The sequence below is a fragment of the Telluria sp. AZSoR62 genome (assembly GCF_058111565.1).
On sequence record NZ_JBYTST010000010.1, the window covers coordinates 1 to 56,909 of the forward strand.

Here is a 56,909-nt window from a genome sequence, read left to right on the forward strand (position 1 = left end):
ATGTTCTTGATGTAGTCGGCGTGGCCTGGGCAGTCGACGTGCGCGTAGTGACGGTTCGCGGTTTCGTACTCGACGTGCGCGGTGTTGATGGTGATGCCGCGTGCTTTTTCTTCTGGCGCTGCATCGATCTGGTCGTATGCTTTTGCTTCGCCGCCGAATTTCTTCGACAGGACGGTTGCGATTGCTGCCGTCAGGGTGGTTTTGCCGTGATCAACGTGACCGATGGTGCCGACGTTGACGTGCGGCTTGGTCCGTTCGAATTTACCTTTTGCCATTTGAGACTCCTAACGATATTTTGAGAATTACCAGGCACACCTGACGGGCAGTACGACGCACTGCCGTTTTTTGAATTCTGGTGCCCTTGACGTGGATTGAACACGTGGCCTCTCCCTTACCAAGGGAGTGCTCTACCACTGAGCTACAAGGGCTTGTTTTTGCGGTGGATACCTACACCGCGAACACTGGAGCGGGTGAAGGGAATCGAACCCTCGTCGTAAGCTTGGAAGGCTTCTGCTCTACCATTGAGCTACACCCGCGAGGTACAACTTTCAATTCGACTTCACGACTCTTCTTTTTGGTGGTGGGGGCTGGATTCGAACCAGCGTACTCAGAGAGGGCAGATTTACAGTCTGCTGCCTTTAACCACTCGGCCACCCCACCGCGAAGAACCGCAGAGTATGAAGCAAGCTCCACGTAGTGTCAACTATGATTCCTCAGACTTTGTCTTCGGTCGCATAGCAGCGTTGCTTCGGGGCGTGATTGTAACGGGCAGGATGCAAAACTACAAGGGTGATTTGGTGGGAATTGCAGGGTAGATTAAAAATTATCGTTTACCTGCATGGAGGGACTACGATTGCGACGGCGCAAGGGCTGCCAGCACCTGCCCCTTGAGCGCCTTGATCAGGGCCGTTTCGTCCGGCGGCACGCCTTCCGGCGCCTCCATCGTGCGGTCCGCATAGAACATGCCGAGCTGGGCCTTGCCCACCACCAGCGGCAGCACGATGAAGCTTTTTGCGTCCGGCAGCAGCTTGCGGTGCCACTCGGGCAGCAGGTCGCGGATCTTGGGGCTGGCCGCGTCCGAGATCATCAGGTCGGCGTCGTTGTCCATGGCCAGGTGGAACAGGTCGCGGCTGGACGCGGCGGGGAAGGTGAACCCGGCCTGCAGGCGGGCGCTCTCCTCGCCCAGCGCCACCCGGGCGCGGAACTGCCCGCTGCGTGCATCCTTCAGGCAGACGGTAGCGAAACGAAAGCCCAGCGCGCTGAACAAGGTCTCGAGCACGGCCAGCACCACGTCGTTGACCTTGCCCTGGCCGGAAGCGCGCAAGTGGGTGACATCCTGCACGCCCGCCAGCAGCAGGTCGCGCGCATTCTTCGGCTTGCCGCTCGGGTGGAAGCCGCCCTGCTCTTCCTCGCCCGCATCTAACGTGGCCAGCAGCAGTACGTTGGGCAGGCCGCCCTTTTCCGCCTGCTCGGCCTTGGGCGCCGGCTGCATGTTCATGCTCTCCATCAGGCCGCGCATGCCTTCCTGCACCGAAGCCAGCAGCGCTTCCATGCGCGCGCTGTCCAGGTCGAGCGCGGCGCCATAACGGGCCAGCAGCGCCACGGCGTCGGGCGAGCCGGCCGGCTCGTGGGTCTTGGCCAGCAGGCGCGCCACGTCCAGGCCGAAGGAAGCGACCTGGCGCATCCATTCGCCGCGGTTGCCTGCGACCCGCACCGGCGCGGACGGCAGGGCCGCCTGGGCGCGCACGATGACGTCCGGGATCTTCCATTCGGCCAGCACGGCCTGCGACAGCATGTCGTAGCTGGCGCCCAGGATCATCTGCGAGGCCTGGCCGACCGTGTGCTTGCCGCCCAGGACCAGGGCGCCGATCTCGCGGTAGCGGTCGTGCTCGTGGCTGGCCACCAGCAGCGGGCCAATGTTCTTGAACAGCGCACAGATCGCCGCTTCCTCGGCGCCCTGGTAGAAGCTGTGGCGCGCCATCTCGCGGCCCACCAGGCTGGCGCACAGCGCGGCCTCGAGCTCGACGCGCACGCTGCCGGCGTGCTCGGAACTGTCGAGGGCGTCGACCAGCAGCATCGCCAGCGCGGTGGTCTTGACGTTGTCAAAACCCAGCAGGGAGATGGCGCGCGAGATCGTCGTGACCGCGGTGCCGGAAATCGTGCGGTACTGGATGGTATTGGACAGGCGCAGGATGCGCTGGGTCAGCGCCGGGTCGGACACCACGTAATAGGCCAGGTCGTGGGTGCCCTGGTCGTCGCTCGATGCCATTTCGACCACGCGCGCGATCGAGGCGCCGAGCGCGAACATTTCTTCGTCGCCGCAGACCTTGTGCATCAGGGCCGCGCGCACGCGGCGGGTCGCGCCTTCCGGCGGCAGAGCTGGGTCGTGCATTGGTCAGCCCGCTGCCTTTGCCGGTGCGGCCTTGACCACCCGGCCCTGCGCATTGCGCTCGTATTTCTTCAGCAGCTGGTGATGCAGCGCCACCAGCGCGCCCAGCTTCGGGTTGCCCGGGTCGAGCTTGCGCACGTTGCCGATCAGGCCGCTCACTTGCTGGCCGAGCTTGTCGTCCCAGCCGTCGTGCTCGATGCAGCGCAGGGCCGCCAGCGCGGCGTTGAAGGCCACCGAGGGATTGTTCGGCAGCTTGCCGGTCGCTTCCAGCATCAGGGTCACGGCGCCGCGGAAGTCGCCGCTGCGGGCGCGCGCGGCGCCGTCGGCCACCAGGTCGACCACGTGCTGGCGGCTTTCCTGCGCCAGCGTGCGCGCCAGGTCTGGGAAGCCGGCTTTTTCCAGCACGCCCATGGCCTGCGCCATGCCGGCATCGCTGGCGGCGTTGCGCATGACTTCGCGCACCAGCTCGGCGCCGCCCTCTTCCATGTTGTTTTCCAGGCAGGTGCGCGCCAGTTCCAGCTTCAGGTCGGACGACAGCGCCGGCGCGTCCTTGCAGGCGCCCAGGGCGGTGGTCAAGGCTTCGTTCAGGCGCGCTTCGTTGCCGGTGTACTCGTGCAGCATTGCCGACGAGATCGCACTGCACAGGGTGGTATTGGCGCGCCCGCCCATCGAGCGGTCGAGGTCGCGGACCATGGCGGCGGCGGCCACCGGGTCGCCCTTTTTCACCAGGGTGCGCACCAGCCGCACGTGGTCTTCCGGATCGCGGAATTCCGAATACTTGGCCTTGTTCACGACCTGCTTGAGCGCCTTTTCGGCGGCCTCGGTGTCGCCCGCCTCGAAGGCGGTCTCGCCCAGGGTGCGCAGGCGCCGCACGGCATGCGGCGACACCGCCACCGCGTCGGTCAGCACCGCCTGCGACTTGGCCAGGTCGCCGACGGCCGAATGGGTGCGCGCCAGCCAGTCGTAGGCGTCGACAAAATTCTTGTTGGTATCGACCAGCTCTTCGAGCAGGCCCTTGGCCTCGTCGAACTGCTTGCGCAGGAACAGGGTCTTGGCCAGGCCCAGGCGCGCCCAGGCGATCGCCTTGACGTCGATGAGCTGGCGGTAGATCGGCTCGGCCTGCTCCGGCTCGCCCAGGAACATGTGCAGCTCGGCGCGCAGGCGCAGGAAGTCGACTGCATAACGCGGGTGCAGGGCCTCGCCCTCGATGCAGGCGTCGATCGCGTCGCGCTGGTCGCCCGACTCCATCAGGGTGTAGACCGGCATGAAGGCGGCGCGCTTGTCGAGGGCGCGCGCGATGCGTTCGAGCAGGCGGTCGGCGGTGAAGGGTTTCAGCACGTAGTCGGTTGGCGCCAGCTCGGCGGCGCTGACCACCTTGCTGTGGTTGCCCTCGGCCGTGACCATGAAGAACATGGTCGCCAGGGGCATCAGCTTGTGGTGGCGCATGTCTTCCAGCAGCTGCTGGCCGTCCTGGCCGCCTTCGAGGTCGTATTCGCACAGGATCAGGTCGAAGCTGCGCAGGGTCAGGTGCTTGACCGCCTGGTTCGACGAGCTGGCATGCTCGATTTTCGTCAGGCCGCACATGTTGAGCATGCTGTGCACGTTGGCACGCATGCCCGAGTGGGGCTCGATGATCAGGGCCGTGAGGCCTTCCAGTTCGTTCATTCCAGGTTTTCCGTTGGCCTGCGTTGGGCGTGGGGCAGCCGCTGCATGGGCTGGCTGCATCGGCCCAGTATATTACGGCTGGGGAACAAAATAGTTAAATTGGGTAGCGATACCGGTCAAACCGGCAGTCGATGCGGGAGAAAAGAGACAGCCAGGGCGTTCTTACCCGCCCGGGGCGAAGGCGGCGGCCTGGCGCAGCGGCGCGCGGCGGCCATTCAGGCATTCCGACTTGGCCGCGCCGATGATGATGTTCTGGTAACGGACTTCGTATTTCCCGGCCGCCAGCTTGTCGATCAGGAAGGTCGCGCGTGGCTGCACATAGGCGTGGCGCACGTTCGAGCGGCGGTCGAGGTCGTAGAGCTTGACAAAGATCGGCGAGGCATTGGCGCTGTTGTCGACCAGCACCTGCATCTCGCTGCCGCCATTGCCGTAGGGGTAGCCCGGCAGGTAGCCGGACTCGGCCGGCCAGGGGTCGCCGCTGGGGGCGCTCAGGGTCTGCAGATCGGTGCCGCAATCGGGCGCATGGGCCGGCACCACCAGCTGGGTCACGGCCAGCGCCTTGATCTCCGGAGGTGGCTCTTTGCCTTCTCCGCCGAAGCGGCGCGCCCAGCCTTCTGTGCTGGCGTCGGTGCCGAGTTCGTCGGGACGGTCGGTGCGCTCGGCGCGCTCGCCCCGGTCCGCGCGCTCGGGACGCTCGACTGCGATGGGGTCCGGCTTGCCGGCCCAGGCCAGCGCTGCCGGCAACTTGGCGCGCGACGGCTCCACCAGGAACACGGCCGCGGCGGCCCCGGCCACGAAACAGCCAGTCAGGCCCAGCCACCAGCGCGGATCGCGCATCAGGCGCGCACGCGGACGCGCTTCCGGCGCATGCGGTTCCCAGTTATCGGGACGGGTGCGGGGGGCGCCTTCTTCGGCCCCGCTGCTTTCCAGCCACTCGACTTCCCATTCCTCGGAGGCGATCCACTCGTCGTGCTCCTTGCGGCGCACCGGATCGGACAGGGTGTTGTAGGCGGTGTTGACGATCGCCATGATGCGGGCGGCCTTTTCGTCGCCCGGATTCTTGTCGGGATGGTATTTCTGGCTCAGGGCCTTGTACGCCGCACGCACGACTTCCCCCGGCGCGCCGCGCGCGACCTTCAGGTTGTCATAGTGGGTGTGGATCTTGGCCATGGTGTCTCGTGTGCCTGCTGTTCTCGCCGTCGATTCTACAGCCGATCCCTGCCGGCTCCGCAGCAGGGTGGTACAGCTTAGCCGGATTTGTATCCAGAGCGCAAGATGTCAAAAATTCTACAGCCGATGGGTGCGGTCGGCCTGCACGATTGCATCCGGCAAATCGACGCCCTGCCCGACCACCAGCACCTTGAACAGCTCGCCCATTTCGGCCGGCGACACCAGCTTCTGCATCGCCCGCGCCTGCGGCAAATAGCGCAGCGCATCCTGCGGATCGGTCTCGAGCAACAGGTCGCCGATGCCGCAGGCCAGCAGGAAGGAAGCCTGGTTCATGTAGGCCAGCACCGGCAGGCCGGCATCCTGGGACGCCAGCGCCATGGCCGTGAAGTCGACGTGGGCCGTGATGTCCTGCAGGCCCGGCAGGTAGAAAGGATCCGGGTGGGCATGGTGGCGGTAATGGCACATCAAGGTGCCCCCAAGGCGCTGGTCGACATAGAACTCGCGCGCCGGAAAGCCGTAGTCGAGCAGGATGGCGGCGCCGCGCCCATCCTTCATCATGCCGGCCAGCGAGGCCATGAAGCCCTCTGCCACGGGGTGGATTTCGGTGACATAGCCGTCCGCCAGGTGGTCGGCGCCGGGGATCTGGCGCAGGACCTGCAAGGCCAGCTGCTCGGGTAGCGGGTGCTGGATAAATGCGAACTCGCCCGCTTGCACCGTCACCATCTGGCGGGCCCAGGCGCCGTCCTTGCGGATGACCAGCTCGACCGGCATGGCGTCGAGCACCTCGTTGGCCAGCACCACGCCGCTGAAGCTGTCGGGGAAACCGTCGCGCCAAACGACTTGCGGCAAATCTTTCAGCGCTTCCTGCTGGCGCGCCCGCAATTCGCCCGACAATTCGATGATGGTGTACGAGTTGACCGCCACGCCCATGCGCGCGAGCGCGGCGAGCACGTCGCGCGCCAGCTTGCCGGTGCCGGCGCCGAATTCGATGATGTCGGGCGCGCTTTGCGCGATAATAGCGGCTGCCGCGCGCGCCAAAGCGGCCCCGAACAGGGGCGAGATCTCGGGCGCCGTCGTGAAATCGCCGCTGGCGCCGAGCTTGGCCGCGCCGCCGCTGTAATACCCGAGCCTGGGCGCATACAGCGCCAGTTCCATGAACCGCGAAAACGCCATCGCCCCGCCGAGCTGTTCGATCTCGTCGGCGATCAGTTGTTGCAGGGAGTGGGACGCGGCGAGCGCGTCGGGAGCGGGTGCGGGCATGGACATGCCGGCATTGTAGCGAAATCAGCCCCTACCAACCATTTACGCCCTGTACAGGTTCGACGATGACGCAGTCCGTTCACACTCCCCCGCCGAAGGTCGCGCTCGTGACCGGGGCCGGCCGCCGCCTGGGCCGCGCGATCGCGCTCGGCCTGGCCGCCGGCGGCTGGGACGTGGCCGTGCATTACCGCCATTCGGAAGCGGAAGCGCGCGAGACGATGGAAGCGATCCGCGCCCTCGGCCGGCGCGCCGCCTTGTTCGGCTGCGACCTGCTCGACGAAGCGGCGGTGCGCGCCCTGCCCGGCCGCGTCGCGACGGAACTGGGCCTGGTGACTTGTGTTGTGAACAACGCATCGTTGTTTGAATACGACAGTGCCACCACGTTTTCACCAAGCCTGCTGGCCACCCACATGGGGGCGAATGTCGCAGCGCCCCTGCTGCTGGCGCAGGCCCTGCACGCCGCGACGCCCGCGGGCAGCCAGGCGGTGGTGATCAACCTGCTGGACCAGAAACTGTACAATCTCAACCCGGATTTTCTGTCGTACACATTGTCGAAAGCGGCGCTGCATGCGGCCACCACGATGCTGGCCCAGGCCCTGGCGCCTTTGGTGCGCGTGGTGGGCGTGGCGCCCGGCATCACGATGGTGTCGGGCGAGCAGACCGAGGAAGGTTTCCTGCAGGCGCATCGGCAGACGCCTCTGGGCCGCTCCTCAACCCCGCAGGACATCGCCGACGCCGTCGTGTATGCGGCCGGCGCACGCGCCCTGACCGGCACGACCCTGCTGGTCGACGGCGGCCAGCACCTGGTGCCGTCACACCGCGATGTGATGTTCCTGACCGAACCAAACAGTAACCATTCATAAAGAAGGCTTCACTATGCTGTCCGCCCTGACCCACCCGAGCTTGCGCGATTGCCGCCGGCTATTCCTGCGCAATTACGAAGTGATGATCAATATCGGCGTGCATGACTTCGAAAAGAAGGCGGAACAGCGCGTCCTGATCAACGTCGACCTGTTCATCCCGCTCGAGCAGTCGACCCCGAAGGCCGACCAGCTGTCGGAAGTGGTCGACTACGATTTCATGCGCGACACAATCGCCAAGCGCGTCTCCAAGGGCCACATCCACCTGCAGGAAACCCTGTGCGACGACGTGGTGAAGGCCATGTTGACCCACCCGCGGGTGCGCGCCGCGCGCGTCTCGACCATGAAGCCCGACGTTTATCCGGACTGCGAAGGCGTGGGATGCGAAGTATTCCAGGTGAAGGAAGAAGCATGAGCGAAGCAGACCTCGACCAGATGGGCGTCTCGGCCAAGACGATGGAAAAGATCGCGCACGAGAACAACAAGCTGCACAAGCGCCTGTGCCGCCTGGTCGGCCAGGCCATCGGCGACTTCAACATGATCGAAGACGGCGACAAGGTGATGGTCTGCCTGTCGGGCGGCAAGGACAGCTACGCGCTGCTGGACATCCTGATGACGCTGCGCGAGCGCGCGCCGATTCACTTCGACATCGTCGCGGTGAACCTGGACCAGAAGCAGCCGAACTTCCCGGCCGACATCCTGCCCGCTTACCTGGACAAGCTCGGGGTGGACTACCACATCGAAAACCAGGACACCTACAGCATCGTCAAGCGCCTGATCCCGGAAGGAAAGACCACCTGCTCGCTGTGCTCGCGCCTGCGGCGCGGCATCCTGTACCGTGTGGCGGACGAGCTGGGCTGCAACAAGATCGCCCTCGGCCACCACCGCGACGACATCCTGGAAACCTTCTTCCTGAATATGTTCTTTGGCGGGAAGCTGAAGGGCATGCCGGCCAAGCTGGTGTCGGACGACGGCAAGCACATGGTGATCCGCCCGCTGGCCTACGTAAAGGAAGCCGATACCGAGCGCTATGCGGCAGTCAAAGGTTTCCCGATCATCCCGTGCGATTTGTGCGGCTCGCAGGAAAACCTGCAGCGCAAGCAAATCAAGGCGATGCTGCGCGGCTGGGAAAAGACCAATCCGGGGCGCGTGGACAACATCTTCTCGTCGCTCTCCACCGTGGTGCCCTCGCACCTGCAGGACCGCAACCTGTTCGGGTTCATGGACCTGAAGACCGATGGGGTGCCCAATCCGCTGGGCGATATCGCATTCGATGAAGAGCCTTGCTCGACGCCGGCGAGCAATACGATCGTATTGCAGCCCTTGGCGTAAAGCGTTTCATGGTGCCAGGCCGCGCGTCCTGGCACCGTCGTTTTGATCCCTCTTCTAGTCGAGATTCGTACAACACGGATCTTGAGCACCCATCCCCTTAGTTCATGGCGCCACAAGGGCGTTAGCCCCTGTATCAGATGCCCCACCTGTGTATTCCCTAATACGACGTCGGTATGGAGCATGCCGTTTGCATGGTCTTGCTTAAGAGATAGCAGAAAACAATGCCAAAAGATTAAAGTTTCTTAAAATCCATAATATACTTTCGTACGTACAACCTACGATAACAGCCTCTCTGACGGAGAAAATTATGCGTGTGCTTTTCGTACCGGTAGTGTTCCTCCTCGCCTCGTGTACCACCACCATCCACTCTGCCAAGGTCGAAAAGACCGCTCCCGATCTCGCAGGCGGCATCCTTTATTCGCTGCCGGCTACCGCCATCGAAGCATCCCTTTCCTTTGTTCCAACGTCATGCAGGCTGGTTAACAAGCGGATTGTCTTCTCGTACGACATTGCTGACGCCACGGTAAAGCACAAGTTCGTACCGGACCCGGAACAACAACATGCTTTCGATTACACCAAGCTGAATTCGAAGATGAAGATTACCTCGGCAAATGTCGAGATGTACTCTTCCGGCATGTTCAAGTCGATCAACACCGATGTCGATGACCGCAGTGCAGAGGTCATGGGAGCTGTGGGCGGTATCGCATTAAATCTGGTCAAGGCGTCCCTGGGCGTACCGGGGATAGGGGTGACAGATAAAAATAAAGATGAAGAGTGCCCGGTTGTCATCAAGCGAACGTTCGACAACCTGGCGAAATTCCGCGCCGCGCTGCCTGCGGCAAAACGGGCCGATAAAGATGTGCAGAAGATCTTCGACGACCTTGACAAGGCAAAAGCAGCGCATGAAAGCGCGAAAGCCAAGCTTGCCGCTGCGCCGACCGATGCAAAACTCAAGACCGAAGTGGAGGAAAAGGCAGCAGCACTGGCAGTACAAGAAAAAGCTGCAAAAGGAAAAGAACTCATAACGCCGGGGGTGCAGGAGAACATCGCCAAGACGCTGAAAGTCCTGACCGCCCGCACCCAGGTGAACTTCGTTCCAAGCCTTGAAAAGACCTGTGCTAGTCCAACCCTGAGCTATGCCAGCTACTTCAACCAGTACGCGGCAAGTATCGAAGATCCCAAAGAGCGCGCAGAACTGCTCGACCTGCAAAATGCAATGGGCATCGTCGACCAGCCCTTTACCGCTGCGGTGTGTGTCAAGACGGCCACCGGAAGCACGCGCGGTACGGTACAAACCACGCCTTCGGCTACTGGCGGGATCCTCTATCGGCTGCCTGTGCTGGCCCAGGTCAGCATTGCGCAAAGCGAAGGTATTCCCAGCGAATTTACCGGGGAGCGCTGGATTTCGGTACCGCAGTTTGGCACCATCGCCTACCTGGCCTTGACCAACGGCCCATTCGACAAGAACAGTCTCAAGCTTACCTTTGCTGAAGACGGCGCCCTGAGCACGCTCAATTTCGCGGCACAGGCTGCAGCCGAGCGCGGTGCCGTGGCCGCGCAGAGTCTGTCGAAAACCTACCTCGATATCGTCGGGCTGCGGGAGAAGGCAAAGCAGGACAAAGCCAAGGCGTCCGACGAGGCGATCAAGAAGGAACGCGCCGATGAAATCGCCATGTACGATGCCCAGATCGCGGTGCTGGACAAAAAGCGGGCACTCGACCTGGCGCAAGCCGGCGGCAAGGACCCCATCCAGCAACAAATCGATACCGCTGAACTTGAAACGAATTTGATCAAGAAACAAATCGAATTGGAGAAGCAGCGCCGCGAACTTGACAAGCTCCGGGCAGAAGCGCCATGAGGACCCCTGCCGCTATCGTAGCGTGCGCGCTTGCAGGCAGCACCTTCGCGCAAGATGCCAAATTGGATGCAATGCCTCCGGATGCGAAACTGGCGCTCCAGAAAAGGCTTTCCGAGAGGCTGGGCACGCGACTCATGTCCATCGGTGTCCCTCCCCAACTTACCGGCGTCGTCAAGGAAGTTAAAGACAAGCCTTTGCTGGACAAGATCGAACTCGACGTAGACAAGCTTGTCCGTGACCACCAACGACCTGCGGGCGCAACGCTTCCTGACACGGTCATCTCGCCGTTTCAGCAAAATCTCAGTGCACGCCTCGAACTGTATTTCATTGCCAAAAGCAGCATTCCGGATCAGGCTCTCGTCGATATTGCTGGTCTCGACAAGAATCAGATACTGTCGAGAGTCAACAGCGACCAGATGAAACCTGCAGATCTGAAAAAACTTCTGGAAGCACTGCGCGTCGGCAATATTCAAAGAAATAAAAACTATCAAATACTGAACCCGAAAACCTCCAACGACGATCCACCTCCTGACATCCGTATCCCCACTATAGGAAGAGGAGGATTCAATCTGGAGACCGCTCGTAGCAACGACGTCGTTTACCGCCAGGCTTTCGCCGACGTAGGCAGCCTGGCCGATATTTCGGTCAAACCCTACCGCATGGTCTGCTCGGGGACCCTGATCGACAATAACTGGTTCCTGACTGCGACCCATTGTTTTCGTGACAGGATTACGGGGGCATTCATACCGCTGAAGAACCTGGGTGTCTTTCTCCCCTTTCGAAAAGGCAAAGATACCTTGGTCAGGCTGGACGGCAAGGAAAGCAAGAATATGTTGCACCGTCGCGTCGCAACGACCTTTGAATGGATTGGAAAAACCCAGGACCTACCCTTTCCTGCGTCGGAGGCCGCAATGAACCACCAGATCGGTATGGGAAATGACCTTGCCCTTCTAGAACTGGCCCCGTCCACCACCCATCCACCGATGCACACTACCTTGACCATTCCGAAGAAAGGGACAATTGCACCGCCGCTGACATTGGCGGGATACGGGCAGTCCAATGCCAAGGACGTTATCGGCGATTTATTGCTGGAAATTGGTGTTCGACACGATACGGTGCACACGGATAGTGCCGGTGTCATGCTGACGGGTAGTGCCGATGCGGCTGTCAAAAACGAAGGACGCATTTGCCCAGGTGACTCAGGTGGTCCAGTTTTCAGGGGCAATATCGATGGAACAGGAAAACCCACGTTAGAGCTGCTCGCAATCGCCAGTGCCATCATTCAGCGTACAGGAGGGTCAAGCAATGCCTGTACGGATGGCGTTCAAAACTTCACGCGCCTGGACCGCGATGCCGTCAGGGCGTGGCTATGCGCGAAGTCCAAGGTAGCGTGCTCCTAGTCGTCCGAATGAGCTCAGTATGGCGGCAAGGCAGGGGCATGGTACCCTGCCTTTTTTTCGTCCACCAGATCAGAGGATGCCCATGAAATTGCCTGCCCGCCTGCTGCGCCACCTGTCCCTGGGCCTCGCCCTGCTCGCCCCGGTCGCGGCGATTGCCGAGCCCAGCGCCATCTACCTGGTGCGCCACGGTGAAAAGATGAGCGAGAACGGCGATCCGGAACTGACGTCGAAAGGTCGGGCGCGGGCCGAGCACGTGGGCATCCTGCTGCACCGCGCCGGCATCACCAGCATTTTCCATACGCCGACCAATCGCACGCGCCAGACCGCCGAGCCGCTGGCGCAGAAGACCGGCTTGACCGTGCAGGTCTACGATCCGCGCGCACCAAAGGCGCTGGTGGAGAAGGTGAAGGGCTTGAGCGGGGCGGTGCTGGTGGTGGGGCATTCGAATACCCTGCCCGAGCTGGTGCGGCTGTTCGGCGGGGCGCCGGGGGCGGATATCGGGGATAACGAGTATGACCGGCTGTACCAGCTGACGCCGGGCGCCGGCGGCGCCGTGAACACGGTGCTGTTCACGACGCCGTAAGCGCGTCGCTTATGGGGCGACGTCCGTGCGCAGCACCGGATACAGGTTGTAGCGCTCATCCCACGACTCGTGGCGCTTGGCGAAGAACTCCAGGCGCGCCTGCGGGTTCTTGGCAAACGCCGGATCGGTCTCGATGCGGCGCTTGAACTCCGCCGCCACGCTCGGATCGGCCGCCATCTGCGCGCGCGCCACGTCCTCGGCCACGTACTCCTCCATGTATTCCTTGCGCTCGTAGGCGTTGTTGAAGAAGCCCCAGGCCAGCAGCGAATCCGGCGCCTGCGGTTCCAGCATCGCCACCACCAGGCGCGCCTTCGGCTGCGCCACCGGCACGAACAGCGAACCGGCCAGGACGGCGCGCGGTTCGGCTTTCCAGGCGCCCTCGACCGTCAGGCGCTGGTGCGATTCGAACGAGGTGGCGGCAAACACCGCCTTGTCGGCGCGGAAGGTCTGGACCGGCGCCTGCGGCAGCGCCTTGTCCAGCTTGCGGAAGGCGATGCCGTGCAGCGCCAGCTTGGCCGCGACGATGTCGGCGTAGGCTGCCGGCACGATGTAGCCGGCGCGCGGCGCATTCACCTCGCGGTCGGCCACGACCTCGTCGCGCAGCGGCACGCGCCAGACCTGGGGCTTGGTTTCGTCGTAGCGGGTCATCAGGATGCCCGATACGTCCGATGGCGTGCGGGTGTACTCGTAGCCCTGGAAGTCGACCATGGTGGTCTTGTCGGTGGTGCGGTAGCTCAGCGCCACCGGGGCGCCGGCCAGTTTCGCCGCGCGGGCGTCGGCCGCCGCTGCGGCCTGCTGCCAGGCCTTGCCGTTCTTCGCCACCTGTTCCAGCACCGAGATCACGCTGTTGTGGGTGATGCGCACGCGGGTCGGGTAATCCTTCCACGAGTGGGTCTCGACCAGCACCGCCATGCGGTTACGCAGCGGGAAGTAGCCGGTCGAGAAGCGCGGATCCGAGGCGGCGTCGATGAAGCCCGACTGCGGGTCGTCGGTCTTGGCAAACGACATGTAGTAGGACTGCGGCGTGGAGCCCAGCTTGGCGATGTCGGCGATGATGTTGGTGCGCAGGGCCAGGCCGGCCTGGCGGAAGACCGGGTCGCCCGAATACACCGGTTCGACCTGGATCGAGATGTCGTGCTGGAACTTGGCGCCGTCGGTCACGTGCAGGTCGACATAGGTCAGCGGGTCCCAGGCGTTCACGAGGGCCAGCATCGCCTGCATTTCCGGCGCGTCGGCCTTCACGTAGTCGCGATTGAGGTTGTAGTTCTGCGCCGTCGCGCGCCAGCCCATTTCGACCGGGCCGCGCTGGTTCGGGCGGTTCCACTTGCCGAAGCGCTCGTGGCCGTCCACGTTGAACACCGGGACGAAGAGCAGCACCTGCTTGTCCAGTGCACCTTTGGCGAGCTTGCCGTCGAGGGTTTCGCGCAGCGCGAGGAAGCCAGCGTCCTTGCCGTCGATCTCGCCGGCGTGGATGCCGCCCTGGATCAGCGTCACCGGCAAGCCCTGCTTTTTCGCCGCCTGGGCGGTGAAGGCGCCGGTGTTCGAGGCGACCAGCGCCATCATCGGACGGCCTTCCGGGCTGCGGCCGAAGGTGATGCACTTCACCTGCTTCGGATAGGCCTTCTGGAAGTCGGCGCACAGCTGGATGACTTCATCGTAGCGGCCGGTGGCCTGGAAGCTCGAGCGTTCCGAGACGGTCGTGAGCTTGGGGGCGGCATGGGACAGTGGGACGGCAGCCAGCAGGGCCAGCAGTAAGGCGGGACGGATCATCGAGGAAAGCTCCGGCAATTGTTCAGGTGACAAAGCCGACGATTATAGACCCGTTTCAACAATGAAAACGGCCCGGCAGCTTGCGCTGGCCGGGCCGGATTGGGCTATGCCGGATTTACTGGCGCGGCCTGGTATAGATCGAGATCTCCTTCACCTGCGGACGCACGATGTCCATCGGGACGATGCGGGCGCGGCTGCTCGTGGCCGGGCAGGTGCCGGTCTGGCGGTAGGCCAGTGCAGCGGCCAGCATGCCTTCGGCAGGATCGCCCACCGGACGCGACAGGTCGTCGGCCACTTGGCAGGTCGGGGCCAGGCCGTCGGCATAGTCGCCGAAGCCCTTGTTGTTCACGCCCTTGAACTCGATCGAGAAATAGGTCGTGCCGCAGTTCGGCACCGGCGTGAAGCCATACGGCTTGCCGCAGGTCTGGCCGCCGATCAGATTCACTTCGATGTCGGCGCCGCGCAGGCCGTTGATCACCGATTCGCTGGCCGAGCAGCTGCCCGACGTGGTCAGGATGGTGACGCGCTTCAGGCCCAGGGTCGGCAGCGCCGTGCCGGCACGCACCGGGTTGGGCGAGCTGAAGCCGTAGGCGGTCGTCAGGAAGGGAATCGGCTCCTGCGGCGCGGTCCGGTCGTTGAACTGCTGGCGCTCGAAGACCTTGCCGCGAGTGGCGTCCGGCCCGGCGATCATGTACGACAGTTCGCTTGCGACGTAGAGCAGGCCGCCGCCGTTGTAGCGCAGGTCGAGCACCAGGTCGGTCACGGCCGAGGCCTTGAGCGTGGTGAAGGCATCGACCAGCTGGCGCTCGGACACCGCGTTGAAGGTTTCAAAACTGAGGTAGCCGACCTTGCCGGTCGGGGTGTCGAGCACCTTCACGTTTTTCACCGGTTGCACGCTCACCTCGGTCGCCGTCATGGTTACGTCGAAAGTGATGCCGCCGCGCTGGAAGCTGAAGTTGTGCGGCGTGCCGGCCGCGCTCGGGAACAGGCCTTCGTTGATGCGGCGCACCTGCTCGGCGTCGCCCGTGTTGACGAAGTCGATCCCATCCACCCTGGTCAGCATGTCGCCGCGCTGCAGGCCGGCCGCAGCACCCGGCGAGCCCGGCTCGACCAGCGTGACCAGCCAGGTGCGCGGGATGTTGGCGCCGGTGTTGCGCTTGAAGGTGATGCCATAGCCCAGGTCCAGGCCGGCGTTGGTCATCTTCTCCCACTCTTCGGTAGCGTAGGTGAAGTGATAGCGGTCCTTGGCCGCGCCCGATTCGGTCAGGGCCGGGGTCTTGAGCACGTTGAAATAATCGATGGCGCTGGTGAAGTCAGCCATCTTGTAGGTGTTCGGGACTTCGTTGTACCAGAGGTAGTAACGATGGGTCCAGGCGCGCAGGAACTTCAGCTCGTCGAGCAGGGTGCCCTGCTTGTCCGGGAAAGGCCGGCCCTGGAAATCCAGGCCGGTACGCGGCGCGGCGCACTTGTTCATGTACTGGAAGGCGTCGCCCAGGGTGCTGGCGTCGATGTCGGCCGCGGTCTGCCCCACGGTGCCGGTGGCCGGAGGCGGCGTGACCGGGGTCGTGGTCGGAGGCGGTTGCTGCGCGATCGGCTCGGGACGGGCGCCGACACCGGGCGAGCCACCGCCACCGCCGCAACCGGCGAGGACAACGCTTGCAGCGAGCAGGGAAGCAATCAGGCGGGGGGCGGTCGTCGCGCGACCTGGGGCGGATGGCGATGTCATGCGCCGATTATAGACGCGCCCGCCCGGGCGGAGTGCAACCAACTGTAACAGCCGGGGCTGGGGAACAACAAGAAATGCTAGGAGGAATGTCAGCTTGATACGGCCAGGCGGGCCGGCCGTATCAAGCTGTCATCAAAGCGGCATCAAGCGGCGCGCGGGGTGGCCCCAGCCGGCGCGTGGAAGGCGGCCAGCAGCGCCGCTTCCTTCTGCTTGGCTGCTACCAGGTGGCGCTCCTTCACGTGGCCATAGCCGCGGATGTCTTCCGGGATGCTGGCGATCGCTACCGCCTGCGCCAGGTTGTCGGCGGTGAGCTTGGGCAGCAGCGCTTCGACAGTCGTGCGGTACTCCCCGATCAGCGCACGCTCGGCGCGGCGCTCGGCGGTGTAGCCGAAGATGTCGAACGGGGTGCCGCGCAGGCCTTTCAGCTTGGCCAGCACGCCAAAGGCGCCCATCATCCACGAACCGAATTCCTGCTTGACCGCGCGGCCCTGCTTGTCATGCTTGGCCAGCAGCGGCGGCGCCAGGTGGTACTTGATGGTGATGTCGCCTTCGAACATGTTGGCGATCTTCGCCTTGAAGGCGGGATCGGTATGCAGGCGGGCGACTTCGTACTCGTCCTTGTAGGCCATCAGCTTGTAGAAGTAGCGCGCCACGGCTTCAGCCAGGCGGGTGCCCTTGCCCAGCTTCGCTTCTTCGGCGCGCACCTGGTCGACGAACGCCTTGTACTGCGCGGCGTAGGCGGCGTTCTGGTAGGCGGTGAGCAGCTCCACGCGGCGGGCAATCACGTCGTCCAGGCTCTGGGTGCGCTTGAACTCGATCACCTGGGCCGGGGTGGTCAGCTTCTTGACCGAGGCCAGGTCGTGCGCGGCGGTGCGGCCCCAGTTGAAGGCGGCCTTGTTGAACGGCACCGAGACGCCATTGAGTTCGATCGCCTTCATCAGCGAGGATTCGAGCAGCGGCACATGGCCTTTCTGGAAGGCGTAACCCAGCATGAACATGTTGGTCGCGATCGAGTCGCCCATCAGGGCGGTCGCGATTTGGCCGGCGTCGACGAAATCGACGTTTGCCGCGCCGCAGGCCTGCACGATGGCGCCCTTCGAGCCTTCGCCCGGGAACTGCCAGTCCGGGTTCTTCACGAAGGCCGCGGTGGTGGCGCCGGTCGAGTTGACGGCGGCCCAGGTGCGGCCCTCGCCCATGCGGGAGAGCGCATCGCGGCTGGAGGTGACGATCTGGTCGCAACCAATCACGAGGTCTGCGCTGCCGGTACCGACGCGGGTCGAGTGCAGGTCGGACTGTTTTTGCGCCAGGCGCACGTGCGACATCACCGGGCCGCCCTTCTGGGCCAGGCCGGACTGGTCGAGCACGATCGCGCCCTTGCCTTCGACGTGGGCCGCCACGGCCAGGATCTGGCCGACGGTGACCACACCCGTGCCGCCGACGCCTGCCACCAGGATGCCGAACGGCGCGGCGATCTGCGGGACGACTGGTTCAGGCAGCACTGGCGGCGCCGCTTCGTTGGTAGCAGCCTTCTTCGGTTTTTTGAGGCCGCCGCCTTCGACGGTCACAAAGCTCGGGCAGAAGCCGGACACGCAGGAGAAGTCCTTGTTGCACGAGGACTGGTTGATCTGGCGCTTGCGGCCCAGTTCCGTTTCCAGCGGCTCGACCGACAGGCAGTTCGACTGCACCGAGCAGTCGCCGCAGCCTTCGCAGACCGCTTCGTTGATCACGGCGCGCTTGGCCGGGTCGGGGAATTCGCCTTTCTTCCGGCGGCGGCGCTTCTCGGATGCGCAGGTCTGGTCGTAGATCACGGCGGTCACGCCCGGCATCTCGCGCAGCTCGCGCTGCACGTCCATCAGTTCCGAACGGTGACGCACGGTGACGCCCTGGGCCCAGGCGTAATCGTCCGGGTATTTTTCCGGTTCGTCGGTGACGACGATGATCGGGCCCACGCCTTCGGCCGCGATCTGGCGCGTGATCATGCCCGGATCGAGCGGGCCGTCGACGTTCTGGCCGCCGGTCATGGCGACCGCGTCGTTGTACAGGATCTTGTAGGTGATGTTGACCTTCGCGGCCACGGCCGCGCGGATCGCCAGGATACCGGAGTGGAAATAGGTGCCGTCGCCCAGGTTCACGAACACGTGCTTTTCGCTGGTGAACGGCGACTGGCCGATCCAGGTCGTGCCTTCGGCGCCCATGTGGGTGAAGGTCGAGGTTTCGCGGTCCATCCACAGCACCATGTAGTGGCAGCCGATGCCGGCCATGGCGCGCGAGCCTTCCGGCACCTTGGTGGAGCTGTTGTGCGGGCAGCCCGAGCAGAAGTAAGGGATGCGGTCGGTTTCCGGATTGGCCTTGGCCGGGATGTTGCGCAGGACCAGCTCTTTCGCTTCCAGGAAGGCGATGCGTTCCTTCACGCGCTGCTCGACGGGATGGCCGGCGCAGTAGTGCGAGATGCGCGAGGCGATCGCGCGGGCGATCTGGGCCGGGTTCAGCTCGTAGGTGGCCGGCAGCAGCCAGTCACCGTGGCCCATGCGGTCCTTGTTGCTCCACTCGCCGGTGTCGTCGAACTTGCCGACCACGCGCGGACGCTGGGCGTCCGGCAGGTTGTACAGGGCTTCCTTGAGCGCGTATTCCATGACCTGGCGCTTTTCTTCCACCACCAGGATCTCGTCCAGGCCGCGCGCGAATTCGTGCACGCCTTCGGACTCGAGCGGCCAGGTCATGCCGACCTTGTACAGGCGCAGGCCGATGTCGCGCGCCGCCTGCTCGTCGATGCCGAGGTCGGCCAGCGCCTGGCGCGTGTCGACATAACTCTTGCCGGCGGTGATGATGCCGATTTTCGGCTGGGGGCTGTCCCAGATGATCTTGTTGAGCTTGTTCGCACGGGCATAGGCCAGCGCCGCATACCACTTGAAGTTGCTCATGCGAACTTCCTGGTCCAGCACGGCGTCGGGCCAGCGGATGTTCAGGCCGCCCTGCGGCAGTTCGAAGTCGGTCGGCAGCTGGATTTGCACGCGGTCCGGATCGAGGTCGACGACGGCGCCGGACTCGATGATGTCGGTCACGCATTTCATCGATACCCACAGGCCGGTGTAGCGGCTCATGGCCCAGGCATGCAGGCCGTAGTCGATGTATTCCTGCACCGAGGACGGATACAGCACCGGGATGCCGCAGTGGGTCAGGATGTGGTCGGACTGGTGCGCGGTGGAGGAGGATTTCGCCGCATGGTCGTCGCCAGCCAGCACCAGCACGCCGCCGTTCTTGGCCGAACCCGCGTTATTGCCGTGCTTGAAGACGTCGCCGCAGCGGTCCACGCCCGGGCCCTTGCCGTACCACATGGCGAACACGCCGTCGTACAGCGCGTCCTTGTACAGGTTGGTCTGCTGGGTGCCCCAGACGGCGGTCGCCGCCAGGTCTTCGTTCATGCCCGGGTGAAACTTGACGTGGTGGGCGTCGAGGTGCTTCTTGGCCTTCATCGCGGTCTGGTCGACGGCGGTGACCGGCGAGCCGCGGTAGCCGGTGATGTAGCCGGCGGTGTTCAGCCCCGCTTTCAAGTCGCGCTCGCGCTGCAGCATCGGCAGGCGGATCAGGGCCTGGGTACCCGTCATGAAGGCACGGCCGCGCTCGAGCGTCCACTTGTCGTCCAGGGTGATGTCGTGCTGCGGCTGCGCAAAATTGGCGCGGTCGATGGGTGCGTTCATGCGGTGTCTCCGTATTTTTTCGCTAGGGGCTTCAGGACGCTTGCCGTGGACTCTTGTTGGTCGTCATGGCGCGCGCGGCTGGGCTGGGCCAGCCTCCTCCCGTATGGCGCACAGTATAGTCCTGCCCTTCCGGCATTAAATTCCAAACAATTCACCCGGCCAGACGATTTGCGCAATAAAATTGCCGGGTTCGCGAATTCACTGAGGAAATCATGTCAAAAATCGAGCTCGACAAGACCGACCGCAAAATCCTGGCGGTCCTGCAGACGGACGGGCGCCTGTCCAACCAGGACGTGGCCGAGCGGGTCAACCTGTCGCCCTCCCCCTGCCTGCGCCGCATCAAGCGCCTGGAAGAGGCCGGCGTGATCCGCCAGTACGTGGCGCTGGTCGACCCCGACAAGATCGGCCTCGGGCTGCTGGCCTATGTCAACGTGCGGCTGGAAAAGCACAGCGAAGTGGCGGGCGGCGCACGCGGCACGCCGGGTTTGCCGGCGACCTCGCCGCGCAACGATTTCGCGGTGTCGGTCGGCACCTGGCCGGAAGTGGTGGCCTGCTATGCGATGACGGGAGAGATGGATTTCCTGCTGCGCGTGCATGTCGAGGACATGGACCACTTCTCGCGCTTCATGATGGGGACGCTGCTCAAGCACCCGGCGGTGCTGGATGTGAAGTCGAGCTTTGCGCTGCAGCGGATCAAGGAGACGACGGCGCTGCCGGTGGTGGGGTGAGCTGCATTGCGGTACATGGTAGCGCGTCGCGCAATGGATAACGCGAACCCTCAGCCCGCGTCCTTGAAACCGTGATCCCGGCGAAGGCCGGGACCCAAGCGCAATCCGGGGTCACAATCCGGGGTCAGGTCTGACATTTGGACACGGACTCAACCAGGATAAAGCTGGGCTCGTGTCCGAATGTCAGACCTGACCCCGAAGTTGGGGGTGGTCTACTTCTTCGCGCCCAGCCACTTGGCCGCCGCCCGGGCATTGGCCTTGAAGTTGTAATCGAGCACCGCCCACTGCTCTTCCAGCGCCTCGGCCATCACGCTGCCCGGGCTGGCCGGCGGGATCTGCAGGTAGGCATCGGCCTCGCCGAACTCACGCTTGATCTGCATGCCGGCCTTGCGCGCGATATGCATCATGGTCTGGTTCGAGGACAGGCATTGCATGTAGAGCGTGTCCACGTCCGAATTGCGGCAGTGGATGGCGGCGCGGTCGAACAGGCGCGAGCCCACGCCCTGGCCGCGCGCCGATTTCGATACCGAGACTCCCAGTTCCGCCACCTTTTCCTTGGTCGTGCGCCTGGCGCCGTCGGCCTTGGCGAAGGCCAGGTGGCCCACGCCTACCAGCTGGAACACCCGGTTCACCACCCCGAACACGATGTCGCGCTTGAAGTCGAGTTTTTCGACATAGGCGGCGATCGCCTCGTCCGGGATCATGCTGCCGAAGCGCAGCAGGCGGTCGTTCGGGTCGAGGGCGAGGAAATGGCGCAGGATGCGGCGGCGGTCGCGCTCGCCCAGTTCCTTGACGAGCACGGTCGGCCGGCCGGGCTGGCCCCTGAGGCCGCGCAGCCAGCGGCCCAACGGATTGTCCAGCATGGTGAAGTCCTTTTGTGCAGTGCAACAATACCGCGATTGTAGCGGATTCTGCCGTTGCATGCCGGGACCCATCCCTTAGCCCGGCGTCCTCCATTGCGCCGCCGGGCTGACCACGAACACGCCCTTGCCCGAGCTCTTGGCCTCGTACATCGCCTTGTCGGCTTCGGCCAGCAGGGCCGCCGAGCCGCGCGCCGCGCCGGCATGGCCGCGGGCGCTGGAAATGCCGATCGAGGCCGAGATCGTCACCGGATGGCCGTCCGCCTCGGTCACCGAGCGGATCTCGTCGAGCGCCAGCTGGGCCACGCGCAGCGCGCCTTCGCGCGAGGTGACTTCTTCCAGCATGATGACGAATTCGTCGCCGCCCAGCCGCGCCAGCGCATCCTCGGCGCGCAGCTTGGCCTCGACGCGGCGCGCCACCATCTGCAGCACCAGGTCGCCGGTGGCGTGGCCCCAGGTGTCGTTGACGGCCTTGAAGCCATCGAGGTCGATGAACATGATTACCACCACCGAATCGCGCCGGTTGGCGCGCGCCAGCGCGCGCTCGAGCAGGCGAGTGAGCTGGCGGTAGTTGATCAGGCCAGTGAGGCTGTCGTGCTGGGCCAGGCGCTCGAGCTGCTTGGACTGCGCCTCGAGTTCGGCGGTGCGTTCGGCCACGCGGTGCTCGAGGTTCTCGTTGGCGGCCTGCAGCCGGTGGTTGACTTCGCCGATGATGCGGTAGCTGCGCCGCAGCCGTACCGCGGCATAGATCAGCAACAGCAGCAGCAGGCTGGAATACACGAACAGGAAGCTGCGGTAGCGCTCGCGCTCGAGCAGCACGGTGTCGAAGGAGCGGTCGAATTCGCGCCCCAGGCGGTCGAGCGCGGCGCCGGTGCCGGTGGCGGCGATCTGTGCTTCGAGCCGGTTTTCCAGCGGCCGCTTTTCCAGGATGGTGCGGGTGGCCGTGATCAGGGCGCCCATCTTCTCGACGGTCGCCGGCGAGAAGGCGACCTGCTGGGCGCCGATGTCGCCCAGGACTTCCTCGATGCGGGCCGCCAGCACGGGCGAAGGCGCCCCGTTGTAGCGCAGGATCTCGGTCAACAGGGTATTGAGCGAGGCGTCGAGCCGCACCACGATCTGGGCCGGCACCAGCGCGCCTTCGATGCCGCCCAATTCGGTCTTGAGGTCGGCCACGGCCGGCGGCAGGAACAGCAGCGCCTCGCGCAGCGGCGGGTTGTGGCGGGCGAACTGGCCGGCCAGCAGCTCCTTGCGCTGCACGGCGTCGCGCAGCTCGGTGTAGGCGGTTTTCACGGCGGGGCTGGACGCCGCCGGCACCGCCTCGGCAAGGCGCGCCAGCAGGTTGCGCATGCGCGGCAGCCCGGTGGTGAGCTGGGCGGCGGCCGGGGCGCGGCCGATGTGGGCGCGCAGGATGTTGGCATCCCATTCGGCGTCGAGCTTTTCCAGCTCGCGCAGGTTGAGCATGACGTCGTTGCGGATTTCGGGATCGGTCGTTTCGGACCGGATATACAGGAAAGCAAGCAGCATGGCCAGCACCAGTACCACCACGCCGCCGACTTGCAGGCGGCGGCGCAGGCTCAAGCTCGCTACGCGCTGCGCCAGCACAGCTACCATTTTTCCTCCGTTACTTCAGGTGTGATCCCGAGAGGATAACGCATGCGTGCGGATCAGTCGCGCACCCCAGTGACGCTCAATCCCGGCTGTCCCGCAGCGCCGCCTTGACCGCCGACACCCGGGCCGCATGCACGGCTTCCGGGATCCTGGCGCGGTTATCCAGGCAGCGCGCGGCGACCTCGCCGGCATTCACGGCGCGCGCGGCGTCGAGTGCCTGCTCCAGGCGTGGCCGCTGCGGATAGTCCTGCCGGCGCAGGGGGTGATCGGCGTCCCCGCGGCCGCGCGCATCGCATTCGCAGGCCAGCAGCATCTGTGCAAAGCGCGCCGGCTTGCGGAAGGCGTCGCAGCGCTCGAACAGCGTGACGATGGTGTTGGCGCGCAGCTCCAGCGCGCGGCCGACGTTGCCGTGCTCGCGCGCCGTCATCAAGGCCAGGTCGCGGCATTCGTTGGGCACCTTTAGGCGCTTGCACACCGCCTCCAGGAGCTTGAGGCCCTCGCCTTCGTGGCCGTGGTGGGACGGCCACTGGCCGGGCGGCGTGAGGCCCTTGCCCAGGTCGTGCATCAAGGCCGCGAAGCGCACTTCCAGCGGATACCCCTGGCTTGCAGCATGGTCGACCACCAGCATCACGTGCACGCCGGTGTCGATTTCAGGATGGGCCCCCGCGGGCTGCGGCACGCCCCACAGCACGTCGAGTTCGGGCAGGATGCGCGCCAGCGCACCGCAGTCGCGCAGCACGGCGAACATGCGCGAAGGCCGTTCTTCCATCAGGCCGCGCGCCAGCTCCTGCCACACGCGCTCGGCCACCAGGGCGTCGACTTCCCCGGCATCGACCATGGCGCGCATGAGCGCGTTGGTCGAATCGTGCACCGTGAAATCCGGGAAGCGCGCGGCAAAGCGCGCCAGGCGCAGGATGCGCACCGGGTCTTCGGCAAAGGCGCCCGACACATGGCGGAAGATGCGCTTTTCCAGGTCGCCCTGGCCGTCGTAGGGATCGACGATGCTGCCATCGTCGGCGCGCGCCATCGCGTTGATGGTGAGATCGCGCCGCACCAGGTCGTCCTCGAGGGTGACCTCGGGCGCGGTATGGAACACGAAGCCGTGGTAGCCGGGCGCGGTCTTGCGCTCGGTGCGGGCCAGTGCGTATTCCTCGTGCGTGTGCGGATGCAGGAAGACCGGGAAGTCCTTGCCGACCGGGCGGAAGCCCTGAGCCAGCATGTCTTCGGGAGTGGCGCCGACCACCACGTGGTCGCGGTCCGTGACGGGCCGCCCGAGCAGCTCGTCGCGCACGGCGCCGCCGACGACATAGCTGCGCACCGTCAGGCCTGCGGCAGGTCCAGGTCGTGCAGCGGGGTCGGGTCGCTTTCCCGCATCGCCTCGTCGACCCAGCGCGCCACGGCCGGGTGGGCCAGCACGCGCTCGCAGTAGGCCTGCAGCGCCGGGGCCAGCGCCACGCCATAGGTCTTGAAGCGGCACACCACCGGCGCATAGAAGGCGTCGGCGATCGAGAAGTCGCCGAACAGGAAGCTGTGGTGGCCGAAGCGCGCCAGGCAGTCTTCCCAGATCTCGCAGATGCGGCCGATGTCGGCCTGGGCGCCCGGGGTGCGGCCGCGGCCCGGCAGGCGCGCCTGGATGTTCATCGACATGGCGCTACGCAGCTCGCCGAAGCCGGAGTGCATCTCGGCCACGACCGAACGCGCCATCGCGCGCGCGGCCACGTCCTGCGGCCACATGTGCTTTTCCTGGAACTGCTCGGCCAGGTATTCGACGATCGCCAGGCTGTCCCAGACCGTGATCTCGCCGGCCAGCAGCACGGGCACGCGGCCCGCGTGCGAATAGCGCGCGATGTTGGCCGACGTGTCGGGCTTGTCGAGCAGGACCCGCACTTCGGTGAACGGGATCCCGAAGGCCACCGCCGCCACCCAGGGCCGCATCGACCACGACGACACGTTCTTGTTGCCGATGACGAGGGTCAGGCCGGGCTGGCGGGCCTGGTCGAGGGTGGAGGACAGGGCTGGATCGAGTTCGATGGTCTGCATGGTTTCCTGGGATGGACGCGGTTGAAAGCCGTGCTCGGGCATCAGCGCCCGGCGCGCATACGATAATCGTCGAGGCCCCTGCCATGCGCCAGGTAGTGCGGCGCGGCCGCCTCGAGCGATGTGAGCTTGATTCCCAGCGCGTCCGCTGTCAAGGCTTGTGTTTGCGGATCGACCACATTATCGGTTTTCATCGAGTCGAGGTTGTCACGCGTGATGATCGGCTCGCCCGGCAGCAGCTCGAACACCCGCGCCTGCAGGCGCGCCGCCCAGTCGGGCAGGCCAAGCACATGCCGCTCGTGGCCGGCGAAGCGCCCGCTCAGGCGCACCAGTTCGGCCATGGTATAGACCTGGGGGCCGCCCAGCTCGATGGCGGCGCCGCGCGTATGCGGGTCGCGCAAGGCGATCGAAAAGGCGGCGGCCACGTCGCCCACGTACACAGGCTGGATGCGCGCATTGGCCGCGGCCAGCGGCACCAGCGGCAGGTAGCGCTGCAGCCGCGCGAACATGGTGAGAAAACTGTCGCCCGGGCCGAACACCACCGAGGGACGGAAGATGGTGGCGGCGACCCTGGCCTGGCTGCGCGCGGCCAGCTCGCCGTCGCCCTTGGAGCGCTGGTACATCGAGGCGCCCGCCGGGTCGGCGCCCAGGGCGCTCATGTGCAGGTAACGCGGTACGCCCACTTCCGCGCAGGCGGCGGCGATGCGGCGCGGCAGCTCGACGTGCAGGCGCCGGAAAGCCGGTCCGTAGGGGGTGCCGCGCCGGTCGTGCAGCACCCCCACCAGGTTGATCGCGGCATCGCGCCCCTCGAGCAGGCGGCGCAGGCTGGCGTCGTCGTGGATGTCGGCTACTTCCAGGTCGAGGTAGGGCAAGGTGGTGAGGTGCTTGGCGCTTTCGTAGTGGCGCGTGGGCACCAGCATGTTGACGCCGTCTTCGGCCAGGCGCGCCAGCAAATGGCCGCCGATGAAGCCGGTGGCGCCGAACACCACCACGTTCAGGTCGCGCATGGTGTTTTCCTTGGGCGGGTTAAGGGAGGATGGAGGTGCGTTCGCGCGGCTGCACGTAACCCAGGCGCGCTTTCAGGGATTGCGGTTTTTGCTCGAACACGGCGGCGTAGTTGGTGGCATTGGCCATCACGTTGCGCACATAGCCGCGGGTTTCCGAAAACGGGATGGTCTCGACGAAGACCGCGCCTTCCATCGGCGCATCGAGCAGGCCGCGCCAGGTGCGCGCGCGCGACGGGCCGGCGTTGTAGGCGGCGGTGGCGAGGATCTGGTTGCCCTCAAAATTGCCCAGCACCATGTTCATGTAGTTGGCGCCGAGCGTGATATTGGTGCGCAAGTCATTGAGCATGCCGTTTACAAAATTATCCATTCCAATCTTGGCCGCCACCCATTTGCCGGTCGTGGGCATCACCTGCATCAGGCCCGACGCGCCGACGCCGGAGCGCGCGTCCGTGATGAAGCGCGATTCCTGGCGGATCAGGCCATACACCCAGGCTTTGTCCAGGCCCAGGCCCTGCGCGGTCGGGTGCAGCACATCCAGGTGCGGCGCCGGGAAACGCTGCGCGTAATCGAGTTCGGTGCGGGTGCGCAGCGAGGTCTCGACCATGCGGTCGAGCAGGTCGTTGCGCCGAGCGAGTTCGCCGGCGGCCAGCAACTGACGTTCAGACATGCCGCGCAGCGCCCAGTTCCATTCGCGGTTGCCTTCCGCGCGCAGGCGCAAGGCATAGAACTTCAGGGCCCGCTGCAGGCTCGGGTTGGCGCCGGCCTGGGCCAGCTCCTCGGCGCTGACCGGCAGCACCGGCGGCGGCGCCGCCACCTGGCGGCCGAGTTCTTCCATGGCGAGCTGGCCATAGAAATGGTGGGGAATCGCGATCCGCTCGAACTGCGCATTTGCCTCCACCATCTTGCCCTCGTGCTTGTCGGCGCGAGCAAGCCAGTAGATCCAGGCGCCGTCGGCGCGCAGCCAGGCCGGCATCGCCTCGATGGTGGCGCGCACGGTCTTCCAGTCGCCGCGGCGCAGGGCGATGCGTGTCTTCCATTGCAATTGCTCGCTGGTCAGCGGCACGCCATTGGTGCGCTGCCAGTACAGGGCGGCGTCGGGCGAAAGCACGATCGAGGCGGCATGCGCGATGCCGGCCCAGCCGATCGCGCGTTCCTCAGGGCTCAGGTTAGGGCTGTTCTTGTCCAGGGCCACGGTGGCCAGCTTCAGGCTGGTGCGCGCCATGCGCCCCAGGGCTACCAGGTAGATCGCGCGCTCGGCGCGGGTGGCGCCGATGCCGCGCGCCATGGCCACGGCCGGCACGTCCACGGCCTGGGCCGCGCGCGTGTCGGAGGCGCCCAGCAGCGCTGCCGTGCGGCGCGCCGGGCCGGTGGCGTCGGCTTCGCCGGCTATGCGCAACTGCCACAGCAGGTCGTCCTGGGTGAACTGGCCGCCCTGGTAGAGCTGGGCGATCAGGGCGGCGCAGGCTTCGCCGTAGTTGTCGGGATTGAGCAGCAAGGCGCGCGCTTCCGGGGCGACCTGCTCGCCGCGGCCGGCGCGTGCCAGCAGGCTGTAGCAGCGGATCTGCAGCTCGCCGCCGGTGGCCAGCGGGCCCGCTTCGCGCTCGAAAGTGGCCCAGTCGCGGCGCCGGCCCAGTTCGAGCAGCCAGTCGCTGCGCAGGCGCTCGGCCACCGCACTGCCCTCGTGGCGGCGCAGCACCTCGCGGATTTCCTCGGCCGTGGCGTCGCGCAGCCGGGGTTTCAGACGATAATAGTCGACGTAGGAAGCGAGCTGGTAGTTCGGCAGGCGCGAGGCCAGCGCATTGGTGCGCGCCGCATCGTTCTGGCGCGCCGCTTCGCGCAGCAGCAGGAAGGTGTCGTCGTCGGCGCGGGTATCGGCGGCGCCGTTGACCGCGCTAGGGACGGCGGGTACGCCGGCCGGCACCGGGGGAACGGTCTGCGTGGTCTGGGCGGCATCAGGCGCGGGCTGGGCGTGGACTATGCCGGAAGGAAGCATCCACGAAGCAAACACAAGGGCAAGGGCTGCCGGCAGGGCGCCGGCTGTCAATCTCGATTGAAACATCCACAACTCTCACTCTACGCTGCATTCACACCATGTCCGGCGAATCAAGAATACCACGCGCCAATGCGCTCCTGCCAGAGACTGGCGCAAGCGCAACACCCGACAAGGCCCTGCTGCGCCGCCAGCTGAAAGAACGGCGCCTCGCCGTCCCGCCCGAGCTCAAGCGGGACTGGGACGCGCGCATCGGCGCGCGGGTGCTGGCATGGTGGCGGGCCAAGCCGGCCCACTCGCTGGCGGTGTACTGGCCGCTGGCGGGCGAACCGGACTTGCATCCAGCCTACGCGGAATTGGCCGAGGCAGGCGTACGGCTGGCCTTGCCTGTCGTGGTGGCACGCGACGCGGCGCTCGGGTTTGCCGAGTGGCTGCCGGGCGAGGCGACCGTGGCGGACAGCCTGGGGGTGGCGGTGCCGGCCCGGTTGCGGATGGTGGAGCGGCCGGAGGCCTTGCTGATTCCCTGCCTGGGCTTCGATGCGCAGGGGTACCGGCTGGGGTATGGCGGGGGGTTTTACGACCGCACGCTGGCCGCGCAGCCCCGGCCGCGGACGCTGGGGGTGGCGTATGCCTGCCAGCTGGCGGCATTCGGGTTGAACGAATACGACATCCCGCTGGACGAGATCATTACCGAATCGTAGGGTGGGCAAGTTTCTTGCCCACGCGGTGATCACTAGCGGCGAGATCATCCGGCGCGATCACGGAGCCTGCAGCGATTACCGCGTGGGCAGAATCTGCCCACCCTACGGACCGCGGCAGGACCAGCGCAGCGGTCCGTAGCACCTTTTACTTCACCAGGCGCTGCCAGATCGCCGTCGTCGCCACCGCCTGGTTCATGCTGTAGAAATGCAGCCCCGGCGTGCCGCCTGCCAGCAGGCGTTCGCACAGGCTGGTAACCACATCCAGCCCGAAGGCCTTGATCGAGGCCGAATCGTCGCCGAAGCTGGCGAGCTTGACGCGCACCCAGCGCGGGATCTCGGCGCCGCACATGTCGGAGAAGCGCAGCAGCTGCGTGTAGTTCGTGATCGGCATGATGCCCGCCACGATCGGCACGTCCAGGCCCAGCTTGCGGGCGTTGTCGACGAACTGGAAATACGCGTCCGCATTGTAGAAATACTGCGTGATCGCGGCGTTCGCGCCGGCCTGGATCTTGCGCGCGAAGGCTTGCAAATCGTCTTGCGGCGAGCGCGCCTGCGGGTGCATTTCCGGGTAGGCCGCCACTTCGATGTGGAACCAGTCGCCGGTTTCCTTGCGGATGAACTCGACCAGTTCGCTGGCATAGCGGAACTCGCCCGCGCCGCCGTAGCCGCTGGGCAGGTCGCCGCGCAGCGCCACCAGGCGGCGGATGCCGGCGTCCTGGAATTGCTGCAGGTTGGCGCGCAGCGAGTCGCGGGTGCCGCCGATGCAGGACAGGTGGGGCGCGGCCTCATGGCCTTCGGACTTGATCTCGAGCACGGTCTGCAGCGTGCCCTGCTGGGTGGTGCCGCCGGCGCCGAAGGTCACCGAAAAATACTTCGGGTCCAACAATGCCAGCTTCTGGCGCACGGCGCGCAGCTTTTCCGCGCCTTCATCCGTCTTGGGCGGGAAGAACTCGATACTGAAATTATGCGTTTCCATCTTTATCCCTGAGGAGCAAGGTAGCGAGCGCCCACGAAATGATGCTGTACAGGATGGCGGCGATGAAGGCCGATCCGAAGCCGCCGACGTCGAAGCCGTCGATATAGCGCGCGACCAGCCAGAACAGGAAGGCATTGATCACCAGGATGAACAGGCCCAGCGAGACCACGGTCACCGGCAGGGTGAGGATGACCAGCAGCGGGCGGATCAGGGTATTGACCAGCCCGAGCACGAGCGCGGCGATCAGCGCGGTCGTGAAATTCGACATCGACACGGACGACATCAGGTACGGCAGGGCCATCAGGGCGGCGGCATTGATCAGCCAGGTGACGAGCAGGCGCATTGCATCGACTTTCGTGGGGTCGCGGGCGTCTTCCAGGAAAACGCCCGGCTGTTGAAAAAACGGGCGCGGGGTTCATTCAAACGCCGCGCCCGGATTGACTGCTTACCGATTAATAACGGTAGTGGTCCGGCTTGTACGGGCCGGCCTTGCTCACCGAAATATAAGCAGCCTGCTCTTCGGTCAGCTCGGTCAGCTGCGCATTGAGCTTTTTCAGCTGCAGGCGCGCGACTTTCTCGTCCAGGTGCTTCGGCAGCGTGTACACGCCGACCGGATAGTTCGCGGTGTTGGCGAACAGCTCGATCTGGGCGATGGTCTGGTTCGCGAACGACGAGCTCATCACATACGACGGGTGACCGGTGCCGCAACCCAGGTTCACCAGGCGGCCTTCAGCCAGCAGGATGATGCGCTTGCCATCAGGGAAGATGACGTGGTCGACCTGTGGCTTGATGTTTTCCCACTCATATTTCTTGAGCGCCGCAACTTCGATTTCGTTGTCGAAGTGGCCGATGTTGCAGACGATGGCCTGGTCCTTCATCTTGAGCATGTGCTGCTCGGTGATGACATGGTAGTTGCCGGTGCAGGTGACGAAGATGTCGCCGTGCTCCGCAGCGTAATCCATGGTCACGACGCGGTAGCCTTCCATCGCCGCCTGCAGTGCGCAGATCGGATCGATTTCGGTGACCCACACTTGCGCTGACAGCGCGCGCATGGCCTGGGCCGAGCCCTTGCCCACGTCGCCATAGCCGGCGATTACGGCGACCTTGCCGGCGATCATGACGTCGGTGGCGCGCTTGATGCCGTCGACCAGCGATTCGCGGCAGCCGTACAGGTTGTCGAACTTCGACTTGGTGACCGAATCGTTGACGTTGATGGCCGGGAAAGCCAGCTTGCCTTCGAGGTGCATCTGGTACAGGCGGTGCACGCCGGTGGTGGTTTCCTCGGTCACGCCCAGGATGCATGGCAGGCGCTTGCTGTACCACGACGGATCGCGCGCCAGGCGGCCCTTGATCGAGTTGAACAGGCAGATTTCTTCTTCCGAGCCCGGCTTGTCCAGCACCGAGATGTCCTTCTCGGCGCGCACGCCCAGGTGCAGCAGCAGGGTCGCGTCGCCGCCGTCGTCCAGGATCATGTTGGCGTGGTTGTCGCCTGGCCACTCGAAGATGCGGTGGGTGTACTCCCAGTATTCGTCCAGGGTCTCGCCCTTGACGGCGAACACCGGGGTGCCGACCGCGGCGATCGCGGCGGCAGCGTGGTCTTGCGTCGAATAGATGTTGCACGATGCCCAGCGCACGTCGGCGCCCAGGGCTTCCAGGGTGCGGATCAGGACCGCGGTCTGGATGGTCATGTGCAGCGAACCGGCGATGCGCGCGCCCTTCAGGGGCTGGGCGGCGGCGTATTCCTCGCGGATCGCCATCAGGCCCGGCATTTCGGTTTCTGCAATACGGATTTCCTTCTCGCCCCAGGAAGCCAGGGAGATGTCGGCAATATGGAAGTCCTTGAGATCTTTGAGTACGGCGCTCATCACGCGCTCCTTTCAATGGTTGAAAAAAGTTAACGTGAGCGCGGTGTTGATATCCGAGCCTGGCGAAGAGGAATCTCTTCGTCGCAACGCTCCTCGGAACGAGCTAGTTTACCACGACTCAGGCCGCCGTGCAGCTGTCCCGCAGGGGCCTTGTTTGAGAGGAATTGGCCAGAGGCAGGCTGATATCGAAGCGGCTGCCCTGGCCGATGCCCTCGCTCGCCGCCCGTACCGAGCCGCCGTGCAATTCGGTCAAGCTCTTGACCAGCGCCAGGCCCAGCCCCAGGCCGCCATGCTGGCGTTCGGACGAGGTCTCGGCCTGCACGTACAGGTCGAACAGGTGCGGCAGGAGCTCGGCCGCGATGCCCTGGCCGTCGTCGGCCACGCGCAGCGCGCAGCATCCGCCCTGCTCTTCCAGCGTCAGCGCGATCGTGCCGCCGGCCCCGGTATACCGGATGGCATTGCCGAGCAGGTTGCCGACGACCTGGACCAGGCGCGTCGCATCGCCCTCGACCCGGCAGGGCGTCGGGGGCAAGGCCAGCTCGAGCAGCTGGCCCTTGCGCTGGGCGGCCGGCATGATCTGTTCGATGGCGGCGGCCACCACGTCGCGCATGTCGACCTCGGTCTTGACGATCGAGATCAGGCCGCGGCTGATGCGCGAGACGTCGAGCAGGTCTTCCACCAGGCGGTTCATGTGGCCGACTTGCCGGCTGATGAGCTCGCTCAGGCTGAGTATTTGGGTGGTTTTCTCGGGATTTTTCTTCAGCAGCTGGGCCGCCATCGATGCCGCCGACAGCGGACCGCGCAGCTCGTGGCTGAGCATCGACAGGAATTCGTTTTTCTGGCGGTCCGCGGACATCAGCGAGGCCGCTTTTTCATTCAACAGGCGGTTGAGTTCCTCGACCCGGTCGTTGGTCTGTTCCAGGCGGCGCGACACCTCGACCAGCTCGTCCTGGCGCTCCTGCAGCGCGGCCAGCGCGTCGGTCAGTTCGCGGTTCTGGTGGTGGGCTTCGGACAGCGCGACATTGCTCGGCAGGGAAACGCCGGCCACGCCTTCGGCGATGGTGGCCGCCGACAGGGCGCCCGCATGCACCGGCATCAGCTTGGTCAGCACGATGCGGGTGCCGGTCTTGCCGGTGGTGATGTCGCAGGTATCCATGAAACGGCGCGCCGCCAGCAGCCCGCTGCCGGCCGACTGGTGGGTCGCGTCGGCGCGCGCCAGCAGGGCCTCAAGGCCTTTGATACCGGGACCCTCGTCCTCGATCACCACCATCAGGGCCTGGCGACCAGTCGAGCCCAGCAGCGAGAACGCCACCTTGCCCTCGCCCGCATAGCTGAACACATTGCGCGCGAGTTCGGACACCGCGCTGGCAATGCGTGCCTGGTCGTGCGAACGGAAGCCGCAACGGGCCGCGATCTGGCGCGCACGCTGGCGCGAGGCGATCACGTCGACTTCGGAGGCAATGAGGCTGGTGAGGATGGGGTGTTGCATGTGCCTTTCTGGCAGGGTAAGGCGGAATGACCCAAGTGGACGCCACAAGGGCGGCACAACTATTGATGCTGAAATGAAATAAACAAGTCCGACGGATTATGCAACAGACTCGGCGGCTATACGGTAGTTAATAAAATAAACACCGGTAGCCAGCCACACAGGGAGAGTGGCAGGGCTGTGGAAGGCAGGGTCATGCGATCTTGCCCCGCAGGCGAGGACGCTGCCCCACCCGCGAGTTGAAGCTGCTTGACTCAAGACAGGCCGGCTGCGGCGCGCAGTGCAGCCGCCTTGTCGGTACGTTCCCAGGTGAACTCCGGCTCTTCGCGGCCGAAGTGGCCGTAGGCGGCGGTCTTGGCGTAGATCGGGCGCAGCAGGTCGAGCATCTGGACGATGCCTTTCGGGCGCAGGTCGAAGTGTTCCATGACCAGCTGGGCGATCTTGTCGTCCGGGATCACGCCGGTGCCTTCGGTGTACACGGTGATGTTGATCGGACGCGCCACGCCGATCGCGTAGCTGACCTGCACCTGGCACTGGCGCGCCAGGCCGGCGGCCACCACGTTCTTGGCGACATAGCGCGCGGCATAGGCTGCCGAACGATCGACCTTGGTAGGATCCTTGCCCGAGAACGCGCCGCCGCCGTGCGGGGCTGCGCCGCCGTAGGTGTCGACGATGATCTTGCGGCCGGTCAGGCCGCAATCGCCCTGCGGGCCGCCGATGACGAAGCGGCCGGTCGGGTTGACCAGGTATTTGGTGCCTTCCAGCCATTCGCGCGGCAGGGTCGGCTTGATGATTTCCTCGATCACCGCTTCTTCGATCTGCGAGTGGGTGACGTCAGGATGGTGCTGGGTCGACAGCACGACGGTGTCGACCGACACCGGGCGGCCATTCACGTAGCGCAGGGTGACCTGGGACTTGGCGTCCGGGCGCAGCCACTGCAGGCGGCCGTCCTTGCGCAGCTGCGACTGGCGCTCGACCAGGCGGTGCGCGTAATAGATAGCGGCCGGCATCAGTTCCGGAGTTTCGTCGCAGGCATAGCCGAACATCAGGCCCTGGTCGCCCGCGCCCTGGTCGAGATCCAGGCCCGCGCCTTCGTCCACACCCTGGGCGATGTCGGGCGACTGCTTGTCGTAGCAGACCATCACGGCGCAACCCTTGTAGTCGATGCCGAAATCGGTGTTGTCGTAGCCGATGCGCTTGATGGTATTGCGCGCCACCTGGATGTAGTCGACGTTGGCGTGGGTCGTGATCTCGCCTGCCAGCACCACGAGGCCGGTATTGCACAGGGTTTCGGCGGCGACACGCGCGCGCGGATCCTGTTCCAGGATGGCATCGAGGATGGCATCGGAAATCTGGTCGGCGACCTTGTCGGGATGGCCTTCCGAGACGGATTCGGAAGTGAAGAGATAGTCGTTGGACATGAAGGCTCCGGTTACGGGTTGTAGATGTATACGTGCCGCAGCAACTGGTGCCTGCGACGCTTTAGCGACATTTATATTCCGCTTCGCAAGTTGTCTATTAACTCGGCGGATCCTGCATAAAGTGGTATTTTACGCTTCCTTCGAGAATTTTGCTGTAGCAAGTCTCGATCCATTCAATTCTGGTCAATCGCATGTTAGTTATTTTGTTCCGTGCACTTTCGGTATTTCCATTGCCGTTCTTGCACGCCCTTGGATCGGGCCTCGGCTGGCTCGTCTATTCCCTTTCCCCTTCCTACCGTCGCCGCTTGCGCGCCAACCTGGCGCAAGCGGGCTACGAAGGCCAGCTGAACGCGGCCGTGGCCGAATCCGGCAAGGCCATCATCGAGCTTGCCTTCGTATGGTGCGCCCAGCCCGAGCGCGTGGCGCGCCATGCGCGGGTGGAAAACTGGAATCTGGTGCAGGAACGCCTCGATGCCGGCCGCGGCATCGTCTTCCTGACCCCGCACCTGGGCTGCTTCGAGATGACGGCCCAGCAGATTGCCCTGAAGACCGCGCTGACGGTCATGTACCGCCCGCCGCGCAAGAGCGCTTTGAAACCCCTGGTCGAAGGCGCGCGCGCCCGCCACAACCTGCACCTGGCGCCCGCGACGCTCAGCGGCGTGCGCATCCTGGCCAAGACCCTGAAGGGCGGCCAGCCGATCGGCCTGCTGCCCGACCAGGTGCCGCAGGAAGGCGAAGGCGCATGGGCGCCGTGGTTCGGCCGCAGCGCCTATACGATGACCCTGCCCGCCAAGCTGGCGCAGCTGGGCAAGGCCGACATCCTGCTGGTGTATGCCGAGCGCCTGCCGCGCGGCAAGGGCTACGTCGTGCGTTTCGTGCCCTTCGACGGCGATTTGTCGGGCACCGCCAGCGAACAGGCGGCCCAGATCAACCGCGCCATGGAGCAGCTGATCGCACGCGCTCCAGCCCAGTATTTCTGGAGCTACAACCGCTACAAGCAGCCCGATGGCGTGGCTGGCCCGGAGAGCGAGGCCTCGGCATGAGAATCTTGCTCGGTTTCATGTGGCTGCTGCACTTCCTGCCGCTGCCGATCCTGGCCCGTCTGGGTGAAGCGGTCGGCAGCCTGATGTTCCTGATCATGGGCAAGCGCCGCCGCATTGCCCTGACCAATTTGCGCCTGTGCTTCCCGGAGAAATCCGACGCCGAGCGCCATGCGATCGCGAAGCAGCATTTCCGCGCCTACGCGCGCAGCATCTTCGAGCGCTCGCTCCTGTGGTGGGCGCCGGAAGCGCGCGTGCGCAGCTATATCCAGGTCGAGCCGGCAGTGCCGCAGGCGGCGATGGAAGCCGGCCCGACCATCCTGCTGTGCCCGCACTTCGTCTGCCTGGACGTGGCCGGCGTGGCGGCGCGCGTGATCCCGGTCTGCAGCATGTACGTGCCACAGAAGAATGCCGCTTTCGACAAGCTGCTGCGCCATGGCCGCGAACGCTACGGCCCGGTGCGCCTGGTGACGCGCAAGGAAGGCATCAAGCCCATCCTGCGCGCGCTGCGCGACGGCCTGCCGTATTTCATGCTGCCGGACATGGACTTCGGCGAAAAGGATGCCGAGTTCGTGCCCTTCTTCGGCATCCCGGCGGCCACGCTGACCGCGCTGGGACGCATTGCGGCCACCACCGGCGCCAAGGTGATCCCGGTGGTTGCCACCTACCTGCCGAACTACCAGGGCTGGCGCGTGCGTTTCTATCCGGCGTGGGAGAATTACCCGGGCGACGACATGGTCGAAGCGACCCGCCGCATGAACGCCTTTATCGAAGAGCGCGCGCGTGAAACGCCGGCCGAATACTTCTGGACGCATAAGCGCTTCAAGACCCGCCCGGCGGGCGAGTCATCGTTCTACGAGTAAGTTGAACTTAATCGAATTAAAAATAGTTAAGCTGGACTGAATCAGGCTGACATTGCCATGAAACTGAAATTCACCAAGATGCACGGCGCGGGCAACGACTTCATCGTGATCGACGCCATCCACCAGCAGGTCTCGCTCAGCACCGAGCAATGGCGCCGGCTGGCCGACCGCCGCTTCGGCATCGGCGCCGACCAGATCCTGATCGTCGAGCGGCCTACCACCGCAGGCTGCGATTTCCGCTACCGCATCTTCAACAGCGACGGCAGCGAAGTCGAGCAGTGCGGCAATGGCGCCCGCGCCTTTGCCCGTTTCGTCAGCGACAAGGGATTGTCGACCGAGCGCAGCATCCGCGTCGAGACCATGAAAGGCATCATCGCGCCCCGGCTCGAGACGGACGGCAGCGTGACGGTGGACATGGGCGCCCCCAGGCTGGAGCCAGGCGAGGTGCCCTTCGACAGCGCCGGCCTGGGCGGCTGGTCCGAGGGAGAGGACACGGCCTGGCCGCTGCCGGTGAACGGCAAGACGGTCTTCGTGTCGGTGGTATCGATGGGCAACCCGCACGCGGTGCAGGTGGTCGACGACGTCGACCGCGCGCCGGTCGAGCAGACCGGTCCGCTCATCGAGAAGCACCAGCGTTTTCCGCAACGGGTCAATGCGGGGTATATGCAGGTAGTGGACCGTCACCACATCCGCCTGCGCGTCTACGAGCGCGGGGCCGGCGAGACGCTGGCGTGCGGCACCGGCGCCTGCGCTGCGGTGGTGGCCGGCATCCGCCGCGGCTTGCTGGATACGCCGGTGCGCGTGTCGGCGCGCGGTGGAGAACTGAGCATTGCCTGGGCGGGGGATGGGCAGCCGGTGTATCTCAGCGGGCCGGCAGTCACCGTGTTCGAAGGCGAAGTCGAGATCTGATTCGACGAAGGTGAAATCGGGCCTGATCCGGCAAGGCCAGGTTCGGGCGGCGCCTAGGCCGCCAGCCCCAAATCGGCCGGCTCCTCGTTGCCCTCCTCCCCGTCCTGCGCACCCAGCAGCGTGCGCAAGCGATACAAACGCTGCCGGTAATTGCCTTCCGGCCCGGACGGACCGCAATCGATTCCTTCAAATAGACGCCCGATGCGGTCGAGCACATGGCGCTCCTGCGCCGTGTCGACCAGCACCAGCCGGCGCTTGCTGCGCCCATAGCTGGCGCGGATGTCCACCACCAGGCAATGCCCATGGTCGGCCGCCGCGACGTCGAGCAGCAGCGCCTCGGCGCGCGACAGGCTGAACACCTCGGCCAGCTCCAGCCGCGCCGCCAGCAGCGGGTGCGAGCGGTCCAGGTCGGGACTCCTGGCCAGCAGCTTGCCGGTCTCGAGATAGGCCGGGCTGGATAAGCGCGGCGCGATCTTCTGCAGCAGCACCTGCGCTTCGGCGCAACCCTGGGCAGCCGCCTTCTGCAGCCAGAACACGGCGCGTACATCGTTGTTTTCGTTCTCGCGGCGCGCGCGCCAGGCGATGTTGCCGCACTCGAGCTGGGCTTCGCGGTAGCCCATGTCGGCGGCGCGCTCGAGGTAGCGCTGGGCGTCGCCCACGTTACGCTGCGAAAACTCGGGCTTGACATAGATGCGCGACAGCGCATACCAGGCCTGGGCCAGCCCCTGCTCGCCGGCCAGCGTCAGCCAACGGATCGCCTTCTTGAAGTTGGCGGCGCCGCTGCCGCCGCCGCTAATGCGCCGGCCGTCGATGTCCATGCGGGCGCAGCGCAAGCCCATCGCCAGCTGGGCATGGCGGTCGTGCTCGGCCGCGGCGAGCTCCCAGAAGCACAGCGGCTCGCCGAGCTCCAAGGCAGCGCCCGATGGGCCGGCCACGCCGCCGCCGGATGCGCCGCCGTCGAGCAGGCGCGCCACCCGCGACAGCAGGGCGATGCCGCCCGGAGCCAGGCGGTGCACGCCATGCTGGGCGGCAGCTGCCCGTACGAGGGCGCGCGCCAGCGGCAGGGCACGAGTGAGGTAATCGCCGCGCTGGCCGCTCTTCCAGGCCTGGTCGAGCACCGCGTATTGGGCTGCGGCGATGCCGTTGTCCGCGGCGCGCTTGAGCCAGCCCTGGGACGGGGCCTGCCCTGCAGCAGCGCCCGAACCCGCGGCAGGGGCCTGCGCCGGGGCCGCATGCTGGCGCGCCAGCAGCCATTGGGCTTCGGGAAAGCCGGCGCGCGCCGCGTCTTCGAGGGCGCGCAGCGCCTTGGCGCGGTCGGGCGCGTCGGGGCGGCCTGTTGCTGCGTCATTGAATATTAACTGGGCGAATACCAGCCCGGCGTGCACGCTGCCGTCGTCATAGGCGCGCTCGTACCAGGGTGCCAGTGCCTGGGCGCTGGCCTGGGCCAGTTCGAGCGGGATGTGGTTGCCGATCAGCTGCCAGGCTTGCCGGCAGTCTTGCCGGGCAGCGCGCTCGAGCCAGTGCAGCGCGGTAGGCAGGCTCTGCGGCAAACCTGCGCTGCCGAACAGGTAGAGCTTGCCCAACTCGAGCTGGGCGGCGGCCTGGCCGGCGCGTGCGTTGCGGATGATCGCCAGTTCTTCGCGGTTAGCCATCGTTACGTTTCATGGGTGAAGGTCGGCCAGCGCGGCAATGACGGCGAGGCTGCGATCGCAAGAGGACGCGAACGCCTCCGTGGATAGTTGCCAATATACAAGAAACCGTACTTTTCCGTCTCTACGCACTGAATGTGAGCAGAGTCTAAGCCGCCCCCGGCTTCGATCCGATTCAATCCCGGGCTTCCTTGAGGAGGCGCAAACCGCCGAGTTAGCGAACTGGTCGGTAATAGGGCTTGAATTGTGACATCCGGCATTTAGCGCGTTTCAAAAATACAACAACACAATTGGATTTATTGGCTTTCCACCAAGTGCCGCCGTCATAATTGACCAAACCGATAACCTTGACCACTCAAGCAACTAAGGTTCAGGTTGTCCGGGCATTCAGCATCCGCGTCTCGATGCCATGGATGACCGAGATTGATTAATAAAAGGAATAGAAACAATGAAGTACTCCCTCATGGCCGTCGCACTGTTCGGCGCATTCGCCGGCGCGGCACACGCCCAAACCGCTGTCCAGATCTACGGCACCGTCGACGCTGGCGTCATCAAGCGTAGCGGCCAGTCCCTGAACATCGGCAAGCGTGCCTCCAATACCCTCGGCTTCAAAGGGACCGAAGATCTGGGCAATGGCCTCAAGGCACTGTTCCAGCTGGAAATGCGTTACGAGCCGGACACCGGTACCACTGAAATCGGCGGCAACGGCAGCCAGCGTCCGCTGTTCCAGGGCCAGTCGCGCGTCGGCCTGCAGGGCGATTTCGGCATCGTCCGTATCGGCCGCGGCCTGACCCCGTTCCATGAAACCATCGGCGCCTTCGATCCCTTCCACGCCTCGCCGAGCCCGGCCGGCTTCTGGACCGACCTGACCGTCGCCGGCTATACCTCGCAGCCGCTGGACGTGGCGGGCTACTCGAACAACCGCTTCTCGAACGCTGCCTGGTACAACTCGCCGATCGTCAGCGGCTTCCAGCTGAACACTGCGATCGCCACCAAGGAAAGCAGCGGCGGCCCGGCCGTCGTCGGCCGCGGCACCGTGACCAATCCGCAATACCCGGCCGGCGCCGAAGCTTCGGCCAACCCGTTCTCGATCAGCGGCACCTACAACAACGGTCCGGCCGCCGTAATGGCTGCCTACGAGCGCAATGCCATCGAATCGAAGGTCTGGTCGGTCGGCGCATCGTTCGCCGCGACCCCGGAACTGAAGCTGATGGGCACCTATACCGAGCAGGACCAGGAGCACAACCGCATCGCCAACGCCAACACCAAGGCATGGGTGCTGGGCGCGAACTACACCATGGGCCCGGGCAAAGTGCTGGCTGGTTATGGCCAGAAGGACACCGACGGCCTGCAGAAGGTCAAGCAGCTGTCGCTGGGCTACGAATACAGCCTGTCCAAGCGCACCTACCTGTACGTGGACGCGTCGCGCAAGAAGGGCATGAACGCCGTCCAGTCGACCGTCAACCACTACGACGTCGGCGTGAACCACTCGTTCTAAGCTGAATCGGCCCGATGCGGGCAAAAGGGGCGGACATGGGCAACCATGTCCGCCCCTGTCACTTCATCGGTAAATACAACAAATTTGTAGTTTTTAAGCAACGCCAGCAACCGCGCACGCATGACCTGTGTCCTGAATCTGTACAGTGCGCTGTAGCAATGGCATATTGGCAAATCGAGTAACTAAACGCTCGTTCGCAAATAACATTGGAGATGCAATGAAGAAGAGTATTCTGGCCGCGCTGCTCGGCACCTGTTTCGCAACCTCGGCATTCGCGCAGTCCAGCGTGCAAATCTACGGCATCGCCGACGCAGGCGTGATGTTCCAGAAGGGCGGCCCGACCAAGATCTTTAGCGGCGGCGCCGACGGCTCGCGCATCGGTTTCAAGGGCACCGAAGACATCGGCAACGGCTTCAAGGCCGTCTTCAACCTGGAAGCGCGCGTCGAACTCGACACCGGCACCCAGCAGCCGACCCTGATGAACGACAATCCAGGCGTCTACCTGCTCAAGGGCATGGATGCGATCCCGGTCGCGATCCGCTCGCGCCTGCAGTCGCTGCTGCAGCCGGTCAACGGCCCGGCCGTCAACCAGGAACGCGCACTGTTCGACCGTACCGCGATGGTTGGCCTGATCACCCCGGTCGGCGCAGTCCTGCTCGGCCGCATGTACACCCCTGGCTATGAAGTCTTCAACAAGGCCGACGTCTTCGAGTCCGGCACTGCCGGCACCTGGGGCCACATCACCGGCGGCACCGCCGGCTTCACCGCGCTGGGCGCCGACATCCGCTCGCAGGAAGCCGTCCAGTACCGCATCGCCCTGCCGAACGGCATCGGCGGCTCGCTGATGTACGGTCCGAAGGGTTCGGGCTACCTCGGCCGCTACAACAAGTTCCGCGCCGGCGCGCTGACCTATCAGGCCAACGGCTTCGACGTCGGCGTCGGCTACAACCACGGCTACGACCAGCAAGACCGTCCGAGCCTGCGCACCACCACCGTGGGCGGTTCGTACACGATGAACCAGTTCAAGTTCTTCGCCGGTTTCCACAGCCAGCGCAACATGAACTCGGCCCTGCTGGCCGACTACATCGGCGGCTGGGATGCAGGCGTGGCCCCGGTGCTGACCCAGCAAGGCGTGCCGGCGGCTAACCAGGCGGCGCTGCGCAACATCTTCGTCACCAACATCACCCGCAACACCCGGATCGACGCCAAGAGCTACCAGATCGGCGGACACTACAACCTGGGCAGCGGCCGCATCATGGCATCGTACGCGCACCAGAACGACCGCATGACCTCGGACAGCGACGCCGACCTGTTCGCACTGGGCTACGACCACTTCCTGTCGAAGCGCACCGACCTGTACACCGTCGCCGCGGTCATCCGCAACCAGAACGACGGCCAGTACTCGCCAGGCACCTCGGGTAACCCGGGCGGCTTCACCAAGCGTCCAGGCGAAGACGGCCGCGCCCTGCAGATCGGCATCCGTCACCGCTTCTAAGAGTTTTTACTCTTGGCAAAAAAGACGCCTCCGGGCGTCTTTTTTTATGTCCGTCGGCTCCCTAGCCTCAGGTAAAATGACCGCCGGATTCCTTTACCTTCGACCTTATTCATGACCACTGACACGCTCGACGCCAACGCCGTTGTCCAATACCTGCTCGACCATCCGCAGTTCTTCGAGGAGCATGCCGGCCTGCTGGGCGAAGTCAAACTGTCGAGCCCGCTGACCGGACGCGCCGTGTCGCTGCAGGAGCGCCAGATGGAAGTCATGCGCGGCAAATACCGCGTGCTGGAACTGCGCCTGGCCGAACTGACCCGCCGCGCCGAAGAAAACCACGCGATCGCCAACCGTTTCCATGCCTGGAACCAGGCCCTGCTGACCTCTGGCGGCGGCGCCGCCATGGCGCGCGAGCTGGCCGACGCGCTGCGCACCGAATTCATGGTGCCGCAAGTGACCCTGCGCATGTGGGACCTGGCGCCCGAGCATGCCGACGCCTGGTTCACCCAGGGCGTATCGAGCGACGCCCGCCTGTTCTCGGCTGGCCTGCGCGCGCCCTACTGCGGCCTGAACAACGACTTCGAAGCGGTGCGCTGGCTCGACGACCCGGCCGCCGTCCGTTCGATCGTCCTGCTGCCCTTGAGCAGCGACGGCAAGTGCTTCGGCCTCCTGGTGCTGGGGGCGCCCGATGCCGACCGTTTCACCGCGACCATGGCGACCGATTTCCTGGTCCACATTGCCGCTACCGCCAGCACCGCGCTGGCGCCGCTGCGCGCCTGATGTCATGACTGCGGCGCCGGAACAGTCGCACAACGATTGGCCGGCGCGCTATCTCGGCGAGCTGGCCACCCAGCGCCAGCTCTCGCCGCACACGGTCGCCGCCTACCGGCGCGACTTGCTCGAGCTCGCCACCCTGGCCGGCCACGCCGACTGGCCGCGCCTGACCCACCACGACATCCGCCGCTTCGCCGCCAGGCTGCATGCCGGCGGCCAGTCGGCGCGTTCGATCGCACGCAAGCTATCCGGCTGGCGCGGCTTCTACGAATGGCTGGCGCGCCAGGTGGCATTGGCGGCCAACCCGGTCGACGGCGTGCGCGCCCCGCGCCGTCCGAAAACCCTGCCCAAGGCGCTGTCGGTCGACGATGCCGTGCAGCTGATGGAAGCCAACGCCCACGGCCACCCGGAACCGGCCGAGCTGTGCGACCGCGCCATGTTCGAATTGCTGTACTCGAGCGGCCTGCGGGTATCGGAACTGGTCAGCCTCGACCTGGTCTACCAGGAAGCCGGCAATGGACAGCCCGCCTCGCTCGGCTGGCTCGACTTGGCGGCCGGCGAAGTCGTGGTCACCGGCAAGGGCCGGCGCATGCGGCGGGTGCCGGTCGGCGCCCAGGCGCGCACGGCCCTGGCGGCCTGGCTGGCGGTGCGTCCGCCTGCGCGCGACGGCAGCGCCGCACTGTTCCTGTCCGCGCGCGCAGCCCGCATCACGCCGCGCGTGGTGCAGAATCGCCTCAAAGGGCATGCGCTGCGCGCCGGCATGCCGGTGAACGTGCACCCGCACGTGCTGCGCCATTCGTTTGCCTCGCACCTGCTGCAATCTTCGGGCGACCTGCGCGCGGTGCAGGAATTGCTCGGCCACGCCAGCATCACCTCGACCCAAATCTATACTTCGCTCGACTTCCAGCACCTGTCCGCCGTCTACGACCGGGCCCATCCGCGTGCAAAGAGCAAATAAGGTTCACTCAACCGTTCAGCTTTGGCGTTGGATATGAGCTGCGTCAAGACGCCGCACGGTTGATGGTGATGTGACACGAAATCCGGCATAATCGCCCGATTCTCGGCCCCGATGCGGGCCCAACCAGATATGTGGCGACCATGGATCCAATTCCCAGCACCATCCTCACCGGCTTCCTCGGTGCCGGCAAGACCACCCTCCTCAACCGCATCCTGCATGAGGACCACGGCCTGCGCATTGCCGTCATCGAGAACGAATTCGGGCAGGAAAACATCGACAACGAGATCCTGGTGCGCGATACCGGCGAGCAGATCGTCGAGATGAACAATGGCTGCATCTGCTGCACCGTGCGCGGCGACCTGATCGTGGCGCTGAACAGCCTGGCGCAGAAACGCGCCGCCGGCGAGATCAGTTTCGACCGCGTGGTCATCGAAACCACCGGCCTGGCCAATCCGGGCCCGGTGGCGCAGACCTTCTTCGTGGACGAAGAAGTGGGCGCTAACTACATGCTCGATGCTGTGGTAACCGTCGTCGATGCCCGCCATGCCATGGATCAGCTCGACCAGCACGAGGAAGCCCAGCGCCAGGTCGGTTTCGCCGACAAGATCCTGTTGTCGAAAACCGACCTGGTCGACGCCGCCGCGGTCGATGCCCTGAAAGCGCGCCTGCGCCGCATCAACCCGCGTGCGCCGATCACCACGAGCGACTTCGGCCGCGCGCCGATCTCGGACGTGCTCGACCTGCGCGGTTTCAACCTGAACGACAAGCTGGAACTCGATCCGGACTTCCTGCGCACCGAAGAAGCGCACGCCCACGATCATGACCACGACCACGAGCATGGCGAACACTGCGCCCACGACCACGTGCACAGCGCAGCCTGCACCACCCACGACCATCACCACAGCCACCACACCGACGACATTGCCGCCTTCGTCTTCAAGAACGAGCGCGCCTTCGACCCCGAGCGCCTTGATCAATTTTTGGGCAGCATGGTGCAGGTCTTCGGCCCGCAAATGCTGCGCTATAAAGGCGTGCTGTCGATGGCCGGCGCCGAGCGCAAGGTGGTTTTCCAAGGCGTGCATCAAATCATGGGCAGTGACCTCGGCGCAAAGTGGGGCGAGGATGAAAGCCGCAGCAGCAAAATGGTGTTTATTGGTAAAAATTTACCAAAAGACGTATTTATCCGCGGACTCGAACAGTGTTTGGTATAAACTACATCAGTTTTGCGGGCAGGCCCGGGCCCGCCTGACGACCTGCCACGACGATGTCCGGCAGGCCGGGCGACAGCGCCAGCAGCATGGCGCCAGGCGCATCCGGGCACCCGTCCCACCCACCGTTTTTCAGGGTCGGGGCAGGCAGCGAAGGACGGCGGTCGCCGTCCGGGCAGCAGCCTCACGGTCACCGTGTTGCAAGGTGTTAATGCTGAGTTTGCTGCTAAAATGAAAACCTCTGTCGTATCGAAGGCATCATGACTAAAACAACGAAACCGAATACCGCCGCGCAGCTCGAAGAACGCCTTCTGACGGAAGATGAAATTCGGGCGATGGGCGACGACGACTACATGAATCCGGCCCAGCTGGCGTTCTTCCGCAACCGGCTCCAGGAGCTGGAAAAGGAACTGCTGAAAAACGCCGGAGAAACCACCGAGCACCTGCGCGAAACCGTCCTGGTCCCCGACCCGGCCGACCGTGCGACCATCGAAGAAGAGCACGCGCTCGAACTGCGCACCCGCGACCGCGAACGCAAGCTGCTCAAAAAGGTCCAGCAGTCGCTGCAATCGATCGACGCCGGCGAATACGGCTGGTGCGAAGAGACCGGCGAGCCAATCGGCATCCCGCGCCTGATCGCGCGCCCGACCGCGACCCTGTCGCTGGAAGCCCAGCAGCGCCGCGAACTCAAGCAAAAGCTCTACGGCGACTGACCTGCCCCTTCCCTACCCAAAAAAGCATGCTCCGCAAGGCGCATGCTTTTTTCTTTTATGCGCCCCGGGTCTCGGGTGCGGTCATTTCGTTTCCCATCGGATACACTAGCGTGTCCTGAACCAGGCCTGGCAGCACAAGGCAGCGTGCGCGCAGCACACGCCGGGCGCAGCCGTGCTACCGTCATGCACGTTCGGGACTTGTTCATTTAACCACTGGCGATCCGATGGGCCTGTTCTCCTTCCTGAAGAAAAAGAACGACGCGCCTGGCGAGGCTCTCCTTGCCACGCCCGACACGCGCCTGCGTGCCGGCGAGCCCTCGCGCCTGCTCAGTGAAGCCGAGCGCGAGCGCCAGCGCGAAATCGCGCGCGCCACTGCCGCCAAGATCGACGAGATCGAACTGGCGATGGCGTCCGACATCTTCAACGACGAGCCGGCCTGGGGCAGCGCCGTGCGCCGTCCGGCCGCCGCCCCGGCCAGCCCTGCACCCGACGCTTCGAATGACGCGCCGGAGCCGGCCGTGGACGACGAGACGCCCGAAGCCGCGGCCTTGCCGGCCAGCGCCCCGGCCGTCGAGGAAAGCGCCATCCTGTATGCCAACGGCCAGGCCGCGCTGGCCGAGCAAGTCTTGCGCGAGAGCCTGGAGGGCTTCGGGCAAATCGAGCGGCTGCCCTGGTGGATGCTGTTCGATCTCTACCAGGCTACCGGGCGCGAAGCCGAGTTCGAAAGCATCGCCATCGATTACGCCAGCCGTTTCGAAACCTCGCCGCCGGCGTGGCAGCCCTTGATGCCGGCCTCGGCGCCGGCCCAGGTGGCCGGCATCGCGGCGTCCGAATCCTTCGGCCCCGTGCTCGATGCCGGCATTGCGCCGCGCCTGCAGCGCCTGCTCGCATCGACGTCGCCGCTGGTGCGGATCGACGTCGGCGCCGTGCGCAGCAGCGATGCCGAAGGCTGTGCCCAGCTGCTGGCGGCCCTGCAGACGCTGCGCCGGGATGGGCGCGAACTGGTGCTGGCCGGCGCCGACACCCTGCTCGCGACCTTGCGCCCGATGCTGGTCGTCGGCGAGCGCAGCGCGGGCGAAGCGCCCTGGCTGCTGCTGCTGGAACTGCTGCTCCTGCTGGGCCGTGAAAAGGATTTCGAGGAATCGGCCATGGACTATTGCGTCACCTTCGAGGTGTCGCCGCCCTCCTTCGAGGCGCCGCAACACGTGACCACCGCCGCCCCGGCGCCGGCCGCCGGCGACCGCTTCCTGCTGCCGCCGCTTGCCACCGGCAACTGCGCGCCGCTGTTCGAGGCGATCGACGCCTATGCCGAGGGGCGCGAACTGCTGGTGCTGGACTGCTCGCGGCTGGCGCGCATGGACTACGCCTGCGCGACCGCGCTCCAGGGCCACCTGCGTCTCCACACCCTGCAAGGCCGCCGCGTCGAGTTGCGCGAGCTGAACCACCTGGCCGCGGCACTGCTGCGCCTGCTGGGCTATGGCGAGAACGGCGGTATCCGGCTGTATCCGCACCGATATTGATGCGCTTCACAGGCTGTCAGGCGATATTGTCGAGAAACGACTGAAGCAGTCGGATCGCGTGTTCGACAGGGCCGGGATGCGACCTCGTCATCTGCGCGATGAACTTTTCTCTTTTCCTATCGTTGGCTAGCACACCGATAACTTGACGCCGGGCGTCCTGGACGATATCGCGGCTGGCATCACGTCCAAGAAGCGCCGCACCTGCCAGTTCGACGTCATAAGCGTAGTGTTCCAGCAGGTCGATTGCTTCGTCGTATAACCTGTCTTGCTGACCGACCTCGTGCTAGCTTCGCAGGATCAGAAGGACGTCGGACGGATGCTTGTCACGATCAGGGCCATCGTTCCAGGCCAATATCTTAAGAATAACCATGGCCGGCAGGGACACGACCTTGACTTGCGCCACCTCGTCAAGGATGCGGATCAGTGCGAGCAGCGTACGTGGGAGGGGCCGGTCAGGCATGACTTTCAACGTGCTCACAGATATCCTTTCGCAGGATGCTGGCTGCTTCCATGCTCCGTTGATCGCCAGTACCGATCAGGTCTGCATACACCAATGCGTCTGGGACCCATGAAAAAATCGGCAGTTCGACAGTGTTCCAGAATATCTCGACCAGTTCAATTGGCCCCTCCGGATCGGCACGCAGCTTGAATTCCTGAACAAGGGTTCGCAAGGCCGATGGATCGCGAAAGTCTATATAGAGTGTCAGCGCACCCGGTTTGATTCCCAAGCCGCGGGCGGCGGCCGCAGCTTCCCCGCCTGGTATCAGCTCGCGGAATTTGGGCGTGACCCTATCGCGCAGTTGCGCTATCGGAATAGGCGCACTCATCCTGATCTTTTTGAGTTTGGGACGAATTCTTCCCAGATAACCTTCTGTCCATACATCGAGCCATCGCTGCGGCATCGCTAATAAGCGTTGTCCCGTCCTTGAACTTGTGATGAGCCCCATTCCTTCGAGCATGCGCAAGGCAATACCGGCGGCGCCGTGGGAGATGGATGCAATCTCCGCAATGTTGCGCACATTGCTGTTCAGGATGCCGGGGCGTGTCAGGATAGCAAATACCAGACGCAGTGCTGCGGGAGTCAATCCGCGGTTAACTGAAGGCAGGTTTCCGGCCTGGTCCTTGACTCCGGAGACGAACACGAAGAGCCCAGGTTGACGCAAGAAACAGTTCCCGGCATGGTCAATAAACTGAATCCCAAGCTCGCGGCAATGCGTGGCCATTGTCCTGCTGAGGGAGCGTGTAATGAGTACCGCGCCGGCATGCCGGGCTTTGAAGGTGACAATCTGATCGCGGCGATCGACCTCATGCTTGACCTCATAAGACAGTTCGTACGTGCGCCCTTCCTCTCCCGTGATGGAAAGATGGGCGTCGAGCGCTTCATTTTTCGCAGTCGGGCCAGCAGCAACCATACCTGTCACCTGATGGAGGGCATCGATCGCTTTCGCTACTGAAGAAACGTCATATTCTGTCGACATGGTTACCAGGGCTGTCCAATTTTTTATAAAGTCCACGAAATGTGGACATTTTCGTATATCGGACAATGTCCAATAATAAGTCAATGTCCACGTATCGTGAACAACGAAAAATTATAGACAGCCGCTCTCTTCAGACGTCGGCAATTAACGTTGAGCTCATCTTGCAATTTTATGCACCCACCCCATCTGCGGGATGCTAGACAACCACGAGGCTAAAAATGGAACAATTTCACGGCACCACCATCGTCAGCGTCCGGCGCGGCAGCCAGGTCGCGCTCGGCGGCGATGGCCAGGTCACCCTGGGCAATGTCGTCATGAAGGGCTCGGCGCGCAAGGTGCGTACCCTGTACAACGGCAAGGTCCTGTGCGGCTTTGCCGGCGCCACCGCCGACGCCTTCACCCTGCTGGACCGCTTCGAAGGCAAGCTGGAAAAACACCAGGGCAACCTGCTGCGCGCCTCGGTCGAGCTGGCCAAGGACTGGCGCACCGACCGCATGCTCAGCAAGCTCGAGGCGATGCTGCTGGTGGCCGACCGTGAAGTCACCCTGATCCTGACCGGCAATGGCGACGTGCTCGAACCGGAAGACGGCCTGGGCGCAATCGGCTCGGGCGGCGTATACGCCCAGTCCGCTGCCAAGGCGCTGTACGAGAACACCGACATGTCGCCCGCCGAGGTGGTGAAAAAAGCGCTGACGATTGCCGGCGAGCTGTGCATCTACACCAATATGTCCCACATCATCGAGACCCTGGAATGAACCAGTCCCCCATCATGAACATGACGCCGCCGGAAATCGTTTCGGAACTGGACAAGCACGTGGTCGGCCAGGGCAAGGCCAAGCGCGCGGTCGCCATCGCGCTGCGCAACCGCTGGCGCCGCCAGCAGGTGGCCGAGCCGCTGCGCCACGAGATCACCCCGAAGAACATCCTCATGATCGGTCCGACCGGCGTGGGCAAGACCGAGATCGCGCGCCGCCTGGCCAAGCTGGCCGACGCGCCCTTCATCAAGATCGAAGCCACCAAGTTCACCGAGGTCGGCTATGTCGGCCGCGACGTCGACACCATCATCCGCGACCTGATCGACATCGGCGTGAAGCAGACCCGCCTCAGCGAGCAGAAGAAGGTGCGCCAGCGCGCCGAAGATGCCGCCGAAGACCGCGTGATCGACATCCTGGTGCCGCCGGCGCGCGACTTCGGCTTCAACACCACGGCCAACGCCGACGGCAAGGAAGGCGACACCACCCGCCAGACCTTCCGCAAGCGCCTGCGCGAAGGCGCGCTCGACGACCGCGAGATCGAGATCGACGTGGCCGACGTGGCGCCGCAGATGGAAATCATGGCGCCGCCGGGCATGGAAGAAATGACCGAGCAGATCAAGTCGATGTTCGCCGGCGTGGGCAGCGCCCGCAAGAAGCCGCGCAAGATGAAGATCAAGGATGCGATGAAGCTGCTGGTGGACGAGGAGGCCGCCAAGCTGGTCAACGAGGACGAGCTCAAGCAGAAGGCGATTGCCAACGTCGAGCAGAACGGCATCGTCTTCCTCGACGAGATCGACAAGATCGCCACCCGTTCCGAGCACGGCGGCGCCGACGTCTCGCGCGCCGGCGTGCAGCGCGACCTGCTGCCGCTGGTCGAGGGCACGACCGTGAACACCAAGTACGGCATGATCAAGACCGACCACATCCTGTTCATCGCTTCCGGGGCCTTTCACCTGGCAAAACCGTCCGACCTGATCCCGGAACTGCAGGGCCGCTTCCCGATCCGGGTCGAGCTCGAATCGCTGTCGATCGAGGATTTCAAGAGCATCCTGACCTCGACCGACGCCAGCCTGACCAAGCAGTACGAGGCGCTCCTGGCGACCGAAGGCGTGACCGTCGACTTTACGCCGGAGGGCATCCACCGCCTGGCCGAGATCGCGTTCTCGGTCAACGAGCGCACCGAGAACATCGGCGCGCGCCGCCTGTACACGGTGATGGAAAAGCTGCTCGAGGAAGTCTCGTTCACCGCCGGCGCCGAACAGGCGCAGGTCGTGACGATCGATGCTGCCTATGTCAACGACCGGCTCGACAAGCTCGCGGTGAACGAGGACCTGTCGCGCTACGTGCTGTAATTTTTCCAGGAGAGGAGACGGCGATGGCAAACAAGGCATTGGCAACGCGGCAGAAGATGCGGCTGCGGATCGAGCCTTCCCAGCAATCACTCAAGCCGCGCAACCCGATCGCGGCGCTGGCCAAGGCCAGGTCCGCGGGTGCGCACGCCAAGCCGCTCTCGAGCGAGCGCCAGCAGGCCAAGCGTGCGCTCAAGCAGGTCAAGCTGGTGCCGGACGACGACTGAGCCGCATTTTCCCTTCCGTTTGAATCCCCTTGGCGGGCCGCGTATGCGTGCCCGCCTTTTTTATATCCACCCGGCTACTTCGGGGTCAGGTCTGACATTCGGACACGGCCTCAACCGTGGTAAGGCTGGGCTCGTGTCCGAATGTCAGACCTGACCCCGGTTGTGTTTTTTGCTGTTGAAGGTTGTGGGCGGATGGTCCTGCGCTGCGTTGGCAGAATCTGCCCGCCCCGCGGTATTGCCTGGCGCATGATTCGCGGTTACAGTCAGCCGTCACCCATCCATGACAGGACAGCCATGAGTTCACCCGAGCTGGTACTCGACGTGCTGCGCGCGGAATTGCGCGCGGCCAGCATCACTTACAAGGAACTGGCAAACCGCATCGGCGTGAGTGAATCGAGCGTCAAGCGCCTGTTCGGGCAGAAGGACATGGCCTTGTCGCGGCTGGCGCAGATCTGCCAGGTGACCGGCATCGCGCTGGAAGATGTACTGCGGCGCGCGGCCGATGCGCGGCCGCAGGCGGATGCCCTGACCCTGCCCCAGGAAACCTCGCTGGTGGCCAACCCGCGCCTGCTGCTGATGGCGATCTGCTGCCTCGGGCACTGGAGCCTGGAGCAGGTGATCGAAACCTATCGCCTGACCGAACCTGAATGCATCACCCTGCTGTCCCAGCTCGACCGGCTGGGGCTGATCGAGCTCAAGCCCCTGAACCGCTACAGCCTGCGCGTCTCGAATGCCTTCCGCTGGCTGCCGGACGGGCCGGTGCAGCGTTATTTCCGCGAGCATGTGGTGGAAGATTATTTCGCGGGCAGGTTCGACCGGCCTGGCGAAACGCTGATGTGCCTGCCGGCGCGGCTGTCGGCGGCGAGCGCCCTGGAGTTGGGGCAGAAGATCGAGCAGCTGGCCGGGGAACTGGCGCGCCTGCACCGCAACGACCGGCGCCTGCCTGCCGACGAGCGCGAAGGCTTCACGCTGCTGCTGGGTTTCAGGTCCTGGGAGTTCGCCGCGTTTACGGCCTTGCGGCGGGGCTAGCAACAAGAGGCGCGGGCTGCGGCTGGGAGCCGTATTCCCAGCTCCAGGGCATGCCCGTCTCTCCCAGCACGCGCGCCACGATCCCGGGGAAGAGCCGCTCGGCCCGCACGTCGTTGGCCAGCAGGACCACGCAGCGGCGGCCCCGCTCGATACACACCAGCATGTTGCCGGTCGTGTCGTTGTGCCCGCCCTTGAAGAAGCCCGGACCCTGCGGCCCCGTAAACGTCACCACGCCCAGCGCGGCGCTCAAGCTCGGATGACGGCCGGCCGGCGGCAATTCCGGCTGCAGCGAGGGAAACTGGGTGGCGGTCGTGATCGGCAGTTGCGGGCGCAGCATCTCGGCGCGCCCGCCGGGGGACAAGCCTTCGCCGCGCATGAAGCCGGCGGCAAAGCGGGCCATGTCGCGGATGGTCGTATCCATGGAACCGGCCGCGCGCACGCGGCTGCGCTCGTCGTGCGGCTCGGTTTTTCCTTTGGCATCCCAGCCATCGGCCAGGTTGGCGGCAAAATCGGGCCGCCACATCATGCTGGTGCGCTGCATGCCGAAACGGTCGAACACGCGGCGCTGCATCTCGGCCCCGAGCGTCAAGCCCAGCCCCCGCTCGAGCACGAACTGCAGCAGGATCAGGCCTTCTCCGGAATAGGCATAGCGCGCGCCGGGATCGAAATGCATGCGCAGCCGGCGGTCCGGTTCCACGAAAGCGAAATTGGCGAAGCCCGCCGAATGGGTGAGCAGGATGCGCGGGGTGAGCTTGCGCCAGCGCGGCTCGCCCGCCAGATGGCTCCAGGGGCCGTAGCCCGGTTCGTCCGGATAGTCCGGCAAGGGCTTGGCCAGGTAGCGCGCGATCGGTTCGTCCAGCCCCAGCTTGCCCTCTTCCACCAGTTGCATGACCGTATAGGCGAATACCATTTTCGTCAGCGAAGCGCCGTACATGACGGTGTCCGGCGTCAAGGGCTGCCCCGCCGCGTTGCGCAGGCCCCAGCTGGCCGTGTAGGCGACCTGGCCGTTATCGATGACGGCCAGGGCCAGTCCCTGCACCCCGGCTTGCGCCATCGCGCTGCGGACATGGCCATCGATAGTCGCGGGAACGGGCCGGGTGTCGCTGCCGGAGGCCGGTGCATGGAACAAGGCGGCGCAGGCGAGGATAGTCAGGGCAAGGCGCATGCTGGAGTTCTCCTGATCAAAATGCACAAGGCAGCATCGATGGCGGCCTTGGGCGTCACTGCACCTGCGAGGGCTGTCCCACCGGGCTGTTGACCGAACGGGTCGGCGGCGGCATCTGCACCTGGTTCGGAGGCGGCGGCTGCTGCGCGCCCTGGGGCGGGGCATCGGGGGAGGCGTTGGCCGGATCGGCAGGATCGGGCGCCGGGGGAGTGTCGGGCAGCGGCGGGCCGGGGCCGCGGCCGACCGGCGCGCCGGCCGCCATGCCTGGCGGCGCGGACACGGCGCCGGGCGAAGTCTGCGGCTCGACGCCCGGGGGCGGGGCCACCGCCACCGGCTGCGGGCCAGGTGGCGGCATCATGGCGCCGCCGCCTTGGGATGCACCGCTGGCCTGGGCCAGGTCGACCCGCTTCATGATGCCGCCCTCGGACAGCATCACATAGCGCGGATGCACTTCGGCCACTGTCACGCCCGGCACGATTTCGCGGCCGATGCGCACCGCTTTCGGGGGCGAGCCTTCGGCCACCAGGATCACGGCGCTGTCGCGGCCGGCCGAGACGACGCCGGTGAGCTGGTAGTTGGAAATTGCGACGACGGTGGGCTGGCCGCCGAACAGCGAGGCCGCCGCGTCCGGGCTCGGCTCGGCCTGGGCCACCACCGGCGGCGGGGCCAGCGGACGCTGCGCGGGCTTGTACAGCTGCAGGAACCAGTAGGCGATCGACACCGCCAGCAGGATCAGCGCGAGCAGGGTAAAGAGTAAGGGCAAACGCTTGTTCATCAGTTTCCTTGCGTGGAGTTCCAGCTCACTGCACCAGCTGATTGATTTCGATAATCGGCATCAGGACCGCCAGCACGATCAAGAGCACCACCAGGCCCATGGCGAGGATCAGCACCGGCTCGAGCAGGCCGGCGATGGTCAGGGTGCGACGCTCGAGGTCGGCCTGCTGCGAATTGGCCGCGCGCTCGAGCATGGACGGCAGTTCGCCGGTGATTTCACCGGCGCGGATCATGTGCACCAGCATCGGCGGGAACAGCTTCTGCGCCGACAGGGCGCGCGCCAGGCTCACGCCTTCGCGCACGCTGGCCGTCGCCTGCTCGACCAGCTCGGCCATGGCCACGTTCGACAGCGTGTCGCGGCTGGTTTCCAGCGCGCGCAGGATCGGCACGCCCGAACCGGTGGTGATCGCCAGGGTGCTGGCGAAGCGCGCGGTGTTCAGGCTGCGCTCGAACTTGCCATAAACGGGCGCGGTCAGCAGCCAGGTGTGCCAGCGGCGCTTCAAATCGGGATTGCGCAGCGCGCGCCGCCACATCCAGAACGCCGCGGCGAGCAGGATGCCGACATAGATGCCGTAGTCGCGCACGAAGTCCGACACGGCCAGCATCATCGTGGTGAGCAGCGGCAGCTTTTGCTTGGTATTGGCGAACACCGAGACGATCTGCGGCACCACATAGGTGAGCAGGAAGATCACGATGGCAAAGGCGACCACGGTGACGATGGCCGGATAGGTAAAGGCCAGGCGTACCTTCTGCACCAGCGCGTTGCGGCGCTCGATGTAGTCGGCCAGGCGCGAGAGCACGCGCGAAAGCTGGCCGATCTGCTCGCCGGACGAGACCAGCGCCCGGTAGATCTCGGCGAAGTCGCGCGGGTGGCGCGACAGCGCGCTGGAAAACGCCGAGCCGCCGATGACTTCCGAGCGGATCGAGGCAATCAGGTCGCGCACATAGGGGCGCTCGGCCTGTTCCAGCAGGGCGGTAAACGCTTGCTCGAGCGGCAAGCCGGCCTCTAACAAGCTGGCCAGCTGGCGCGTGAACAGCGCCAGCTCGACCTGCGACAGGCGCTCGCCGAAGCCGCGCGACTTGGCCACGCCGGCATCATCCAACTGGGCGGCGATCAGCTCGACGCTCAGGGGCGTGAGGCCCTGCGTGCGCAGGTCGGAACGCGCCGAGCGCGGGTTGTCGGCGTTGACCACACCCTTGCGGGTGCTGCCGGCGGCGTCGACGGCTTCGTAGCGGAAGGCGGGCATCCGTCAGTCCTTGGTCACGCGCACCAGCTCGGCGCGTGTCGTGGTGCCGTCCGCCAGCCAGCGCTCGCCATCCTCGCGCATCATCTTCATGCCGGTTTTTTGCGCGGCGGCGCGGATGTCGGCTTCGGACGCCTGGTTGTGGATCTGGGCGCGGATTTCCTCGGTGGTTTCCAGCAGCTCGTAGACGCCGACCCGGCCGTGGTAGCCGGTGTGGCCGCAGCGCTCGCAGCCGACCGCATGCCAGCCGGTGGCATCCTGCACCTTGCACTGCGAGCAGAGTTTGCGCACCAGGCGCTGGGCCATCACGCCCAGCAGGGACGAAGACAGCAGGAACGGCTCGATGCCCATGTCCAGCAGGCGGGTCACGGCCGAGGCCGCGTCGTTGGTGTGCAGGGTCGCCAGCACCAGGTGGCCGGTGAGCGAGGCCTGCACCGCGATCTGCGCGGTTTCCAGGTCGCGGATCTCGCCGATCATGATCACGTCCGGGTCCTGGCGCAGGATCGCGCGCAGGGCCTTGGCGAAGGTCATGTCGATGCGGGCATTGACCTGGGTCTGGCCGACGCCGTTGAGGTCGTACTCGATCGGGTCTTCCACCGTCATGATGTTGGTCGTCGCCGCGTTCAGGCGCGACAGCGCGGCGTACAGGGTGGTGGTTTTACCCGAACCGGTCGGGCCGGTGACCAGCACGATGCCGTGCGGCTGGTTGATCAGGCGGTCGAACTGCGGCAGCATGTCCGGCGCCATGCCGAGGTGGCTCAGGTCCAGGCGCCCGGCTTCCTTGTCGAGCAGACGCAGCACGGCGCGTTCGCCGTGGCCGGTGGGGAGGGTCGAGACGCGCACGTCGACGGGTTTGCCGCCGATGCGCAGCGTGATGCGGCCGTCCTGCGGCAGGCGCTTCTCGGCGATGTCGAGCTGCGACATGATCTTAATACGCGAGATCAGCGAGGCGTGGATGGCTTTCTTCGGGCGCACGATGTCGCGCAGCGCACCGTCGACTCGGAAGCGCACGACGGAGGTCTGCTCGAACGGTTCGATGTGGATGTCGGATGCGCCTTCGCGCAGCGACTGCGTCAGCAGCGCATTGATCATGCGGATCACCGGCGCGTCGTCGGAGGATTCCAGCAGGTCTTCGATGGCCGGCACGTCCTGCAGCAGCCGGGTGAGGTCGAGGTCGGCATCGAACTCGTCCACCACCTGCGACGCGTCGCCGCCGGCGCCGGCATAGGCCTTGGCGATGGCAGCGTCGAGCTCGTCGCGCTCCAGGCGGCGCAGGGCGATGCGCCCGAAGCGGCGCGAGACCTCGGCGATCGCGGCTGGGGCGGTGGAGCCGGAGACCAGCACTTCGATGGCCTGGGCCGCGTCGTCGCTGCTACGCGCCAGCACGCCGTGGTCACGGGCAAAGGCGTAAGGCAACAGATTGTTCATGGTCGCTTTATTTCTGGTTCGATGGCGCGGCCGGACGGAACTGCGAGCCCGGACGCTGCTGGGGCTGCGCCTGCTGGCCTTGCGGAACAGGCTGGCCGCTGGCCGCGCCCGGCGCGCTGCCGGCCGCCGGAGTCGTCTGCACCGGCGTGGTCGCCATCGCGCCGCCGGTCGGCGGCTGGCCATTGGTCAGCGGCGGCAGCAGCGGTGCGCCCAGGTCGCGCATCAGGACCGATTCCTGCTGCGTCTGGCCGGCGGCGCCGACGCCGCGCATGTATTCGTAACGGTCCATTGCCAGGGAAGCCGAGGCCTCCTTGCTGCGCACCACTACCGGGCGCAGGAACACCATCAGGTTGGTCTTGGTGCGGTTGCGGCTGCGGTACTTGAACAGGTTGCCCAGCACCGGAATGTCGCCGAGGCCGCGTACTTTCTCCTCGCCATCGCCCTCG

Annotated in this window: 48 protein-coding genes, 3 tRNA genes and 1 riboswitch (1 of these 52 running past the window's edge); of the genes, 22 read left to right on the forward strand and 29 right to left on the reverse strand. The window is 65.2% G+C overall.

From position 1 onward, the window contains the following. From AC3XQU_RS15905 to AC3XQU_RS15940, 8 genes are all read right to left on the reverse strand, one after another. A partial coding sequence (locus AC3XQU_RS15905; protein WP_489875139.1) for a GTP-binding protein occupies nt 1–275 on the reverse strand: 275 nt, incomplete at its 3' end. Nucleotides 276–353: 78 nt separating this feature from the next. Beyond that, nucleotides 354–428 (reverse strand) — tRNA-Thr (locus AC3XQU_RS15910). Nucleotides 429–462: 34 nt separating this feature from the next. Beyond that, a tRNA-Gly gene (locus tag AC3XQU_RS15915) sits at nt 463–536 on the reverse strand. Between the two features lie 39 nt (nt 537–575). Next, nucleotides 576–660, reverse strand: a tRNA-Tyr gene (locus tag AC3XQU_RS15920). Nucleotides 661–847: 187 nt separating this feature from the next. Beyond that, nucleotides 848–2,392, reverse strand: coding sequence for an HDOD domain-containing protein (locus tag AC3XQU_RS15925; RefSeq protein WP_489875140.1), 1,545 nt, complete (start codon nt 2,390–2,392; stop codon nt 848–850). Between the two features lie 3 nt (nt 2,393–2,395). Next, on the reverse strand, nt 2,396–4,054 hold the full coding sequence (locus AC3XQU_RS15930; RefSeq protein WP_489875141.1) for a response regulator: 1,659 nt from the start codon (nt 4,052–4,054) through the stop codon (nt 2,396–2,398). 162 nt (nt 4,055–4,216) lie between these two features. Then, the gene (locus tag AC3XQU_RS15935; RefSeq protein WP_489875142.1) at nt 4,217–5,224 is read right to left on the reverse strand and encodes a J domain-containing protein; all 1,008 of its coding nucleotides are present in this window, start codon (nt 5,222–5,224) and stop codon (nt 4,217–4,219) included. A 117-nt stretch (nt 5,225–5,341) separates the two neighbouring features. Next, nucleotides 5,342–6,490, reverse strand: coding sequence for a class I SAM-dependent methyltransferase (locus AC3XQU_RS15940; protein ID WP_489875143.1), 1,149 nt, complete (start codon nt 6,488–6,490; stop codon nt 5,342–5,344). 59 nt (nt 6,491–6,549) lie between these two features. Here AC3XQU_RS15940 and AC3XQU_RS15945 point away from each other — a divergent pair, with 59 nt between their 5' ends. The 6 genes from AC3XQU_RS15945 (at nt 6,550) to AC3XQU_RS15970 (ending at nt 12,517) form a co-directional block, all read left to right on the forward strand. Beyond that, nucleotides 6,550–7,347, forward strand: coding sequence for an SDR family oxidoreductase (locus AC3XQU_RS15945; RefSeq protein WP_489875144.1), 798 nt, complete (start codon nt 6,550–6,552; stop codon nt 7,345–7,347). Nucleotides 7,348–7,360: 13 nt separating this feature from the next. Then, nucleotides 7,361–7,759: a dihydroneopterin aldolase gene (locus AC3XQU_RS15950; protein WP_489875145.1), complete on the forward strand. Its 399-nt coding sequence runs from the start codon at nt 7,361–7,363 to the stop codon at nt 7,757–7,759. Then, on the forward strand, nt 7,756–8,676 hold the full coding sequence (ttcA, locus tag AC3XQU_RS15955; RefSeq protein WP_489875146.1) for a tRNA 2-thiocytidine(32) synthetase TtcA: 921 nt from the start codon (nt 7,756–7,758) through the stop codon (nt 8,674–8,676). Before AC3XQU_RS15950 ends, ttcA begins: the two co-directional genes overlap by 4 nt. A 307-nt stretch (nt 8,677–8,983) precedes the next feature. Continuing rightward, nucleotides 8,984–10,534 (forward strand): hypothetical protein, encoded by a 1,551-nt coding sequence (locus AC3XQU_RS15960; protein WP_489875147.1) that lies wholly within the window; start codon nt 8,984–8,986, stop codon nt 10,532–10,534. Beyond that, nucleotides 10,531–11,934 (forward strand): trypsin-like serine protease, encoded by a 1,404-nt coding sequence (locus AC3XQU_RS15965; RefSeq protein ID WP_489875148.1) that lies wholly within the window; start codon nt 10,531–10,533, stop codon nt 11,932–11,934. The genes AC3XQU_RS15960 and AC3XQU_RS15965 overlap by 4 nt, the downstream gene beginning before the upstream one ends. Nucleotides 11,935–12,016: 82 nt before the next feature. Beyond that, nucleotides 12,017–12,517, forward strand: coding sequence for a SixA phosphatase family protein (locus AC3XQU_RS15970; protein WP_489875149.1), 501 nt, complete (start codon nt 12,017–12,019; stop codon nt 12,515–12,517). Nucleotides 12,518–12,526: 9 nt separating this feature from the next. Here the strand turns inward: AC3XQU_RS15970 and AC3XQU_RS15975 are convergent, their stop codons facing one another. The 3 genes from AC3XQU_RS15975 to AC3XQU_RS15985 all read right to left on the reverse strand — a co-directional run bounded on the left by AC3XQU_RS15975 (nt 12,527) and on the right by AC3XQU_RS15985 (nt 19,711). After that, nucleotides 12,527–14,287 (reverse strand): M14 family metallopeptidase, encoded by a 1,761-nt coding sequence (locus AC3XQU_RS15975; protein WP_489875150.1) that lies wholly within the window; start codon nt 14,285–14,287, stop codon nt 12,527–12,529. Between the two features lie 115 nt (nt 14,288–14,402). Then, nucleotides 14,403–16,013, reverse strand: a complete 1,611-nt coding sequence (locus AC3XQU_RS15980) for a S41 family peptidase (protein WP_489875151.1) — start codon at nt 16,011–16,013, stop codon at nt 14,403–14,405. 143 nt (nt 16,014–16,156) lie between these two features. Continuing rightward, nucleotides 16,157–19,711, reverse strand: a complete 3,555-nt coding sequence (locus tag AC3XQU_RS15985) for an indolepyruvate ferredoxin oxidoreductase family protein (protein WP_489875152.1) — start codon at nt 19,709–19,711, stop codon at nt 16,157–16,159. Between the two features lie 212 nt (nt 19,712–19,923). Here AC3XQU_RS15985 and AC3XQU_RS15990 point away from each other — a divergent pair, with 212 nt between their 5' ends. Then, nucleotides 19,924–20,439 carry an Lrp/AsnC family transcriptional regulator gene (locus AC3XQU_RS15990; protein ID WP_489875153.1) on the forward strand — a complete coding sequence of 172 codons (516 nt, stop codon included), beginning with the start codon at nt 19,924–19,926 and terminating at the stop codon, nt 20,437–20,439. 212 nt (nt 20,440–20,651) lie between these two features. On the opposite strand, the gene AC3XQU_RS15995 is transcribed toward AC3XQU_RS15990, so the two are convergent. The 6 genes from AC3XQU_RS15995 to AC3XQU_RS16020 all read right to left on the reverse strand — a co-directional run bounded on the left by AC3XQU_RS15995 (nt 20,652) and on the right by AC3XQU_RS16020 (nt 28,010). Then, the gene (locus AC3XQU_RS15995; RefSeq protein WP_489875154.1) at nt 20,652–21,302 is read right to left on the reverse strand and encodes a GNAT family N-acetyltransferase; all 651 of its coding nucleotides are present in this window, start codon (nt 21,300–21,302) and stop codon (nt 20,652–20,654) included. A gap of 75 nt (nt 21,303–21,377) precedes the next feature. Continuing rightward, entirely contained in the window at nt 21,378–22,910 is a 1,533-nt protein-coding gene (locus tag AC3XQU_RS16000; RefSeq protein ID WP_489875155.1) for a diguanylate cyclase, read from the reverse strand. A gap of 76 nt (nt 22,911–22,986) precedes the next feature. Further along, on the reverse strand, nt 22,987–24,225 hold the full coding sequence (locus tag AC3XQU_RS16005) for a multifunctional CCA addition/repair protein (protein WP_489875156.1): 1,239 nt from the start codon (nt 24,223–24,225) through the stop codon (nt 22,987–22,989). Between the two features lie 2 nt (nt 24,226–24,227). Next, complete coding sequence (locus AC3XQU_RS16010; protein ID WP_489875157.1) at nt 24,228–24,947, reverse strand: glutathione S-transferase family protein; 720 nt, start codon at nt 24,945–24,947, stop codon at nt 24,228–24,230. A gap of 41 nt (nt 24,948–24,988) precedes the next feature. Next, on the reverse strand, nt 24,989–25,951 hold the full coding sequence (locus tag AC3XQU_RS16015) for a complex I NDUFA9 subunit family protein (RefSeq protein WP_489875158.1): 963 nt from the start codon (nt 25,949–25,951) through the stop codon (nt 24,989–24,991). A 19-nt stretch (nt 25,952–25,970) separates the two neighbouring features. Then, entirely contained in the window at nt 25,971–28,010 is a 2,040-nt protein-coding gene (locus AC3XQU_RS16020; protein WP_489875159.1) for a lytic transglycosylase domain-containing protein, read from the reverse strand. A 32-nt stretch (nt 28,011–28,042) separates the two neighbouring features. Here AC3XQU_RS16020 and AC3XQU_RS16025 point away from each other — a divergent pair, with 32 nt between their 5' ends. Beyond that, nucleotides 28,043–28,642, forward strand: coding sequence for a 5-formyltetrahydrofolate cyclo-ligase (locus tag AC3XQU_RS16025; protein ID WP_489875160.1), 600 nt, complete (start codon nt 28,043–28,045; stop codon nt 28,640–28,642). A gap of 145 nt (nt 28,643–28,787) precedes the next feature. Here the strand turns inward: AC3XQU_RS16025 and metF are convergent, their stop codons facing one another. From metF to metK, 5 genes are all read right to left on the reverse strand, one after another. Next, nucleotides 28,788–29,618, reverse strand: coding sequence for a methylenetetrahydrofolate reductase [NAD(P)H] (metF, locus tag AC3XQU_RS16030; RefSeq protein ID WP_489875161.1), 831 nt, complete (start codon nt 29,616–29,618; stop codon nt 28,788–28,790). After that, nucleotides 29,605–29,961: a phage holin family protein gene (locus AC3XQU_RS16035; protein ID WP_489875162.1), complete on the reverse strand. Its 357-nt coding sequence runs from the start codon at nt 29,959–29,961 to the stop codon at nt 29,605–29,607. Before AC3XQU_RS16035 ends, metF begins: the two co-directional genes overlap by 14 nt. Before the next feature lie 109 nt (nt 29,962–30,070). Next, entirely contained in the window at nt 30,071–31,483 is a 1,413-nt protein-coding gene (gene ahcY / locus AC3XQU_RS16040) for an adenosylhomocysteinase (protein ID WP_489875163.1), read from the reverse strand. A 29-nt stretch (nt 31,484–31,512) separates the two neighbouring features. Then, nucleotides 31,513–31,584, reverse strand: a riboswitch (S-adenosyl-L-homocysteine riboswitch). A gap of 17 nt (nt 31,585–31,601) precedes the next feature. Further along, entirely contained in the window at nt 31,602–32,972 is a 1,371-nt protein-coding gene (locus tag AC3XQU_RS16045) for an ATP-binding protein (protein ID WP_489875164.1), read from the reverse strand. A gap of 251 nt (nt 32,973–33,223) precedes the next feature. Next, a complete protein-coding gene (gene metK, locus AC3XQU_RS16050; protein WP_489875165.1) occupies nt 33,224–34,390 on the reverse strand; it encodes a methionine adenosyltransferase in 1,167 nt (388 codons plus the stop codon). Between the two features lie 191 nt (nt 34,391–34,581). Here metK and AC3XQU_RS16055 point away from each other — a divergent pair, with 191 nt between their 5' ends. Genes AC3XQU_RS16055 through dapF form a run of 3 tightly spaced genes read left to right on the forward strand, consistent with a single transcriptional unit; the run spans nt 34,582 to nt 37,202 of the window. Beyond that, on the forward strand, nt 34,582–35,433 hold the full coding sequence (locus AC3XQU_RS16055; protein WP_489875166.1) for a lysophospholipid acyltransferase family protein: 852 nt from the start codon (nt 34,582–34,584) through the stop codon (nt 35,431–35,433). Then, nucleotides 35,430–36,293: an LpxL/LpxP family acyltransferase gene (locus tag AC3XQU_RS16060; protein ID WP_489875167.1), complete on the forward strand. Its 864-nt coding sequence runs from the start codon at nt 35,430–35,432 to the stop codon at nt 36,291–36,293. Before AC3XQU_RS16055 ends, AC3XQU_RS16060 begins: the two co-directional genes overlap by 4 nt. Nucleotides 36,294–36,350: 57 nt before the next feature. Further along, nucleotides 36,351–37,202, forward strand: coding sequence for a diaminopimelate epimerase (dapF, locus tag AC3XQU_RS16065; RefSeq protein ID WP_489875168.1), 852 nt, complete (start codon nt 36,351–36,353; stop codon nt 37,200–37,202). 53 nt (nt 37,203–37,255) lie between these two features. Here dapF and AC3XQU_RS16070 read toward each other — a convergent pair whose 3' ends face one another. After that, nucleotides 37,256–38,854, reverse strand: a complete 1,599-nt coding sequence (locus tag AC3XQU_RS16070; protein ID WP_489875169.1) for a tetratricopeptide repeat protein — start codon at nt 38,852–38,854, stop codon at nt 37,256–37,258. Nucleotides 38,855–39,299: 445 nt separating this feature from the next. Between AC3XQU_RS16070 and AC3XQU_RS16075 the strand changes: the two genes are divergently transcribed. From AC3XQU_RS16075 to AC3XQU_RS16105, 7 genes are all read left to right on the forward strand, one after another. Further along, nucleotides 39,300–40,349, forward strand: a complete 1,050-nt coding sequence (locus AC3XQU_RS16075) for a porin (protein ID WP_489875170.1) — start codon at nt 39,300–39,302, stop codon at nt 40,347–40,349. 217 nt (nt 40,350–40,566) lie between these two features. Beyond that, a complete protein-coding gene (locus AC3XQU_RS16080) occupies nt 40,567–41,844 on the forward strand; it encodes a porin (RefSeq protein WP_489875171.1) in 1,278 nt (425 codons plus the stop codon). Between the two features lie 111 nt (nt 41,845–41,955). After that, on the forward strand, nt 41,956–42,621 hold the full coding sequence (locus AC3XQU_RS16085) for a DUF484 family protein (protein WP_489875172.1): 666 nt from the start codon (nt 41,956–41,958) through the stop codon (nt 42,619–42,621). A gap of 4 nt (nt 42,622–42,625) precedes the next feature. After that, nucleotides 42,626–43,573 carry a tyrosine recombinase XerC gene (xerC, locus tag AC3XQU_RS16090; protein ID WP_489875173.1) on the forward strand — a complete coding sequence of 316 codons (948 nt, stop codon included), beginning with the start codon at nt 42,626–42,628 and terminating at the stop codon, nt 43,571–43,573. Nucleotides 43,574–43,713: 140 nt separating this feature from the next. After that, nucleotides 43,714–44,784 (forward strand): CobW family GTP-binding protein, encoded by a 1,071-nt coding sequence (locus AC3XQU_RS16095; protein WP_489875174.1) that lies wholly within the window; start codon nt 43,714–43,716, stop codon nt 44,782–44,784. A gap of 257 nt (nt 44,785–45,041) precedes the next feature. Continuing rightward, nucleotides 45,042–45,494, forward strand: coding sequence for an RNA polymerase-binding protein DksA (gene dksA, locus AC3XQU_RS16100; protein WP_489875175.1), 453 nt, complete (start codon nt 45,042–45,044; stop codon nt 45,492–45,494). A 224-nt stretch (nt 45,495–45,718) separates the two neighbouring features. Further along, nucleotides 45,719–47,014 carry an STAS domain-containing protein gene (locus AC3XQU_RS16105; protein ID WP_489875176.1) on the forward strand — a complete coding sequence of 432 codons (1,296 nt, stop codon included), beginning with the start codon at nt 45,719–45,721 and terminating at the stop codon, nt 47,012–47,014. A 452-nt stretch (nt 47,015–47,466) separates the two neighbouring features. Here the strand turns inward: AC3XQU_RS16105 and AC3XQU_RS16110 are convergent, their stop codons facing one another. Then, complete coding sequence (locus tag AC3XQU_RS16110) at nt 47,467–48,492, reverse strand: type IV toxin-antitoxin system AbiEi family antitoxin (protein WP_489875177.1); 1,026 nt, start codon at nt 48,490–48,492, stop codon at nt 47,467–47,469. A gap of 218 nt (nt 48,493–48,710) precedes the next feature. Between AC3XQU_RS16110 and hslV the strand changes: the two genes are divergently transcribed. The 4 genes from hslV (at nt 48,711) to AC3XQU_RS16130 (ending at nt 51,852) form a co-directional block, all read left to right on the forward strand. Further along, on the forward strand, nt 48,711–49,247 hold the full coding sequence (hslV, locus tag AC3XQU_RS16115) for an ATP-dependent protease subunit HslV (RefSeq protein WP_489875178.1): 537 nt from the start codon (nt 48,711–48,713) through the stop codon (nt 49,245–49,247). A 14-nt stretch (nt 49,248–49,261) separates the two neighbouring features. After that, entirely contained in the window at nt 49,262–50,599 is a 1,338-nt protein-coding gene (hslU, locus tag AC3XQU_RS16120; protein WP_489875328.1) for an ATP-dependent protease ATPase subunit HslU, read from the forward strand. A 23-nt stretch (nt 50,600–50,622) separates the two neighbouring features. Continuing rightward, a complete protein-coding gene (locus AC3XQU_RS16125; RefSeq protein WP_489875179.1) occupies nt 50,623–50,823 on the forward strand; it encodes a hypothetical protein in 201 nt (66 codons plus the stop codon). 294 nt (nt 50,824–51,117) lie between these two features. Next, nucleotides 51,118–51,852 carry a helix-turn-helix domain-containing protein gene (locus AC3XQU_RS16130; protein ID WP_489875180.1) on the forward strand — a complete coding sequence of 245 codons (735 nt, stop codon included), beginning with the start codon at nt 51,118–51,120 and terminating at the stop codon, nt 51,850–51,852. Here AC3XQU_RS16130 and AC3XQU_RS16135 read toward each other — a convergent pair. The 5 genes in view from AC3XQU_RS16135 to gspD are tightly spaced (at most 55 nt apart) and all read right to left on the reverse strand, a layout consistent with a single transcriptional unit that may run on beyond the window. After that, nucleotides 51,830–53,017, reverse strand: coding sequence for a serine hydrolase domain-containing protein (locus AC3XQU_RS16135; RefSeq protein WP_489875181.1), 1,188 nt, complete (start codon nt 53,015–53,017; stop codon nt 51,830–51,832). The genes AC3XQU_RS16130 and AC3XQU_RS16135 overlap by 23 nt on opposite strands. A gap of 55 nt (nt 53,018–53,072) precedes the next feature. After that, the gene (locus AC3XQU_RS16140; protein WP_489875182.1) at nt 53,073–53,792 is read right to left on the reverse strand and encodes a hypothetical protein; all 720 of its coding nucleotides are present in this window, start codon (nt 53,790–53,792) and stop codon (nt 53,073–53,075) included. Nucleotides 53,793–53,817: 25 nt separating this feature from the next. Continuing rightward, nucleotides 53,818–55,038: a type II secretion system inner membrane protein GspF gene (gene gspF, locus AC3XQU_RS16145; protein ID WP_489875183.1), complete on the reverse strand. Its 1,221-nt coding sequence runs from the start codon at nt 55,036–55,038 to the stop codon at nt 53,818–53,820. A 3-nt stretch (nt 55,039–55,041) separates the two neighbouring features. Continuing rightward, nucleotides 55,042–56,463, reverse strand: coding sequence for a type II secretion system ATPase GspE (gspE, locus tag AC3XQU_RS16150; RefSeq protein WP_489875184.1), 1,422 nt, complete (start codon nt 56,461–56,463; stop codon nt 55,042–55,044). Nucleotides 56,464–56,470: 7 nt separating this feature from the next. Continuing rightward, nucleotides 56,471–56,909: the 3' end of a type II secretion system secretin GspD gene (gene gspD, locus AC3XQU_RS16155; protein ID WP_489875185.1), read on the reverse strand. It continues 1,877 nt past the right edge of the window; 439 of the gene's 2,316 nt are visible here — the last part of the coding sequence; its start codon lies beyond the right edge, outside the window; the stop codon is at nt 56,471–56,473.

Excerpts from the sequence above, each read along its gene's own strand:
- AC3XQU_RS15925 (WP_489875140.1), bottom strand. The coding sequence starts at position 2,392 with ATGCACGACCCAGCTCTGCCGCCGGAAGGCGCGACCCGCCGCGTGCGC.
- AC3XQU_RS15930 (WP_489875141.1), bottom strand. The coding sequence starts at position 4,054 with ATGAACGAACTGGAAGGCCTCACGGCCCTGATCATCGAGCCCCACTCG.
- AC3XQU_RS15935 (WP_489875142.1), bottom strand. The coding sequence starts at position 5,224 with ATGGCCAAGATCCACACCCACTATGACAACCTGAAGGTCGCGCGCGGC.
- AC3XQU_RS15940 (WP_489875143.1), bottom strand. The coding sequence starts at position 6,490 with ATGTCCATGCCCGCACCCGCTCCCGACGCGCTCGCCGCGTCCCACTCC.
- AC3XQU_RS15945 (WP_489875144.1), top strand. The coding sequence starts at position 6,550 with ATGACGCAGTCCGTTCACACTCCCCCGCCGAAGGTCGCGCTCGTGACC.
- AC3XQU_RS15950 (WP_489875145.1), top strand. The coding sequence starts at position 7,361 with ATGCTGTCCGCCCTGACCCACCCGAGCTTGCGCGATTGCCGCCGGCTA.
- ttcA (WP_489875146.1), top strand. The coding sequence starts at position 7,756 with ATGAGCGAAGCAGACCTCGACCAGATGGGCGTCTCGGCCAAGACGATG.
- AC3XQU_RS15960 (WP_489875147.1), top strand. The coding sequence starts at position 8,984 with ATGCGTGTGCTTTTCGTACCGGTAGTGTTCCTCCTCGCCTCGTGTACC.
- AC3XQU_RS15965 (WP_489875148.1), top strand. The coding sequence starts at position 10,531 with ATGAGGACCCCTGCCGCTATCGTAGCGTGCGCGCTTGCAGGCAGCACC.
- AC3XQU_RS15970 (WP_489875149.1), top strand. The coding sequence starts at position 12,017 with ATGAAATTGCCTGCCCGCCTGCTGCGCCACCTGTCCCTGGGCCTCGCC.
- AC3XQU_RS15975 (WP_489875150.1), bottom strand. The coding sequence starts at position 14,287 with ATGATCCGTCCCGCCTTACTGCTGGCCCTGCTGGCTGCCGTCCCACTG.
- AC3XQU_RS15980 (WP_489875151.1), bottom strand. The coding sequence starts at position 16,013 with ATGACATCGCCATCCGCCCCAGGTCGCGCGACGACCGCCCCCCGCCTG.
- AC3XQU_RS15985 (WP_489875152.1), bottom strand. The coding sequence starts at position 19,711 with ATGAACGCACCCATCGACCGCGCCAATTTTGCGCAGCCGCAGCACGAC.
- AC3XQU_RS15990 (WP_489875153.1), top strand. The coding sequence starts at position 19,924 with ATGTCAAAAATCGAGCTCGACAAGACCGACCGCAAAATCCTGGCGGTC.
- AC3XQU_RS15995 (WP_489875154.1), bottom strand. The coding sequence starts at position 21,302 with ATGCTGGACAATCCGTTGGGCCGCTGGCTGCGCGGCCTCAGGGGCCAG.
- AC3XQU_RS16000 (WP_489875155.1), bottom strand. The coding sequence starts at position 22,910 with ATGGTAGCTGTGCTGGCGCAGCGCGTAGCGAGCTTGAGCCTGCGCCGC.
- AC3XQU_RS16010 (WP_489875157.1), bottom strand. The coding sequence starts at position 24,947 with ATGCAGACCATCGAACTCGATCCAGCCCTGTCCTCCACCCTCGACCAG.
- AC3XQU_RS16015 (WP_489875158.1), bottom strand. The coding sequence starts at position 25,951 with ATGCGCGACCTGAACGTGGTGGTGTTCGGCGCCACCGGCTTCATCGGC.
- AC3XQU_RS16020 (WP_489875159.1), bottom strand. The coding sequence starts at position 28,010 with ATGTTTCAATCGAGATTGACAGCCGGCGCCCTGCCGGCAGCCCTTGCC.
- AC3XQU_RS16025 (WP_489875160.1), top strand. The coding sequence starts at position 28,043 with ATGTCCGGCGAATCAAGAATACCACGCGCCAATGCGCTCCTGCCAGAG.
- metF (WP_489875161.1), bottom strand. The coding sequence starts at position 29,618 with ATGGAAACGCATAATTTCAGTATCGAGTTCTTCCCGCCCAAGACGGAT.
- AC3XQU_RS16035 (WP_489875162.1), bottom strand. The coding sequence starts at position 29,961 with ATGCGCCTGCTCGTCACCTGGCTGATCAATGCCGCCGCCCTGATGGCC.
- ahcY (WP_489875163.1), bottom strand. The coding sequence starts at position 31,483 with ATGAGCGCCGTACTCAAAGATCTCAAGGACTTCCATATTGCCGACATC.
- AC3XQU_RS16045 (WP_489875164.1), bottom strand. The coding sequence starts at position 32,972 with ATGCAACACCCCATCCTCACCAGCCTCATTGCCTCCGAAGTCGACGTG.
- metK (WP_489875165.1), bottom strand. The coding sequence starts at position 34,390 with ATGTCCAACGACTATCTCTTCACTTCCGAATCCGTCTCGGAAGGCCAT.
- AC3XQU_RS16055 (WP_489875166.1), top strand. The coding sequence starts at position 34,582 with ATGTTAGTTATTTTGTTCCGTGCACTTTCGGTATTTCCATTGCCGTTC.
- AC3XQU_RS16060 (WP_489875167.1), top strand. The coding sequence starts at position 35,430 with ATGAGAATCTTGCTCGGTTTCATGTGGCTGCTGCACTTCCTGCCGCTG.
- dapF (WP_489875168.1), top strand. The coding sequence starts at position 36,351 with ATGAAACTGAAATTCACCAAGATGCACGGCGCGGGCAACGACTTCATC.
- AC3XQU_RS16070 (WP_489875169.1), bottom strand. The coding sequence starts at position 38,854 with ATGGCTAACCGCGAAGAACTGGCGATCATCCGCAACGCACGCGCCGGC.
- AC3XQU_RS16075 (WP_489875170.1), top strand. The coding sequence starts at position 39,300 with ATGAAGTACTCCCTCATGGCCGTCGCACTGTTCGGCGCATTCGCCGGC.
- AC3XQU_RS16080 (WP_489875171.1), top strand. The coding sequence starts at position 40,567 with ATGAAGAAGAGTATTCTGGCCGCGCTGCTCGGCACCTGTTTCGCAACC.
- AC3XQU_RS16085 (WP_489875172.1), top strand. The coding sequence starts at position 41,956 with ATGACCACTGACACGCTCGACGCCAACGCCGTTGTCCAATACCTGCTC.
- xerC (WP_489875173.1), top strand. The coding sequence starts at position 42,626 with ATGACTGCGGCGCCGGAACAGTCGCACAACGATTGGCCGGCGCGCTAT.
- AC3XQU_RS16095 (WP_489875174.1), top strand. The coding sequence starts at position 43,714 with ATGGATCCAATTCCCAGCACCATCCTCACCGGCTTCCTCGGTGCCGGC.
- dksA (WP_489875175.1), top strand. The coding sequence starts at position 45,042 with ATGACTAAAACAACGAAACCGAATACCGCCGCGCAGCTCGAAGAACGC.
- AC3XQU_RS16105 (WP_489875176.1), top strand. The coding sequence starts at position 45,719 with ATGGGCCTGTTCTCCTTCCTGAAGAAAAAGAACGACGCGCCTGGCGAG.
- AC3XQU_RS16110 (WP_489875177.1), bottom strand. The coding sequence starts at position 48,492 with ATGTCGACAGAATATGACGTTTCTTCAGTAGCGAAAGCGATCGATGCC.
- hslV (WP_489875178.1), top strand. The coding sequence starts at position 48,711 with ATGGAACAATTTCACGGCACCACCATCGTCAGCGTCCGGCGCGGCAGC.
- hslU (WP_489875328.1), top strand. The coding sequence starts at position 49,262 with ATGAACATGACGCCGCCGGAAATCGTTTCGGAACTGGACAAGCACGTG.
- AC3XQU_RS16125 (WP_489875179.1), top strand. The coding sequence starts at position 50,623 with ATGGCAAACAAGGCATTGGCAACGCGGCAGAAGATGCGGCTGCGGATC.
- AC3XQU_RS16130 (WP_489875180.1), top strand. The coding sequence starts at position 51,118 with ATGAGTTCACCCGAGCTGGTACTCGACGTGCTGCGCGCGGAATTGCGC.
- AC3XQU_RS16135 (WP_489875181.1), bottom strand. The coding sequence starts at position 53,017 with ATGCGCCTTGCCCTGACTATCCTCGCCTGCGCCGCCTTGTTCCATGCA.
- AC3XQU_RS16140 (WP_489875182.1), bottom strand. The coding sequence starts at position 53,792 with ATGAACAAGCGTTTGCCCTTACTCTTTACCCTGCTCGCGCTGATCCTG.
- gspF (WP_489875183.1), bottom strand. The coding sequence starts at position 55,038 with ATGCCCGCCTTCCGCTACGAAGCCGTCGACGCCGCCGGCAGCACCCGC.
- gspE (WP_489875184.1), bottom strand. The coding sequence starts at position 56,463 with ATGAACAATCTGTTGCCTTACGCCTTTGCCCGTGACCACGGCGTGCTG.